At 68.8% G+C, this 57,153-nt stretch carries 58 protein-coding genes (1 of these 58 only partly in view); 27 read left to right on the forward strand and 31 right to left on the reverse strand.

Annotation, left to right across the window (positions count from 1 at the left end; genetic code table 11):
* Positions 1-374: 374 nt before the first annotated feature.
* From B0F77_RS35570 to B0F77_RS35580, 3 genes are all read right to left on the reverse strand, one after another.
* A complete protein-coding gene (locus B0F77_RS35570) occupies positions 375-1,502 on the reverse strand; it encodes a sensor histidine kinase (protein WP_086667431.1) in 1,128 nt (375 codons plus the stop codon).
* A gap of 4 nt (positions 1,503-1,506) precedes the next feature.
* Complete coding sequence (locus B0F77_RS35575; protein WP_086667432.1) at positions 1,507-2,190, reverse strand: response regulator transcription factor; 684 nt, start codon at positions 2,188-2,190, stop codon at positions 1,507-1,509.
* Between the two features lie 64 nt (positions 2,191-2,254).
* Entirely contained in the window at positions 2,255-2,695 is a 441-nt protein-coding gene (locus tag B0F77_RS35580; protein WP_086667433.1) for a MarR family winged helix-turn-helix transcriptional regulator, read from the reverse strand.
* Between the two features lie 88 nt (positions 2,696-2,783).
* On the opposite strand from B0F77_RS35580, the gene B0F77_RS35585 reads away from it, so the two are divergent.
* Entirely contained in the window at positions 2,784-3,188 is a 405-nt protein-coding gene (locus tag B0F77_RS35585; RefSeq protein WP_086667434.1) for a nuclear transport factor 2 family protein, read from the forward strand.
* Here the strand turns inward: B0F77_RS35585 and B0F77_RS35590 are convergent, their stop codons facing one another.
* The 4 genes from B0F77_RS35590 to B0F77_RS35605 all read right to left on the reverse strand — a co-directional run bounded on the left by B0F77_RS35590 (position 3,189) and on the right by B0F77_RS35605 (position 9,214).
* Positions 3,189-3,830: an SPFH domain-containing protein gene (locus tag B0F77_RS35590; RefSeq protein ID WP_086667477.1), complete on the reverse strand. Its 642-nt coding sequence runs from the start codon at positions 3,828-3,830 to the stop codon at positions 3,189-3,191.
* Between the two features lie 229 nt (positions 3,831-4,059).
* Positions 4,060-5,964: a 1-deoxy-D-xylulose-5-phosphate synthase gene (gene dxs / locus B0F77_RS35595; RefSeq protein WP_086667478.1), complete on the reverse strand. Its 1,905-nt coding sequence runs from the start codon at positions 5,962-5,964 to the stop codon at positions 4,060-4,062.
* 62 nt (positions 5,965-6,026) lie between these two features.
* Positions 6,027-7,232 carry a class I SAM-dependent RNA methyltransferase gene (locus B0F77_RS35600; RefSeq protein WP_086667435.1) on the reverse strand — a complete coding sequence of 402 codons (1,206 nt, stop codon included), beginning with the start codon at positions 7,230-7,232 and terminating at the stop codon, positions 6,027-6,029.
* Positions 7,229-9,214 carry an APC family permease gene (locus B0F77_RS35605; RefSeq protein WP_086667436.1) on the reverse strand — a complete coding sequence of 662 codons (1,986 nt, stop codon included), beginning with the start codon at positions 9,212-9,214 and terminating at the stop codon, positions 7,229-7,231. Before B0F77_RS35605 ends, B0F77_RS35600 begins: the two co-directional genes overlap by 4 nt.
* An 82-nt stretch (positions 9,215-9,296) precedes the next feature.
* On the opposite strand from B0F77_RS35605, the gene B0F77_RS35610 reads away from it, so the two are divergent.
* The 6 genes from B0F77_RS35610 (at position 9,297) to B0F77_RS35635 (ending at position 17,792) form a co-directional block, all read left to right on the forward strand.
* A complete protein-coding gene (locus B0F77_RS35610; RefSeq protein WP_086667437.1) occupies positions 9,297-9,959 on the forward strand; it encodes a potassium channel family protein in 663 nt (220 codons plus the stop codon).
* Entirely contained in the window at positions 9,959-10,615 is a 657-nt protein-coding gene (locus tag B0F77_RS35615; protein ID WP_086667438.1) for a potassium channel family protein, read from the forward strand. Before B0F77_RS35610 ends, B0F77_RS35615 begins: the two co-directional genes overlap by 1 nt.
* 79 nt (positions 10,616-10,694) lie before the next feature.
* On the forward strand, positions 10,695-11,390 hold the full coding sequence (locus tag B0F77_RS35620; protein WP_245849075.1) for a flotillin domain-containing protein: 696 nt from the start codon (positions 10,695-10,697) through the stop codon (positions 11,388-11,390).
* A gap of 126 nt (positions 11,391-11,516) precedes the next feature.
* Entirely contained in the window at positions 11,517-14,060 is a 2,544-nt protein-coding gene (locus tag B0F77_RS35625; protein ID WP_158102914.1) for a LuxR family transcriptional regulator, read from the forward strand.
* A gap of 19 nt (positions 14,061-14,079) precedes the next feature.
* Complete coding sequence (locus B0F77_RS35630; RefSeq protein WP_158102915.1) at positions 14,080-16,665, forward strand: helix-turn-helix transcriptional regulator; 2,586 nt, start codon at positions 14,080-14,082, stop codon at positions 16,663-16,665.
* Positions 16,666-16,877: 212 nt separating this feature from the next.
* Positions 16,878-17,792, forward strand: a complete 915-nt coding sequence (locus B0F77_RS35635; protein WP_158102916.1) for a P-loop nucleotide/nucleoside kinase family protein — start codon at positions 16,878-16,880, stop codon at positions 17,790-17,792.
* Between the two features lie 80 nt (positions 17,793-17,872).
* Here B0F77_RS35635 and B0F77_RS35640 read toward each other — a convergent pair whose 3' ends face one another.
* Together B0F77_RS35640 and B0F77_RS35645 are read right to left on the reverse strand one after the other, a co-directional pair.
* Positions 17,873-18,637: a DUF3159 domain-containing protein gene (locus tag B0F77_RS35640; RefSeq protein WP_086667442.1), complete on the reverse strand. Its 765-nt coding sequence runs from the start codon at positions 18,635-18,637 to the stop codon at positions 17,873-17,875.
* The gene (locus tag B0F77_RS35645) at positions 18,634-19,014 is read right to left on the reverse strand and encodes an OB-fold nucleic acid binding domain-containing protein (protein ID WP_030474780.1); all 381 of its coding nucleotides are present in this window, start codon (positions 19,012-19,014) and stop codon (positions 18,634-18,636) included. The genes B0F77_RS35640 and B0F77_RS35645 overlap by 4 nt, the downstream gene beginning before the upstream one ends.
* A 69-nt stretch (positions 19,015-19,083) precedes the next feature.
* Here B0F77_RS35645 and B0F77_RS35650 point away from each other — a divergent pair, with 69 nt between their 5' ends.
* Positions 19,084-19,749 carry an alpha/beta fold hydrolase gene (locus B0F77_RS35650; RefSeq protein WP_086667443.1) on the forward strand — a complete coding sequence of 222 codons (666 nt, stop codon included), beginning with the start codon at positions 19,084-19,086 and terminating at the stop codon, positions 19,747-19,749.
* Here the strand turns inward: B0F77_RS35650 and B0F77_RS35655 are convergent, their stop codons facing one another.
* Positions 19,750-20,364, reverse strand: coding sequence for a DUF3710 domain-containing protein (locus B0F77_RS35655; protein ID WP_086667444.1), 615 nt, complete (start codon positions 20,362-20,364; stop codon positions 19,750-19,752).
* 4 nt (positions 20,365-20,368) lie between these two features.
* Positions 20,369-20,842 (reverse strand): dUTP diphosphatase, encoded by a 474-nt coding sequence (dut, locus tag B0F77_RS35660; RefSeq protein WP_086667445.1) that lies wholly within the window; start codon positions 20,840-20,842, stop codon positions 20,369-20,371.
* A gap of 24 nt (positions 20,843-20,866) precedes the next feature.
* On the opposite strand from dut, the gene B0F77_RS35665 reads away from it, so the two are divergent.
* Positions 20,867-21,328 carry a DUF3093 domain-containing protein gene (locus B0F77_RS35665; RefSeq protein WP_245849077.1) on the forward strand — a complete coding sequence of 154 codons (462 nt, stop codon included), beginning with the start codon at positions 20,867-20,869 and terminating at the stop codon, positions 21,326-21,328.
* Positions 21,329-21,426: 98 nt separating this feature from the next.
* On the opposite strand, the gene B0F77_RS35670 is transcribed toward B0F77_RS35665, so the two are convergent.
* Positions 21,427-21,726, reverse strand: coding sequence for a DUF4193 domain-containing protein (locus B0F77_RS35670; protein ID WP_086667480.1), 300 nt, complete (start codon positions 21,724-21,726; stop codon positions 21,427-21,429).
* A 422-nt stretch (positions 21,727-22,148) separates the two neighbouring features.
* Between B0F77_RS35670 and cei the strand changes: the two genes are divergently transcribed.
* Positions 22,149-22,880 carry an envelope integrity protein Cei gene (cei, locus tag B0F77_RS35675; protein ID WP_086667447.1) on the forward strand — a complete coding sequence of 244 codons (732 nt, stop codon included), beginning with the start codon at positions 22,149-22,151 and terminating at the stop codon, positions 22,878-22,880.
* A 108-nt stretch (positions 22,881-22,988) separates the two neighbouring features.
* Here the strand turns inward: cei and B0F77_RS35680 are convergent, their stop codons facing one another.
* Positions 22,989-23,795 carry an inositol monophosphatase family protein gene (locus B0F77_RS35680; RefSeq protein WP_086667448.1) on the reverse strand — a complete coding sequence of 269 codons (807 nt, stop codon included), beginning with the start codon at positions 23,793-23,795 and terminating at the stop codon, positions 22,989-22,991.
* Positions 23,796-23,911: 116 nt separating this feature from the next.
* Here B0F77_RS35680 and ppgK point away from each other — a divergent pair, with 116 nt between their 5' ends.
* The 5 genes from ppgK (at position 23,912) to B0F77_RS35700 (ending at position 27,916) form a co-directional block, all read left to right on the forward strand.
* Entirely contained in the window at positions 23,912-24,673 is a 762-nt protein-coding gene (gene ppgK, locus B0F77_RS35685) for a polyphosphate--glucose phosphotransferase (protein ID WP_086667449.1), read from the forward strand.
* A 239-nt stretch (positions 24,674-24,912) separates the two neighbouring features.
* Complete coding sequence (locus B0F77_RS35690) at positions 24,913-26,241, forward strand: RNA polymerase sigma factor (RefSeq protein ID WP_086667450.1); 1,329 nt, start codon at positions 24,913-24,915, stop codon at positions 26,239-26,241.
* Between the two features lie 295 nt (positions 26,242-26,536).
* Entirely contained in the window at positions 26,537-26,836 is a 300-nt protein-coding gene (locus B0F77_RS47350) for a nucleotidyltransferase family protein (protein WP_281252582.1), read from the forward strand.
* A complete protein-coding gene (locus B0F77_RS35695; RefSeq protein ID WP_158102917.1) occupies positions 26,788-27,330 on the forward strand; it encodes a helix-turn-helix domain-containing protein in 543 nt (180 codons plus the stop codon). Before B0F77_RS47350 ends, B0F77_RS35695 begins: the two co-directional genes overlap by 49 nt.
* A 406-nt stretch (positions 27,331-27,736) precedes the next feature.
* Complete coding sequence (locus B0F77_RS35700) at positions 27,737-27,916, forward strand: DUF7455 domain-containing protein (RefSeq protein ID WP_231642793.1); 180 nt, start codon at positions 27,737-27,739, stop codon at positions 27,914-27,916.
* A gap of 73 nt (positions 27,917-27,989) precedes the next feature.
* Here B0F77_RS35700 and B0F77_RS35705 read toward each other — a convergent pair whose 3' ends face one another.
* The 5 genes from B0F77_RS35705 to B0F77_RS35725 form a co-directional block, all read right to left on the reverse strand.
* Positions 27,990-29,144, reverse strand: a complete 1,155-nt coding sequence (locus tag B0F77_RS35705) for an ROK family transcriptional regulator (protein ID WP_086667452.1) — start codon at positions 29,142-29,144, stop codon at positions 27,990-27,992.
* 4 nt (positions 29,145-29,148) lie between these two features.
* Entirely contained in the window at positions 29,149-30,576 is a 1,428-nt protein-coding gene (locus tag B0F77_RS35710; RefSeq protein WP_086667481.1) for a sugar ABC transporter permease, read from the reverse strand.
* 20 nt (positions 30,577-30,596) lie between these two features.
* Positions 30,597-31,370, reverse strand: a complete 774-nt coding sequence (locus tag B0F77_RS35715; protein ID WP_086667453.1) for an ATP-binding cassette domain-containing protein — start codon at positions 31,368-31,370, stop codon at positions 30,597-30,599.
* 73 nt (positions 31,371-31,443) lie between these two features.
* The gene (locus B0F77_RS35720) at positions 31,444-32,568 is read right to left on the reverse strand and encodes a sugar ABC transporter substrate-binding protein (protein WP_086667454.1); all 1,125 of its coding nucleotides are present in this window, start codon (positions 32,566-32,568) and stop codon (positions 31,444-31,446) included.
* A gap of 130 nt (positions 32,569-32,698) precedes the next feature.
* Entirely contained in the window at positions 32,699-33,295 is a 597-nt protein-coding gene (locus B0F77_RS35725) for a TetR/AcrR family transcriptional regulator (RefSeq protein ID WP_086667455.1), read from the reverse strand.
* A gap of 50 nt (positions 33,296-33,345) precedes the next feature.
* On the opposite strand from B0F77_RS35725, the gene B0F77_RS35730 reads away from it, so the two are divergent.
* Entirely contained in the window at positions 33,346-34,149 is an 804-nt protein-coding gene (locus B0F77_RS35730; RefSeq protein ID WP_086667456.1) for a class I SAM-dependent methyltransferase, read from the forward strand.
* Positions 34,150-34,165: 16 nt separating this feature from the next.
* Here the strand turns inward: B0F77_RS35730 and B0F77_RS35735 are convergent, their stop codons facing one another.
* Complete coding sequence (locus B0F77_RS35735; protein ID WP_242642750.1) at positions 34,166-35,851, reverse strand: DEAD/DEAH box helicase; 1,686 nt, start codon at positions 35,849-35,851, stop codon at positions 34,166-34,168.
* A gap of 156 nt (positions 35,852-36,007) precedes the next feature.
* On the opposite strand from B0F77_RS35735, the gene B0F77_RS35740 reads away from it, so the two are divergent.
* Positions 36,008-37,096 carry a YihY/virulence factor BrkB family protein gene (locus B0F77_RS35740; RefSeq protein WP_245849079.1) on the forward strand — a complete coding sequence of 363 codons (1,089 nt, stop codon included), beginning with the start codon at positions 36,008-36,010 and terminating at the stop codon, positions 37,094-37,096.
* A 54-nt stretch (positions 37,097-37,150) separates the two neighbouring features.
* On the opposite strand, the gene B0F77_RS35745 is transcribed toward B0F77_RS35740, so the two are convergent.
* Complete coding sequence (locus tag B0F77_RS35745; protein ID WP_086667459.1) at positions 37,151-37,399, reverse strand: DUF3039 domain-containing protein; 249 nt, start codon at positions 37,397-37,399, stop codon at positions 37,151-37,153.
* Between the two features lie 31 nt (positions 37,400-37,430).
* Here B0F77_RS35745 and B0F77_RS35750 point away from each other — a divergent pair, with 31 nt between their 5' ends.
* Together B0F77_RS35750 and B0F77_RS35755 are read left to right on the forward strand one after the other, a co-directional pair.
* The gene (locus B0F77_RS35750) at positions 37,431-38,321 is read left to right on the forward strand and encodes a pseudouridine-5'-phosphate glycosidase (protein WP_086667460.1); all 891 of its coding nucleotides are present in this window, start codon (positions 37,431-37,433) and stop codon (positions 38,319-38,321) included.
* On the forward strand, positions 38,318-39,196 hold the full coding sequence (locus tag B0F77_RS35755; RefSeq protein ID WP_086667461.1) for a carbohydrate kinase family protein: 879 nt from the start codon (positions 38,318-38,320) through the stop codon (positions 39,194-39,196). Before B0F77_RS35750 ends, B0F77_RS35755 begins: the two co-directional genes overlap by 4 nt.
* A 237-nt stretch (positions 39,197-39,433) precedes the next feature.
* Here the strand turns inward: B0F77_RS35755 and B0F77_RS35760 are convergent, their stop codons facing one another.
* Complete coding sequence (locus tag B0F77_RS35760) at positions 39,434-39,748, reverse strand: DUF3099 domain-containing protein (protein ID WP_086667462.1); 315 nt, start codon at positions 39,746-39,748, stop codon at positions 39,434-39,436.
* A 93-nt stretch (positions 39,749-39,841) separates the two neighbouring features.
* Between B0F77_RS35760 and B0F77_RS35765 the strand changes: the two genes are divergently transcribed.
* The 6 genes from B0F77_RS35765 to B0F77_RS35790 all read left to right on the forward strand — a co-directional run bounded on the left by B0F77_RS35765 (position 39,842) and on the right by B0F77_RS35790 (position 46,996).
* Positions 39,842-41,326 (forward strand): PucR family transcriptional regulator, encoded by a 1,485-nt coding sequence (locus B0F77_RS35765; protein WP_086667463.1) that lies wholly within the window; start codon positions 39,842-39,844, stop codon positions 41,324-41,326.
* Between the two features lie 10 nt (positions 41,327-41,336).
* The gene (locus B0F77_RS35770; protein WP_245849081.1) at positions 41,337-42,824 is read left to right on the forward strand and encodes a DUF7782 domain-containing protein; all 1,488 of its coding nucleotides are present in this window, start codon (positions 41,337-41,339) and stop codon (positions 42,822-42,824) included.
* Positions 42,821-43,246, forward strand: coding sequence for a D-aminoacyl-tRNA deacylase (gene dtd, locus B0F77_RS35775; RefSeq protein ID WP_086667465.1), 426 nt, complete (start codon positions 42,821-42,823; stop codon positions 43,244-43,246). Before B0F77_RS35770 ends, dtd begins: the two co-directional genes overlap by 4 nt.
* Positions 43,247-43,496: 250 nt before the next feature.
* Positions 43,497-44,483: a sigma-70 family RNA polymerase sigma factor gene (locus B0F77_RS35780; protein WP_086667466.1), complete on the forward strand. Its 987-nt coding sequence runs from the start codon at positions 43,497-43,499 to the stop codon at positions 44,481-44,483.
* Positions 44,484-44,746: 263 nt separating this feature from the next.
* Positions 44,747-46,411, forward strand: a complete 1,665-nt coding sequence (locus B0F77_RS35785) for a fumarate hydratase (RefSeq protein ID WP_425435767.1) — start codon at positions 44,747-44,749, stop codon at positions 46,409-46,411.
* A 249-nt stretch (positions 46,412-46,660) separates the two neighbouring features.
* Positions 46,661-46,996 carry a VOC family protein gene (locus tag B0F77_RS35790; protein ID WP_245849084.1) on the forward strand — a complete coding sequence of 112 codons (336 nt, stop codon included), beginning with the start codon at positions 46,661-46,663 and terminating at the stop codon, positions 46,994-46,996.
* Here the strand turns inward: B0F77_RS35790 and B0F77_RS50745 are convergent.
* The 10 genes from B0F77_RS50745 to B0F77_RS35835 form a co-directional block, all read right to left on the reverse strand.
* Positions 46,985-47,473 carry an alpha/beta hydrolase gene (locus B0F77_RS50745; protein ID WP_342746874.1) on the reverse strand — a complete coding sequence of 163 codons (489 nt, stop codon included), beginning with the start codon at positions 47,471-47,473 and terminating at the stop codon, positions 46,985-46,987. The two genes, B0F77_RS35790 and B0F77_RS50745, sit on opposite strands and share 12 nt — an antisense overlap.
* 37 nt (positions 47,474-47,510) lie before the next feature.
* Complete coding sequence (locus tag B0F77_RS50750) at positions 47,511-47,789, reverse strand: alpha/beta fold hydrolase (RefSeq protein ID WP_342746875.1); 279 nt, start codon at positions 47,787-47,789, stop codon at positions 47,511-47,513.
* A 19-nt stretch (positions 47,790-47,808) separates the two neighbouring features.
* On the reverse strand, positions 47,809-48,339 hold the full coding sequence (locus tag B0F77_RS35800) for a hypothetical protein (RefSeq protein WP_086667467.1): 531 nt from the start codon (positions 48,337-48,339) through the stop codon (positions 47,809-47,811).
* Between the two features lie 101 nt (positions 48,340-48,440).
* Entirely contained in the window at positions 48,441-48,911 is a 471-nt protein-coding gene (locus B0F77_RS35805) for a hypothetical protein (protein ID WP_086667468.1), read from the reverse strand.
* A gap of 53 nt (positions 48,912-48,964) precedes the next feature.
* Positions 48,965-50,092 carry a hypothetical protein gene (locus B0F77_RS35810; protein WP_245849085.1) on the reverse strand — a complete coding sequence of 376 codons (1,128 nt, stop codon included), beginning with the start codon at positions 50,090-50,092 and terminating at the stop codon, positions 48,965-48,967.
* Entirely contained in the window at positions 50,089-51,348 is a 1,260-nt protein-coding gene (locus tag B0F77_RS35815) for a glucarate dehydratase family protein (RefSeq protein ID WP_086667470.1), read from the reverse strand. The genes B0F77_RS35810 and B0F77_RS35815 overlap by 4 nt, the downstream gene beginning before the upstream one ends.
* Positions 51,345-52,247 (reverse strand): 5-dehydro-4-deoxyglucarate dehydratase, encoded by a 903-nt coding sequence (locus B0F77_RS35820; RefSeq protein ID WP_086667471.1) that lies wholly within the window; start codon positions 52,245-52,247, stop codon positions 51,345-51,347. Before B0F77_RS35820 ends, B0F77_RS35815 begins: the two co-directional genes overlap by 4 nt.
* Positions 52,248-52,256: 9 nt before the next feature.
* Entirely contained in the window at positions 52,257-53,135 is an 879-nt protein-coding gene (locus B0F77_RS35825) for a carbohydrate ABC transporter permease (protein ID WP_086667472.1), read from the reverse strand.
* A complete protein-coding gene (locus B0F77_RS35830; protein WP_211294204.1) occupies positions 53,132-54,022 on the reverse strand; it encodes a carbohydrate ABC transporter permease in 891 nt (296 codons plus the stop codon). Before B0F77_RS35830 ends, B0F77_RS35825 begins: the two co-directional genes overlap by 4 nt.
* A gap of 77 nt (positions 54,023-54,099) precedes the next feature.
* Positions 54,100-55,419 carry a sugar ABC transporter substrate-binding protein gene (locus tag B0F77_RS35835; RefSeq protein ID WP_086667473.1) on the reverse strand — a complete coding sequence of 440 codons (1,320 nt, stop codon included), beginning with the start codon at positions 55,417-55,419 and terminating at the stop codon, positions 54,100-54,102.
* 146 nt (positions 55,420-55,565) lie between these two features.
* Here B0F77_RS35835 and B0F77_RS35840 point away from each other — a divergent pair, with 146 nt between their 5' ends.
* The gene (locus B0F77_RS35840; RefSeq protein ID WP_245849087.1) at positions 55,566-56,354 is read left to right on the forward strand and encodes an IclR family transcriptional regulator; all 789 of its coding nucleotides are present in this window, start codon (positions 55,566-55,568) and stop codon (positions 56,352-56,354) included.
* Between the two features lie 46 nt (positions 56,355-56,400).
* Positions 56,401-57,153: the 5' portion of an NAD-dependent epimerase/dehydratase family protein gene (locus B0F77_RS35845; RefSeq protein ID WP_086667474.1), read on the forward strand. It continues 75 nt past the right edge of the window; only the first 753 of its 828 coding nucleotides appear in the window; it begins with the start codon at positions 56,401-56,403; its stop codon lies beyond the right edge, outside the window.

Here is a 57,153-nt window from a genome sequence, read left to right on the forward strand (position 1 = left end):
CCAGACGGAATATGTCTGGCAATCTGGTATTACTCTCAAAGGAACTACCTCGACGAGGAGGTAATTCATATATTACTGGCTGTGTTTCGGCACGCTGTTGAGTTCTCAAAGAACACGCGCACACCGCAGCTCATCTCCGAGGAGAGTCACTTCCGGGGCTGTGTCAGGCTTAGAAGTCTTTCGCCGCGCTCCGTTCCGGTGTTTCCCGGCCCGTTCCGCGCTGGCAGAGAGAAATTTACACGGCGGCCTTCCAACATCCAAATCGGGGGTCACGTACGGCGTAACCGCAGGTCAACCACCACGCGGACGGCCCAAACCAGCCAAGATCGACGCACAGTGTGACCGGGGCCACGCCGGCAATCTTGAATTCCACTTCAACGGGGTGCGGCCGGCAGGTGCACGGTGACCGACAGACCACCGGCCGGCACGGCCACTGCCTGCGCAAACCCGCCATGAGCGGCCACCGCGGCGCGCACGATCGAGAGCCCCAGCCCCGTGCCGGACTGGCTCGTGCGGTCCTTGCCCCCGCGCCGGAACGGCTCGAACAGCTCTTCGACGCGGTCCGGCGCGATGACCTGACCCGACGACGACACCCTCACGACGGACCACTGCGGCCCGGTCTCCACGACGGTCTCGATCCACCCGCCGACGTGGTTGTGCCGGACAGCGTTCTCCAGCAGGTTGCCCGCGATGCGCTCCAACAGCGCGGGATCCCCTACCGCGAGCGCGGGCGCACACCGGAAGACGGCGCGCACGTTGCGTGCCTCGGCCTCCGCGCGCACGGCCCTCCACGCGGACTCGACGACAGCAGAGAGATCGACCGGTTCACGCACCGCGAGCCCAAGACCGTCCGTGCGCGCGAGCAGCAGCAGTGCCGACACCAACTGCTCGGCACGCTCCCCTGCCGCGCGCACTACGCCGGCCATGCGCCGCAGCTCTTCAACGTCCGCGTCCGGGTCGGACAAGGTCACGTCCAGTTCCGTGCGCACCACCGAGAGAGGGGTGCGCAGTTCGTGCGACGCGTTCGCCACGAACCGGCGTTGCGAATCGAAGGCCGCTTCGAGCCGGTCGAGCATTGCGTCGAAGGTGTCCGCGAGCTCAGCGACCTCGTCCCGCGGCCCTTCCAGGCGCAACCGCGATCCCAACGACTCCGCGGACAACCGGCGCGCGGCACCAGTGACGTCGTGCAGTGGCTTCAACACACGGCCGGTGAACGTCCACGCCAGCACAGCGGCCGCCACCACCATGCACGCGAACGCGATCAACCCCGCGCGCAGCAAGTCCTGCCGGGCCGCCACCGTCAGCGCGTTCGTCAACACCGTGACGTCGACGTTCACGCCGTCAACGGTGACGTGGCTGCCGGAGGGGAACGACGGCGAGGAGTCGAAGACCCGCCCGACCAGCGTCCACCCCAGGAAGAGCAGCACGGCACTCACCACCGCGACGAGCGCGGTGGTGAGGAGCGTGATCCGGAGACGAAGCCCCGGCCCGCGCCTTCGCACGATTTCAGTCCTCAGCAGATCCGTTCGAAGCACTCGGCACCCGGTACCCGGAGCCCACGACGGTGTCGATGATGCCCGGCTCGCCGAGCTTCTTGCGCAACGTCATGACGGTGACGCGAACGGTCGTGGTGAACGGGTCGGCGTTCTCGTCCCACACCCGCTCGAGCAGTTCCTCGCTGCTGACGACTGATCCCTTGGCCGCGAGCAGCACTTCGAGGACGCCGAACTCCTTGCGCGTGAGCTCGATCGGCTGCCCGCCGCGAGCCACGGTGCGACGCGCCGGATCCAGCTCCACGTCCTGAGCGGCCAGCACGGGCGGTGTCGCCGGCGTCGCACGCCGCGCCAACGCCCGTACGCGCGCGACCAGCTCGGGGAACGCGAACGGCTTCGCGAGGTAGTCGTCGGCGCCCAGTGACAACCCGGACACGCGATCCTCGATGGACCCGCTGGCGGTCAGCATCATGACCCTGGTGAGCGCGCCGGAGCTGAGGATCTCCTTGCACAGCTCGTCGCCGGACATCCCGGGCAGGTCGCGGTCGAGCACAACCACGTCGTACCGCGTGACGGTCGACTTCTCGTGCCCGGTCTCGCCGTCGTAGGCGACGTCCACGGCCATACCTTCACGCCTCAGGCCGCGTGCGATCGCGTCGGCCAGGGGCGCCTCGTCCTCGACTACCAGAATCCGCACGCCACAAAGGTGCCATACGGACCTGAGAAGGCGCTTAACGGCACCTTCACGCGACCTGTCGGCGTCAAGCGCGCTGGTGGTGCGTGAGCAGCGTTCCGAGCAAACGGGTCAACGTCTGCCGATCCTGCGCGGCAAGGGGGCCGAGCAGATCCTCCTGTGCCTGGTCGAGCGCCCGGTCCAGCCGCCGCAGCTGTTCCTCGCCGGCCCCGGTGAGGGTGATCATGTTGCGTCGCCGGTCGTGCGGGTCCTGCGTCCGTTCGACGAAGCCTCGCTCGGCCAGTTCGGTGACGGCCGCCACGACGTCGCTGCGGTCCATGTTGCCGCGACGGCCGAGTTCGGCCTGGCTGGCCACGCCGAACTCGTCCAGGGCGGCCAGGACGCGGTAGTGGTAGCCGCGTGCTCCCGCCTCGGCGAAGCCCTCGGACGCCAGCCGATGCGCGTGTACCGCGAGCTGGGTGAGCAGCCAGCTCGGCTTCCCTGCCAGGCGTTCGGGGGTCTTCTCCACGACATCATCCTAATTCGTTGGCGCGGCCAACAACACCATGTACGGTTGGTGACGCCAACGTTGGTATCACCAACCAAAGGAGTTCCCCGTGCAGACCCTGAGCGACCGCGTCGAGATCACCGACCTGTTCAGCCGCCTCTCCCGCCTGCTCGACGAGAGGCGCTGGGACGACGCGCACACCGTCTTCGACCGCGACGTCTCGGTGTCCTCGCCCCGCAACGGCGAACGCCGCGGCATCGACGAGCTCGTCGCCGTCATGCGGGCGGCGGAGCAGCCGGATGAACTGACCCAGCACCTGACGACCGACCTTCTGGTGGACCTCGCCGGCGACAAGGCCGTGACCTCGGCGAACTCGGTCGTGCACTTCTTCCGCGAGGGCCAGGCGCCCCACCGGACGGCCGGGCTGCGCATGGACGGCGTCGTGGTCAGGACGCCTGCCGGGTGGCGGCTGCGCGAGTCGAGGACCACCCTCGTCTGGCTCGACGAGAAGTGATCAGGACTTCCGGGCCGGCCGGTCCACCACGACGGTCGAGGCCGTCTGCAGCGCGCGGAGCTCCAGCAACGCCGGGTGCTCCTCCGCCAGCCGGGCCGCGTTCAGCAACGACCGCAAAGCAGCCGTCTCGCCCCGAGCCCGCTCCAGCGCCGCACGTCCCTCGGACGCCGCCACCAGCTCGGCCAGCGCGGCCCGCCGCAGCTCACCGGGCATCACGACATCACGGACGGCCACCTCGGACACGGTGATCCCCAGCTCCTCCGCGCGTGCGGCCACAGCAGTGGCCACCTCGGTGGCGATGGCCTCACGCTCCGGGTCCACGGCGGAGTGCGCGCGCGGGAGCACAGCACCGCGCAACGCGAGCTGCACGGCCGTGTAGAGCTCATCCTCGGGAGACGCCGACTCCACCACGAACTTCGTAGCCGACGACACCGCCCACCGGACGACGACGGTCACCCGCACCAGCACACCGTCGGAGGTCGGCACGTCCTGTGCCGCGGGGGTCATCGTGCGCGGACGGATGTCGACGCGGTGCAGCACGGCCCGCAACGGCACCCGATGACGCCCGGGACCGAGCTCGCCCACCAGCACGCCGTGGTCGAACCGGACTCCCCGCTCCCACGGGTACAACGTCTTCTTCATCGTCTTCACCTCCGTCCAGACAGACCACGACCCCGGCCGGCGGAACGTCAGGCGGAAGTCCACAAGGGACTTTCAAGGCCGGACGTCCCCGTATGCGACCGGGGTCGTGGCACACAGGGATCGAACCTGATGCTTCTAAGGCACCCAACACCCGCATCGATCGTGGAACCCAGGCGAGGGAGACCTGCCGGGCCACCAGAACGCGGGCGTGCTGTGGAGATTAGCCGAACTACTTCTCCGCGGGCGCGTCCATTTCGACGGGCAGGCATTCCAGCCGTGCGGCCCACTCCGTCACACGGCGAGCCACGTCCTGCGCGGTGATGCCGCACAACGCCAGCACCTCACCGCGCTCGCCGTGGTCGTGGAACCGTTGCGGCAGAGCGATGTCGCGCAACGGCACCTCGATGTCGGCGTCGCGCAACGCGGCCGCGAACGCCGATCCGAAACCACCGTGCCGGCCACCGTCCTCAACGGTCACCACGAGCTTGTGCGACGCGGCCATCTCCACGAGGTCCACCGACATCGGGTAGATCCACCGCGGGTCGACGACCGTCACGCCGATGCCCTGGTCCTCCAGCCGTTGCGCGGCGTCGAGACCGAGCTCGCCCAACGCACCGACGGTCACCAACAGCACGTCGTTGCCCGAACGGCGAAGCACGTCAACGGAACCAACGCGCTCAAGAGCCGGCAGGTCCGCGCCGACGGACGCCTTCGGGTAGCGGATCACCGACGGCGCGTTCGAGATCGCCACGGCCTCACGCAGCTCCTCGGCCAGCGTGCCCGCGTCACGAGGCGCGGCGACGTGGATGCCTGGGATGACGCCGAGGATCGACATGTCCCACATGCCGTGGTGCGACGCACCGTCCGGGCCGGTGACGCCCGCGCGGTCCAGCACGACCGTCACGCCCTGCTCGTGCAGTGCGACGTCCATCAGCAGCTGGTCGAACGCCCGGTTGAGGAACGTCGCGTACACGGCCACAACGGGGTGCAGGCCACCCATCGCCAGGCCGGTGGCGGAGGTCATCGCGTGCTGCTCGGCGATGCCGACGTCGTAGAAGCGCTCCGGGAACGCCTTGGCGAACGCGTCCAGACCGGTCGGGCCCTGCATCGCGGCGGTGATCGCCACGACGTCGGAACGCTCGCGGCCGATCTCCACCAGGGAGTCGGAGAACACGTGCGTCCAGGTCCGCTTGGACGGCTTGAGGTTCTCGCCGGTGATCGGGTCGATGACGCCGGTGGCGTGCATCTGGTCGGCCTCGTGGTTCTCGGCCGGCGCGAACCCCATGCCCTTGCGGGTGACCGCGTGCACGATCACCGGTCCGCCGAACGATTTCGCGCGCTGCAGAGCGGACTCCAGCGTCGCCATGTCGTGGCCGTCGACCGGGCCGATGTACTTGAGGCCGAGGTCCTCGAACATCGCCTGGGGCGCCAGCGCGTCCTTGATGCCGCGCTTGGCGGCGTGCAGAGCGGCGTACAGCGGCTTGCCGAAGAACGGCGTCTGCTGCAGCGCGGTCTTGCCCTTCTCCAGCAACTGCTCGTAACCGGGACGCAGCCGCAGCGACGACAGGTGGTCCGCGAGACCACCGATCGTCGGCGAGTACGAACGGCCGTTGTCGTTGACCACGATCACGACCGGACGCGTCTTGTCCGCCGCGATGTTGTTCAACGCCTCCCAGCACATACCGCCGGTCAGCGCGCCATCACCGACAACGGCGATCACGTGGCCGTTGGTGCCGTTGAGCTGCTTCGCCTTCGCCAGGCCGTCCGCGTAGGACAGCGCCGTCGACGCGTGGCTGTTGCCCTGCACGTCGTGCGCGGACTCCTCGCGCGACGGGTAGCCGGACATCCCGCCCCGCTGCCGCAGGTCGTCGAAGCCGTCGCGACGGCCCGTGACGATCTTGTGCACGTACGACTGGTGCCCGGTGTCGTACACGATCGGGTCCTGCGGCGAGTCGAACACGCGGTGCAACGCCACCGTCAGCTCGACCACGCCCAGGTTCGGGCCGAGGTGCCCGCCCGTCTTCGAGACCTTGTCGACCAGAAAACGCCGGATCTCGGCGCAGAGCTGCTGCAGCTCCGCCTCGTTCATCCGTTTCAGATCAGCCGGTCCGTGCACGGACTCCAGCAGGGTCACCACGCCCACCTCACTCCTGAAGACTTCGGCTCAGTCTACGGAGACGCGACTGAGACGCTTTGTCAGCTGGTCTCAGGTACGAGCAACGCGATGCACTCCATGTGGTGTGTCATCGGGAACGCGTCGAACGCCCGCAGTTCGGCGAGGCGATACCCCTGAACTGTGAATTCAGCCAGGTCGCGTGCCAGTGCGGCGGGGTCGCAGGCCACGTAGACGACCCGCTGGGGACGGCGTCGTGCGACTTCAGCCACAACGACCTTCCCCGCACCCTTGCGAGGAGGGTCGAGCACCACGACGTGAGGGTCCTCAACGGGCAGTTTGCGCACCACGGCACGCTCCACCTTGTCCACCACCCACTCGACCCGGGGCATGCGGCGGAGGTTGCGCCGGCCGTCCTCCACGGCACCGGCGAAAGACTCCACGACCAGCACGGATCCGGTTTCGCCGACCTGCCGTGCGAGCACCGACGCGAAGAGCCCCGCACCGCCGTAGAGGTCCCACGCGCGTTGCCCAGGCTCAGCAGCGGCCCACTCCCCCACGACCGTGGCGAACGTGTCCGCGGCAGCCGGGTGGACCTGCCAGAAACCTTCCGCCGAAATTCGCCACTTTCGTTGGGCGGCGGTCTCCACGGCCGTACCGGTTCCGGCGCGTCGCGCGGTGTGTCGGCCGCGCACCTCACCCACATGACGGTTGCCGTCACCGTCCTGGACGATCGTCAGCTCCTGTGCTCGCCACTTTCGGTCCGCCACCGCCTCGACCATGCCCGGCCGGGAGATCACACAGTGGTCGATCGGGATCACATCGTGGGAACGGGTGCCGCGGAAACCGGGCCTCCCGTCGCGGTCGACGGCCATCCGGATCCGGGTCCGCCACTCCAGCGGACCGCCCGGCAGCGCCTCCACGACCACGTCGCGTTCGATCTTGGCCAGGCGGCTCAGCTGCTCACGGACGATCTGGGCCTTCAGCTCCCGTTGCGCGTCCCACGACACGTGCTGGAAGTCGCAGCCACCGCACAGCCCCGGTCCGCTGAACGGGCACGGCGGCTCCACCCGGTCCGGTGACGCCGTCAGGATCTCCACGGCGTCCGCACGGCAGAACGACCCGCCGTTGTCCTCGTACACCGACGCCACAACGCGCTCACCGGGCAGTGCGTGGCGCACGAACAGGACGCGGCCCTCGTGCCGTGCGACGAAGTGCCCGCCGTGTGCGACAGGCCCCACTTCTACTTCGAACTGCTTGCCGGTCCAGTCTTCTTTGGCCGAGCTCATCGGTCGTCAAGTCCCCTTCGGACAGCGCCGGGCGCGATGACGTCCTTGTCCCTGACCTTCACCGACGACTCGAGCTGCCACGGCACACTGGTCACCATCACACCCGGCTGGAAAAGCAGCCTTCCCTTGAGCCGCAACGCGCTCTGGTTGTGCAGCAGCTGCTCCCACCAGTGGCCGACGACGTACTCGGGGATGAACACCGTAACAACGTCGCGCGGGTTGTCCGACTTGACGCGCTTGACGTAGTCGAGAACGGGCTTGGTGATCTCCCGGTAGGGCGACTCGATCACCTTCAACGGGATCTTGAAGTTCTCCTTCTCCCACTCCAGCACGAGCTGGCGGGTGTCGCCGTCGTCGACGTTGACCGTGACGGCCTCCAGCACGTCCGGCCGCGTGGCCTTGGCGTAGGACAACGCCCTCAACGTCGGCATGTGCAGTTTGGACACCAGCACCATCGCGTGGTTGCGCGCCGGCATCGTGCGCACGCGCTCCTGCTTGCGCAGCTCCTCGGCGACGGTGTCGTAGTGCTTGCGGATCGCCGTCATCAACGCGTAGATGGCGGCCATCGCGGCGATGGCGATCCACGCGCCCTTGGTGAACTTGGTGATCAGCACGACGATCAGCACCGTCGCGGTCATGACGAGACCGAACGTGTTGATCGCCTGCGAGCGGCGCATCCGGGAGCGCGCCTGGACGTCGGTCTCGGACTTGAGCAGCCGCTTCCAGTGCCTGATCATGCCGAGCTGGCTCAGCGTGAACGACACGAACACGCCGACGATGTAGAGCTGGATCAGCCGGGTGACCTCGGCGTCGAACGCGATCACCAGCACGACCGCGAAGCCGGCCAGGAAGAGGATGCCGTTGGAGAACGCCAGCCGGTCGCCGCGGGTGTGCAGTTGGCGCGGCAGGTAGCGGTCCTGGGCGAGGATCGAGCCGAGCACCGGGAAGCCGTTGAACGCGGTGTTCGCCGCGAGCACCAGGATCAGCGCCGTGACGGCGGTGATGAAGAAGAAGCCCGCCGGGAAGTTGCTGAAGACGGCGTGCGCGACCTGCGCCACCATCGTCTTCTGCTCGTAGCCCTCCGGGGCGTTCGCGATCTGGTCCTTCGGGAACTCGGCCATCCGCACGTCGGTCAGCTGGGCGAGCACGATCAGGCCCATCAGCATGGTGACCGAGATGGCGCCCATCATCAGCAGCGTCGTGGCGGCGTTGCGGGACTTCGGCTTGCGGAACGCGGGCACGCCGTTGCTGATCGCCTCGACACCCGTGAGCGCCGCACAGCCAGATGAGAACGCACGCAGCACGAGGAACACGAACGCGAGGCCCATCAGGTGGTCCTGCTCGGCGTGGATCTCGAAACCGGAACTCTCCGCACGCATCTCGTCACCCAGGACGAACCCGCGGAACAGGCCCCACGCGATCAGGACCATGATGCCGATCATGAACGCGTAGGTGGGGATCGCGAACGCGCTGCCGGACTCGCGGATGCCGCGCAGGTTGATCGCTGTGAGAACGACGATCGCGGCCACCGCGAACAACGCCTTGTGCTCCGCGACGAACGGGATGGCCGACCCGATGTTCGCCGCCGCCGCCGAGATCGACACGGCGACCGTGAGGATGTAGTCCACGAGCAGGGCGCTCGCCACGGTGAGCCCCGCTCTGCGGCCGAGGTTGACCGTCGCGACCTCGTAGTCGCCGCCTCCGGACGGGTAGGCGTGCACGTTCTGGCGGTAGCTGGCGACCACGGTGAGCATGACCACGACGACCGCGACACCCACCCAGGGAGCCAGCGCGTAGGCGCTCAGCCCCGCCACCGACAGCATCAGGAAGATCTCCTCCGGCGCGTACGCGACCGACGACATGGCGTCGGAGGCGAACACCGGGAGGGCGATGCGTTTGGGCAGCAGGGTGTGCGCGAGGCGATCACTGCGGAACGGCCGTCCGACCAGGAGGCGTTTGGCAGCGGTGGCGAGCTTGGACACGGCCAGAGCGTAAGGGGTCCGCTCACCGGGACGGGCTAATGCTCGGTAGGTTCTGCGCAGAGTTCGCCTGAGGAGGCATGTCGTGCACGTGGTGATCATGGGGTGTGGCCGGGTGGGAGCCTCCCTGGCCAGGGCCTTGGAGCGGCTCGACCACCAGGTCGCCGTGATCGACAAGGACCCGCAGTCGTTCCGGAGGCTCGGCAGCGACTTCCACGGGCAGCAGGTCGTGGGCAACGGTTTCGACCGCAACGTCCTGATCGAGGCCGGGGTCGAGCGCGCGGGCGCGTTCGCGGCGGTCTCCAGCGGCGACAACTCGAACATCATCTCGGCGCGGGTCGCGCGCGAGACGTTCGGCGTCGAACACGTCGTCGCCCGCATCTACGACCACAAGCGTGCCGCCGTGTACGAGCGGCTGGGCATCCCGACCGTGGCGACGGTGCCGTGGTCGACCGACCGCTTCCTGCGGATGTTGCTGCCCGAGGGCGCGGCGACCGCGTGGCGCGACCCGTCCGGCACCGTGGCGGTGCTGCCGATCGAGGTCTCCGAGGACTGGGTCGGGCGCCCCGTGTTCGAGCTGGAGGGCGCGATCGGCGCGCGCGTGGCGTTCCTGATGCGGTTCGGCACGGGCGTGCTGCCGGACGCGAAGACCATCGTGCAGGCCGACGACACCATCTACGTGGCGGCGCTGTCCGGCACGATCACCGACGTCGCGGCGGCGGCGCTGCAGGCACCGGAGGAGAGCTGATGCGGGTCGCGATCGCGGGGGCGGGCGCCGTCGGGCGGTCCATCGCGCAGGAGCTCGTGCAGGACGGGCACCAGGTCATGCTGATCGAGCGGGACCGGGCGCACTTCGACCCGAACTCCGTCGAGCAGGCCGAGTGGGTGCAGGCCGACGCGTGCGAATTGTCCTCTTTGGAGGACGCGGGCATGCAGCTGTGCGACGTGGTGATCGCCGCGACCGGTGACGACAAGGTCAACCTCGTGGTGTCGCTTCTGGCCAAGACCGAGTTCGCGGTGCGTCGCGTCGTCGCGCGCGTGAACGACCCGGCGAACGAGTGGCTCTTCACGGAGTCGTGGGGCGTTGACGTCGCCGTGTCGACGCCACGGCTGTTGGCCGCCATGGTCGAGGAGTCCGTGACGATCGGTGACGTCGTGCGGCTGCTGACGTTGCGGCAGGGGCAGGCGAACCTCGTGGAGATCACGCTCGACGAGTCGACGCCGTTCGCCGGCCGGGCGGTCTCCGAGCTGACGCTGCCGCGCGACGCCGCGCTGGTCACGATCCTGCGCGGCGGGCGGGTCATCGTGCCGCAGCCGGACGACACGCTCGAGGGCGGCGACGAACTGTTGTTCGTCACCACCGCCGCGGTCGAGCAGGACATCAAGACCGCGCTCGGGTACTGATGATCGGCAAACGGGGCCGGGTGACCGGCAGGGTCGGACCCGGCCTCGTGGGCGAGGTGATGATCGCGGTGCGATTCAGGTGCTGTTCCTGCTTCTGCGCGCGTCGTGGCGGGTCGCGGAGCCCAACGAGGCGTTGATCTTCTCCGGGTTGGGCGCGCGCGGGCTGCGCGAGACGGCCGACAGCATGACGTTCAAGATCGTCACCGGCAAGGGCGTGCTGGTGCTGCCCGGTTTCCAGACCGCGCGCCGGCCCTCGCTCGACACACGGGTCGCCGACCTGCAGGCGCAGGTCCGCAAGCCGGGCGACGCCGAACGGGACGCGCAGATCGCCTGTGCCGAGGCACAGGCCAGGGAGATCGAGCTGCGGGCGGCGGCCGACGCGACGCGGGTCAAGGCCGCGGCCGTGGCGGAAGCGGAGGCGACGCGAGCCACCGGTGAGGCCGAAGCGATCGCGGCGAAGGCACGCGGCCTCGCCGAGGCGGAGGCGATCAGCGCGCGGTCGTCGGCGCTGGCCGAGAACCCCGACGCGGTCGTCGCCCAGCAGCTCGCGGAGAAGTGGCCGGAGATCGTGGAGGCCGCGTCGAAGGCGTTCGGCAACGTCGACCACATGGTCGTCTTCAACGGTGCCGACGGGGTGTCGGACCTGCTGACCAAGGCGCTCTCGCTGGGAGGACCGGGACTCGGGCTGGCCCGTCAGCTGATGGACGCCATGCACGCGCCCACCGACCCGGCGGAGAACTCGGCGAACGGCCTTCCGGCGAAGTTCACCGCCTGACACGGCTCGTCCAGCGGACCCCGATTTCGGCACCAAAGGCATCCTTTGGGCTTCCCGCGGTGTCGTTCTGAGCATGACCGTGCTCAACTGGGGTATCTGCGCAACGGAAGCGAGCACTTACCAGCTGTGAGCGATCAGTTGCCCCTGGTCGGGCGCGAGGGTGAGCTGCGGGCCGCGCTGCGGGCGCTGGCCGGGGATGGCGCGGTGCTGCTGTCGGGTCCGCCAGGGGTCGGCAAGACCCGCCTGGCCGCGGAGGTGCTCGCAGCCGCACCGCATCCCGCCGTGCGGTGCTACGCCACGGTCGCCACGTCCCGGATTCCGCTCGGTGCGATCGCGTCGCTCGTCCCCACCGACCTGCCTGCCTTCGCGGGGACGATCCTGCCGTCGTCGTCTGTGCGTGCCGCAGCCGAACACCTCTCTCGTGGCGGTCGGCGGGTGTTGTCGATCGATGACGCACATCTGCTCGACGACGCGTCGTTGTTGGTGTTGCAGCACGTCGTGAGGCACAGGCTGACGCGTGTCGTCTGCACGGCGCGGCCTGGGTGGGGCGCGGAGGGACTGACCGTCGTCCACGTCGACGCGCTCGACCAGGAACGCGCGGACACGTTGCTGAGGTCCGCTCTTGGCGGGCCCGCGGACGCGTCGACCCGGCACCTGGTGTGGGCGAACAGCCAGGGCAATCCGTTGTACCTCAAGGAACTCGTGGCGGCCGGGGTGCACTCGGGCGCGCTCACCGAGACCGAGGGCGGCTGGAACTGGAGCGGGCCGCTGGAGCTGTCCGGGCGGCTCGCCGAGCTCGTCGACCTGACGCTGGGCCGGCTCGCGGAACCGCAACGGCGGGCGCTGGAGCTGCTCGCGTACGGGGAGCCGTTGGAACCGGAGCTGATGCCGGTACCTGCCGATCTCGTGGACATGGGGTTCGTGCGCATCGGTGACGACGGACGCGCGCGTGTCGCACATCCGCTCTACAGCGCGCGTCTGCGGGCGACGTGTCCGACGTTGAGAGCCCGCGCGCATCGTCGGGCGCTGGCGGACCGGTTGGAGGCGGAGGGCGCGGACCGGCCCGGTGACGCGGTGCGGGTCGCGACGTGGCGGCTCGACAGCGGGACGGCCGAGTCGCCGGACGTGCTCGCGCGGGCCGCCGAGCAGGCGCTGTCCGCGCAGGACTGGGAGCTGGCCGAACGGCTCTCGCGCGCGGCGGCGGCCCGTGGGGCGACCTCACGCGTGGGGCTCGTGCTCGGGCTCGTGCTGATGTACCAGCGTCAGTGCGCGCAGGCCGAGGAGGTGCTCGCCGAGACGATGGCGGCGGGCGGCGACATGCTCACCGTGATCCAGGTGGGCTGCACACGCGCGTTCAACCTGTTCTTCGGTCTCGGTGACGAGGACGCGGCGGTGGCGGTGCTGGACGAGGTCACCGCGCGGGAGCTGCCGGCCGAGCTGGAGCACGCGGTGTTGTTCTTCGCGCTGACGTTCGCGCTGGAGGCCGCGCCGTTGCGGATCGCGCGGCTCGGCGGCGAGCTGCTGATCGCCGAGGGCGGCTGGGCGGAGACGGCGGGGCGGCAGGTGCTGGCGTTCGCCGACCAGTTCGCCGGCCGCTACACCGAGGCGATCGCGCGGATCGAGGACAACCACGAGGCCGTGATGGCGACGGCAGGGCGGTTCCCGTCGCTGATCAACGCGGCGACCGGGGTGCGCAACGAGAGCATCCTGCGCTGCGGCGATCTGGCGGGCGCGGAGTCGCGGGCCGCGCAAGCGCTGGCGGAGGTGATCGAGGAGGACCGCTGGTCGGTCACCCAGGTGCCGCCGCGGGTGTTGCTGAGCCAGAGTGCGCGGTTGCGCGGTCAGGCCGCTTCGGCCGTGCGGATCACCGCCGAGGGTGTTCCCGAGTCCGGCGTGCTGCCGATGATGTGGGACGTGCTGCTGCTGGCCGAGTTCGCCGCTGGTGCCGCGTTGCAGGGTCAGTCCGAACGTGCGGAACGGGCGTTGGCGCGCGCTGAGGCCGGGTTGCGGCCCGCGTGGCGGATCGCGCGATTCGCCGTGGAAGCCGCACGGTCGTGGGTGCTTGCTGGCAGTGGGCGCGTCAACGAGGCGATGCAGGTCGCTCTGGACAACGCCGCGACGGCCCGTGCGCACGGCGCGCACTCTGAGGAGATCGTGTCTCTGCACGACGCCGCACGGTTCGGTGCGGACACCTCGCCGCGTTTGTTGGAACTGGCGAAATCGCGCCGAGACCCGCTGACGACCGCATACGCCTCGCACGCCCAGGCGCGCGCGTTGCGTGACCCGGCGGGGCTGGAGGGGGTGGCGGCGGCGTTCACGGCGTGCGGCGCGACTCTGTACGCGGCCGAGGCGCTCGCGGAGGCCAGCAGGTTGTCCCGGCTGCACGACCGGCCGCGTGACGCGGACAGGCTGGAGCGGCAGGCGTCGGCGCTCGCGGAGTCGTTCGACGGCGCGACGACGCCTGGTCTGGTGGTGACGAGCACGCTCGCCGCGCTGACGCCGCGTCAGCTGGAGATCGCACGTCTGGCCGTGACGGGGCTGACGAACGTGGAGATCGCAGAGCGGTTGGCGATCGCCAAGCGCACGGTGGACAACCATCTGCACACGACCTACGCGGCGGTGGGTGTCACCGGACGGGGTGGACTGCGGGCGCTGTTCGGCCAGGGATGAGGGCGAAACGATGTGCGCGGTGGACCGGAACTTCGGCACACTGCGAGTTGTGTGGCCGTTCGTGGGCAGGGTGCGTGAGCTGGAGGACGTGATGTCCGCGCTCACCTCGGCAGACGCGAAGGGCGCCGCGCTCGTCGGACCCGCCGGAGTCGGCAAGACACGGCTCGCGGACGAGGTCGTGGCACGGCTGGAGGAGTCCGGCTGCACCGTGCGGCGCTGCTACGCGACCGTGGCGACGTCGTCGATCCCGTTCGGGGCGCTGGCCGCGATGCTGCCGGCCGACATGCGCACCGCGAACCCGCTGGGCCGTGCCGTCGAGCAACTGGTGGCCGAGCCGCAGCCGTTGGCGATCGTGGTGGACGACGCGCACCTGCTCGACGACGCCTCCATCGGGTTGCTGCACCACGTGATCCGGCACGGGTTCGCGCGGGTGCTGGTGACCTCGCGGCCCGGTGAGCGTGCGGAGCTGTGGCAGGAGGGGCTGCTGCGGCGTTATCCGTTGGGCGACCTGTCGCGGGGCGAGGCCGATCTCCTGCTGGAACGGGCGTTGGACGGGCCGGTCGACACGCGCTCGGCGGCGTTGCTGTGGTCGGGCAGCGCGGGGAATCCGTTGTATCTCAGGGAACTCGTGGTGTCCGGGCGCGCGGTGGGGTCGTTGCGCGTGGTCGAGGGGATCTGGTCGTGGCACGGCGCGATCGAGCTCGGCGGGCGGCTCGGCGAGCTCGTGCGGGAGAACCTCGGCCGGCTGGAACCCTCGCATCGGCACGCGTTGGAACTGCTCGCCTACTCCGAGCCGGTGGAGCTGGACCTGCTGGCGTCGCTGGTGCAGGAGGAGGCGCTCGACGACCTGGAGACCCGTGCGTTGATCCAGGTCGAGTCGTCGGGGCGTCGCACGGTCGTGCGGCTCGGGCATCCGTTGTACGGCAGCCTGCTCCGCGCGACGTGCCCTGAGTTGCGCGCGCAGTCACACCAACGCGCGTTGGCCGCCGGTCTCGAAGCAACGGGCGCACGGCGCCGTGAAGACCTGATGCGCATCGCGACGTGGCGACTCGACGGCGGTTCGCCGATCTCGCTGGATCTCCTGGCCGCAGCCGCCGAACAGGCGTGGGCCGCGCGCGACGTGACGCTCGCGGAACGCCTCTGCCGCGCCGCCGTCGACGCGGGCGGCCTGGGGCGGGTCGGGCACGTGTTCGGTCAGGTGCTGATGTACGGCCGCGCACCGGATCAGGCCGAGGCAACACTCGCGGACGTGATGAGCGGACCGTTGTCGGTGGCGGACCTGAGCCGCCTGGGCGCCACCAGGTCCATGAACCTCTACTTCGGACTGGGCGACGCGGACGCCGCCACCGCGGTGCTCGATTCCGTCGACGTGCCCGGTCTCCCCGACGAGTTGCGGGATTGGCTGAAGGTCGTCCGCACGATGGAGGACGCGCAACATCGGCACGTGGCCACGGTCCTGGAGCACACGTACCAGCCGCTGGTGCCGCAGCTGTCCATCCACATGCGACGCACCAGGGCGTTGTGCCTCCTGCAAGCCGGCCGATACGGCGAAGTCGAGCTCGAAGTCGCTGCCTGTGAGGCCTTGGCGTCGGACGACGAGACGCCAACCGCTGACTACGGCGCGCTACGCATGCGCTGCTTCGCACTGGCGTATGGCGGCCACCTCTCCGAGGCGGAGAGTCTCGCGCTGAAGATGCACGACTCGTTGTTCGACGATTTGGCCTTCACCGGCACGACATCGCTCTACAGCGTGTTGTCGTTCTGCGCGCGCATGCGTGGCCACGGTTCCCAAGCCTTGCGCCTGGCCCGCGAAGGCAGCCCGAAAACGCCGGTGAGTCCGCTGATCTTCGACACCATCGCGCTCGCCAGCCTGGCCAGCGCCGCGGCGCTCGTCGGCGACGCCGACCTGGCGACGGAAGCCCTGGCCCGCGCCGAGAAGGCCCGCCGCCCGGCCTGGCGGCTGACCGGCACAACGGTGTCGGTGGCTCGGTCCTGGGTGCTCGCCGGCACGGGTGACGTCCGCGCCGCCGCAGACGCCGCGATGGCGGCAGCAGACGAATGCGCCGAACTCGGCGTGCACGGCGGCGAGGCCATGGCCCTGCACGACGCGGCCCGTTTCGGCGTCGACACGTCTCTGCGCCTGGCGGCCCTCACGTCCTCTATGGACGACCCGATGACCTCGGCCTACACGGCACACGCGACCGCCCTGGCGCACGCCGCACCGACCGTCCTGGAAGCCACGGCGACGGACTTCCTGCGCCTCGGCGCCACCCTTTACGCCGCCGAAGCCCTGGCCTCCGCCGCCCGCCTGCACCGAGCCCAGGACAACCCCCGCGCCGCCTCCCAGGCCTCGGCCCGCCAGGCGTTGCTGATGCGCGACTTCGACGGCGCCCACACCCCTGCCCTGCGCGTCGACGGCCTGACCCACCTGACCCGCCGCCAGGTGGAGGTGGCCAGGCTCGCGACGTCCGGGCTCACCAACCAGCAGATCGCCGAGAAGCTCCACACCTCGAAGCGCACGGTCGACAATCATCTGCATGCGATCTACGGCGTGCTCGGCGTGACGGGACGCGACGAACTCCGCACCGTGCTCGGCCCTTCCTGACCCACGACGGCAGGCCGATATCCGATATCCGATATATCGCTCGCTGCCCGCGCCGTATCCGATATATCAGCATCCGACATATCGGATACCGTTCAGACGCGCCAGTATCCGATGTACTGGATATCGCACGTCGGCTACCAGCCGATATCCGATATACCACCCAGCTCGCTAGGCTTGATCGACTCGCCTCAACCACCTCGCCAGGGGGAACAGTGCGGCATGTCGAGGCCAGTCCCGCCCTGGCGCGGCTGGAATGGATTCTCGACGGCCTGGATGGGAAGCCCGGCTGGGGAGCTGACGCGTCCGACGTGCTCGCGGCCGCGTTCACCACCGTCGTCACGCCCGAGAGGTACGTCGAGGTCACCCGCGGTCGCGCGGCCGACTACGCGCCGGTCGTCGTGGTCGGTCTCGATGTCAGCGAGACCACCGCGCAGGCGCGGATCCGTCGCCACGACGGCACCGTCGACGTCGTTTCCTGCGTCGTCGAGAGCGCACGGCCGCATCGAATCGCCGCCACGTGGGTTGCTGGACTGGTACCCACTGATCTGACGCCGAGGTTGCCGGCCGATTTCACGGACCACGACCTGCCTTCCGTCGCCACGAACGCCACGAACGCTCGGCTGGTCGTGTTCTCCGGGTTGCCCGGCAGCGGGAAGAGCACCCTGGCCGAGGCAGCGGGCGCCGAGCTGGGCATCCCCGTCTTCGCCACCGACTGGCTGCTCGGCGCGCTGACCCCGTTCGGCGGCCGCCATTTCGAGGCTCCACTGGAGATCGCCGAAGAGATGCTGACCACGCTCGCGCTGCGGCAACTCCTCGCCGGGCAGTCCGTCATCCTCGACCATCCCACCGAACAGGTGGCGACCAGAGATCGCTGGCGGAGCCTGGCGCGCCGGACCGGTGCGGAGTTCCGTGTGGTCGTGTGTCAGTGCTCCGACCCGGAAGTCCACCGGAGCAGGCTCGAAGGCCGCAGCCGCGGAATCCCCGGCTGGCACGACGCCGGCGACTGGTCCAACGTGCAGCAGCGACTGGCGAACTTTCCCTCCTGGCACGGGGAGGCGCTCTCAGTGGACACCGTTCAACCACGCGAGCTGGCCCTCGCCGCGGTCATCCGGCACATCACCGCCTGAGGGCATCCGGCGCTTGCACAACAGAAAGACGCGGCCGGCGCCTCCCGGAAGGGGCGCCGGCCGCGGAAACACCAGAGCGGTCAGTCGCGGGACTTGTCGCGCGACTCCTTCTCCACCACGCGCTCGAGCTCGGACATGTCCGGGGTGAGGAGGTCGTCGGCCGTGCGGGCCAGGACCTCTTCCTCGGTCGCCCGGAGTTCGGCCTCGGCCTCGCGGGCGTCCTCGGCCTCCTTCAGGCGCTTGTCGGCCCGGCGGACCGCCCAGACCGTGGCGACCAGTGCGACGGCCATCAGCGGGTAGCCCATGCCGAGGCGGGCCACGGCCAGCCAGCCGACCTGGTCCTCCTCGTAGAGCCAGCGCTGCACCACGAAGCGGGCGAAGAAGACCAGGGCCCAGACGAAGGTCGCGATGTCGTAGTCGCGGACCGTGGCCTTGTCGGAGCGCCAGGAGCGGTCGCGGCCGTTGAGGAACGTCCAGATCACGCCGGCCAGGGGCCAGCGCAGGATGATCGAGAGCAGGAAGGCGCCGCCGTAGACGACGCTCTGCCAGATGCCGAAGAGGAAGAAGCCCTTGGCCTCGCCCGTCTTGTAGGCGATGAACGCCGCGATGCCCACGCCGAACACGGCGGAGATGGCGGGTTGGATGGTGCCCTTGCGGACCGCCAGGACCACGCCGATCACGACGGCGGCGGCGAGCGCGCTGATGATCGCGGCCATCAGGTTCTTGGTGGCGAAGTTGACGATGACGAAGACGACGACGGGCAGCGACGAGTAGAGCATTCCGCTCACGCCGCCCATCTGCTCGAGGACGGTGGGCTGCTTTTCTTCGGTCTCAGCTGAGGTCATGAAGCGTTCTGCAACTCGTAATAGGGGTTGTAGAGCACCTTGCGCCCGTCGCGCACGGCGATGCGGCCACGAGCCTTGATCGTCCGACCAGGTTCGATGCCCGCGATGCGACGGCGGCCGAGCCAGACGAGGGTCACGCCCTCGGTGCCGTCGTAGAGCTCCGCTTCCAGGGTGGCGGCCGCGTCCCGGGGGCAGAGCTCCACGCTGCGCAGCCTGCCGAGGACGGTGACCTCCTCACCGGACTTGCAGTCGCAGGCCTTCACCGCGCCGACGGCCTCCGCTTTTCGCGAGAGGTCGTCCGCGTCGAGCTCGGTGACGTCACTGGTCAAGCGACGCACCAAGCGGCGCCAATAGCCGCTCATCCCCGACTCCTGCATTGCTCAAGTGGCCCCGTGGTGTGGACCGTCTGAGAGTGAGGGTACGCACGAGGGCCGACAATCTCGGGTGTGCCTGTCGAGACCGTCCTCCTCCTGCCCGGAACCGCCTCTGACGAGGTTTTTGTCCGTTCCGTGTTCGCCGCACCGTTGTCGCAGGTCGGCGCCGTTCTCACCGCTCCACGCGTTCGCACACTCAGTGAACGGTTGACAGCCCTCGAAAATGCCTCGGCAAGCCACCCGATCGTGGTGGGTGGCGTCTCACTCGGCGCGCACGTCGCGGCGAGGTGGGCGGCCCGCAATCCGGGCAGGTGCGCAGGACTGATCCTCGCGCTGCCCGCGTGGACCGGCGACCCCGGCGACGCACCCGCGGCACTGGCCGCGCGGGCCAGCGCGGAGATCGTCATGAACCACGGCCTCGACACGGCTCTCGAAGGCACCACCGGCTGGCTGCGCGACGAGCTGACCAGGGCCTGGCGTGCTTACGGGGACCAGCTCGTGCCGCACCTCGAAGAAGCCGCCACGTCGCCGGCACCCACCCTCGACGAGCTGAAGAGCCTCAACGTGCCCACGGGGATCGTCGGGTGCACCGACGACCCGGTGCACCCGATCGAAATCGCTGAACAGTGGGCGGAAGCGATCCCACGCGCCGTGCTGACGACAACGACGCTCAACGCCTACCCGCACGCGCTGGGGCGTGCGGTGCAGGCGTGGCGAGAAGCGCGCCAGGAGAGGTGATCAGCCCTGCTGCTGGATGTGCCGGGCGATCGCTTCCGGCAGTTCGACCGGCAGCGGGGTGCGGGGCGGCATCGGCTGCTCACCGCGCACGACCACGGTGCCGCGCAGCATCTCCCGCAGCGCCGCGGAGTTCTGCGCGAAGTGCTCCTCGGGACCGGCGGCGACACCGCGCAGCATCCAGCGCGGCCCGTCGACGCCGACGAAGAGGATCTGCACGCCCTGGTTGCGCGCGGTGATCTCCTCGCCCCACTCGCCGTTCTCGCGGTTGATGCGAGCGCCGTCCTCCTTGAGGCCCTCGATCAGCTCGGCGCCGACCTCCCGCCAGAGGCCGCCGGACTTCGGCGCGGCGAACGCGCTGACCGTCAGCTGCCCGACGGACGTGAGGACGTGCACCGCGCGCACGGAACCGCTCTGCTGGTCCATCTCGACCTGCAGCTGGGCCTCCGCCGGCATCGGCAGCAGCACCGAGCCCAGGTCGAGCCGGTCCACGTCGTCCCGGGGCGCCACCGTCGAGTCCCACGGACCGTCGACGTCCTCGAACTCCTCTTCGAGCTCCGGGCCGGTCTCGACCGCTCCGGTGGCGTGACGACCGCGCTTGCGGCGCCTTCCGAACATGCCCCTACCCCTCCGCCTTCATCCGGGCGAGCACCACGTGCCCGCCGGTCGAGCCATAGCCTCCCGCACCGCGCTCCGTTTCCGGCAACTCGGTGACCTCCCGGAACACCGCGTGCTCGACGCGTTGCACGACGAGCTGCGCGATCCGGTCACCGCGCGACAGCACGATCGGCTCACGGAGATCATGGTTCACGAGGCAAACGCGAATCTCACCGCGGTAGCCGGAGTCGATCGTGCCGGGCGTGTTGACCACGCTCAGCCCGACCCGCGCGGCCAGTCCGGAACGGGGATGCACGAACCCGGCGAACCCCGCCGGGAGCGCGATCGCGACACCGGTGCCGACCACGGCGCGCTCGCCTGGTGGAATGACCACGTCCGACGTGGTGACCAGATCGGCGCCCGCGTCGCCGGGACGGGCGTAGGCGGGCACGGGAACCCCCGGATCGAGCCGGGTCAGCAACACCTCGACGCTGGACACGGCGGCCGAGATTACCCTGACGACGTGAGTGAGACTGCCGTGACCGCCACTACGACCTTCCGCGAACGCCTGTACGTGACGTGGTGGATCTGGCCGCTGCCGCTGCTGGCGGCCGGGCTGCTGGCCGCCGAGGTGCACATGGGCTTCCCCGGTGTGCGGTCCTGGCTGCCGTACGTGATCCTGCTGCCGCTGACGATCGTGCTGATCGTGCGGATGGGGTCCACCAAGGTCGAGGTGGCCGACGGCGAGCTGCGCGCCGGCGAGGCCCACATCCCCCTCGCGCTGCTGGGCGAGGTCGAGATCATCGCCCAGCAGGACCGGCGCAAGACCATGGGCCCGCACCTCGACCCGGCGGCGTACGTCGTGCACCGGGGCTGGGTCAAGCCGCTCGTGCGGGTGCGCGTGACCGACCCCGAGGACCCGACGCCCTACTGGATCATCAGCACGCGGCACCCGGAAGAGCTCGCCGCCGCGATCAAGTCCTGAGCCGGACGGCCGGAAAACACAACTGGGCGCCACCCGTGCGGGTGAGCGCCCAGTTTTCTCGGCGGACGTGGTCAGGCCCGAAAATCAGGCCCTCTGAATCAGGCGCAGTCGCGGCAGATGTACACACCGCCGTTGTCCTCGGCAAGCCTGCTGCGGTGGTGCACCAGGAAGCACTTCGAGCACGTGAACTCGTCGGCCTGCTTGGGCAGGACCTTGAACGTGAGCTCCTCGCCGGACAGATCGGCGCCGGGCAGCTCGAAGTTCTCCGCGCTCGCGTCCTCGTCGACGTCGACGACGCCGGACTGCGTCTCGTTCCGCCGGGCCTTCAACTCCTCGAGGGAGTCCTCAGCGAGTTCGTCCGCCTCGCTGCGACGCGGCGCGTCGTAGTCGGTCGCCATCTTCTTCACCCCTGCGGTATACGGAGACTGTTCGTGTCGCTGGTTAACGCTCCAGCGACCTCTTTTGTGCCCCACGTCAAGGTGACGTAGGTCTCTCACACCCGAGTGTCAAGCCAACCCCCTTGACGTGACCGTCGGCTTGATCCACATGTGTGCGGAGCGCGCAGAGGGTAGCTCATTGCCCGAGTGACTCGACATCGGGTTACCCCTTACCGACCGGACGGGTGACACAACCTTTCTACGCTGGACCGATACCCTGAGCGGGAGCACGTGAACCCTGGCGTGCAACCTGGCGCCGGGCCGGTACCGTCCTGACTGTGAGCAATCAGGCCGGTGCTTTGGGTCACGCCCGTCGGGGCGCGCGACAGCCAGGCAAGGCCTAGGCTGATCACAGGGGACGGAACACGGGGAGGGCTTCGGACGTGGGACCCGCATCGGGAAGTTTGACGCCCTACAAGCGGCGTCGGCCCGTACCCGCGCTCGTCCTGTTCGCGGTGCTGTTGGTCAGTTCCGTGTTCGTGTGGGTGAAGGTGCTCGGCAACGCCGGCGACGTGGACGCCGCCATCAAGTGCAACCCGCCCGGTCACGTCCAGCCGTCGGAGACCGCCGCGGCCGACGCGGTGGCGAACCCGGCCGGCACGCCGACCGCGCCACCGCCCGCCCTGGGCACCGTGCTCGAACACGACGCGCTCGACCGCACGAACCCGGTGCCGGTCGGCGAGGTCAACTTCAAGGTCGTCAACGCCTCGACGCAGCGCAACCACGCCAAGACCGTGGCGACGCAGTTCGCCGACCTGGGCCTGAAGCAGGCCGCCGACCCCGGCAACGACCTGATCTACCCCGCCGGCGACATGAACTGCCGCGGTCAGATCCGCTTCGGCGCGCCCGGCTCGCAGGCGGCCAGGACGTTGTCGCTGCTGGAGCCCTGCCTGGAACTCGTGCGAGACGACCGCCAGGACGCGACCGTCGACATCGCCGTCGGCAAGAAGTTCGACGAGGTCAAGCCGAACGCCGACGCCCGCAAGGTGCTCGACCAGCTCAAGGAGTGGGCCGAGCAGCAGCCGGAGCAGCAGGGCGGCCAGGTCGCCGCGGCCGCTCCGCCCACCCTGAACGCGGACAACCTGGCCGCCGCCCGTGACGTCACCTGCAGCTGACGCCACTCGCGCGAACTCGTCAACCTGCTCTCAACGTTGACAGGACAGACGCCCGTCCACATTGACTGAATCAACGTCGATGTTGATTCAGTCAATGTGGACGTTGATTCAGACCTTGCCGAACCCCGACTCGACGAGCGCGCCGTACATGGCGTCGGCGATGCCCGGCGCCGCCGCGAACGTCGCGTCCTCCCCCAGTTCGGGCGACGACCCCGGCAACCGCACCACGGCGCCGGCCTCGGCGGCGATCAGCCCGCCGGCCGCCCAGTCCCAGCGGCCCAGCCCGTGCTCGGCGTAAGCGTCGAGCCGGCCGGCAGCCACCGAGCAGAGGTCCAGCGAAGCGGCACCCGCCCGCCGCAGGTCGCGCACGCGCGTCGCCATCAGCGCCCACGCGTCGGCCTGACGCTGACGGCGCTCCGGCCGGTACGCGAACCCGTACCCCAGCAGGGACAGCGACAGGTCCGTGGTGGCGGACACGTGCAACGGCTCGCCGTCCAGGAAGGCGCCGTGGCCACGCGCGGCGGTCCACACGCGGCCGGTCGCCGGCTCCACCACGGCGCCCGCGACGGACTCGCCGTCGAGTTGCGCCGCGATCGACACCGAGTACCAGGGAATGCCGTAGAGGTAGTTGACGGTGCCGTCGATCGGGTCGACGACCCACGTCAGTCCCTCGACGACCGCGTCACCGTCGAGCCCGCCCTCCTCCTCACCGAGGACCGGTTCACCGGGGCGCAACTCGGACAGACGCGTCCGGACGAGTTGTTCTGAGGCGCGGTCCGCGGCCGTCACCACGTCGGTTGAAGTGCTCTTGGTGTCGAACGACACGACGGCGGAAGCACGCATGCGCTGAACAAGTGCGCCCGCCTCCCGTCCGATGGCCGTCGCGATGTCGACGAGTGGCCTGGGATCGAACACGACCGGTTCCCTCCTGCGTCACTAGCACGGGACTATCGGACAACGTCAGGCTAATGTCTGCGCACCACGGTTACTGAATCGAAGCCAGCAGGATCGAGTAGGAAGGACCACGGGGAATGGGCATCACCCGCGGGTTCGGTGTGGACATCGGCGGCTCCGGCGTCAAGGGCGGCCTGGTCGACCTCGAAGCAGGAGCACTGGACGGCGAACGCCTGCGCATCCCCACGCCTCAGCCCTCGACGCCGGAAGCGGTCGCGGAGGTCGTCGCCGAGATCGTCGAGAAGTTCCAGTGGGACGGACCGGTCGGCGTCACGCTGCCGTGCGTGGTCAAGCACGGTGTGGCCCTCAGCGCCGCGAACGTGGACAAGGGCTGGATCAACTGCGACGCGCAGAAGCTGTTCGCCGAGCGCCTCAAGCGCAAGCCCGAGGACATCGTCGTGATGAACGACGCGGACGCGGCCGGCATCGCGGAGATGTCGTTCGGCGCGGGCGTCGGCAAGGACGGGACCGTGGTGCTGCTGACGTTCGGCACGGGCATCGGCAGCGCGGTGTTCCTCGACGGCAAGCTCGTCCCGAACACCGAGTTCGGCCACCTCCAGGTCGACGGGCACGACGCGGAGAAGCGCGCGGCCGCCTCGGTGAAGGAGGACAAGGGCCTGTCCTGGGAGGAATGGACGCCTCGGGTGACGCGCTACATCAACGTGCTCGAGGACCTCATCTGGCCCGACCTGATCATCGCCGGCGGCGGTGTGAGCAAGAAGGCGCAGAAGTGGTTGCCGCTGCTCGAGGTTCGTACCGAGGTCGTCGCGGCGGCGCTCAAGAACGACGCCGGCATCGTCGGCGCCGCGTGGGCGGCCGCGCACGGCATCAGGCCCTGAGCACGGACACCGCGACCATTCGACACCGAAACGTGTCCGACTCGCCTTACTCGATCTAGCTGCGAGAACGCAGGTGAGAGCGCCCCGAACCACCTCGGGGCGCAACACCGCGTCACCGACGTCGTTACAATGGAACGCACACCCGCCAAGCAAGATCGGCGGGGAGATCCCCTGAACTCTGGCGACCGAGGTTTCGCGCCCTCTGGTTTGCCTTGAACGACCGTCGCGAAAGGGCGTACGTGGCAGCCGCAGAAATCGCATCCCGACGCTCCAGCTCCGCCGCGAGCGCCGCCAAGACGAGCAAGGCGACCGCGGCCGGCGAGGCCGAGGAGAAGCCGAAGCGCAAGACGACCGCGACGGCCGCGGCCAAGAAGCCCGCCGCCGCAGCCGCCAAGGGCGCGCGCAAGCCGGCCACGAAGGCCGCTCCCGCCAAGGGCGCGACGACCAAGAAGGCCGACGGCGACGAGCCGGACGACATGGAAGGCGCTCCCGGCGCCGAGGACTTGGTCGAGGACGTCGAAATCGTCGACGAGCCCGTCGTGGACGAGCCCGAGGAGGCGGAGGACCCCAAGAACGAGGGCGACTTCGTCTGGGACGAGGAGGAGTCCGAGGCCCTGCGCCAGGCGCGCAAGGACGCGGAGCTCACCGCCTCGGCCGACTCCGTCCGCGCCTACCTCAAGCAGATCGGCAAGGTCGCCCTCCTCAACGCCGAGGAGGAGGTCGAGCTCGCCAAGCGCATCGAGGCGGGCCTGTACGCCGCCGAGCGCGTGCGCCGTTCCGAGGAGGAGCAGGAGAAGCTCACCCCGCAGCTGCGCCGCGACCTCCGCTGGATCGTCCGCGACGGCGAGCGTGCCAAGAACCACCTGCTCGAGGCGAACCTCCGCCTCGTCGTGTCGCTGGCCAAGCGCTACACCGGCCGCGGCATGGCGTTCCTGGACCTGATCCAGGAGGGCAACCTGGGTCTGATCCGCGCCGTCGAGAAGTTCGACTACACCAAGGGCTACAAGTTCTCCACGTACGCCACCTGGTGGATCCGGCAGGCGATCACCCGCGCCATGGCCGACCAGGCCCGCACCATCCGCATCCCGGTGCACATGGTCGAGGTCATCAACAAGCTGGGTCGCATCCAGCGCGAGCTGCTCCAGGACCTGGGCCGCGAGCCCACCCCGGAAGAGCTCGCCAAGGAAATGGACATCACGCCCGAGAAGGTGCTGGAGATCCAGCAGTACGCGCGTGAACCCATCTCGCTGGACCAGACGATCGGCGACGAGGGCGACAGCCAGCTCGGCGACTTCATCGAGGACTCCGAGGCAGTCGTCGCCGTCGACGCGGTCTCGTTCACGCTGCTTCAGGACCAGCTCCAGTCCGTGCTCGCGACGCTGTCCGAGCGCGAGGCGGGCGTCGTTCGGCTGCGGTTCGGCCTCACCGACGGCCAGCCGCGCACGCTGGACGAGATCGGCCAGGTCTACGGCGTCACGCGTGAGCGCATCCGCCAGATCGAGTCCAAGACGATGTCGAAGCTGCGTCACCCGTCGCGCTCGCAGGTGCTGCGCGACTACCTCGACTAGGTCTCACTCAGGCATACGCACACAGCCCCGCACCGGTTCGGTGCGGGGCTGTTGTGTTTTAGCGCGTGTGTTTTCCCACGTGTGTTTTCATGCGCCGTGATCGACGACCTGCGCGCCTGCCTCTCCCGCAACGAGGTTCTGGTCGAAGTCCTGCGGTCTCGACTGGGACGCCGAGACGAGATGATCCAGGGCGGTGAACGGGCCTTCGCCAGACTGCCCTCGGTCGTCGGTCGTCGAGATTCGCAACGAGGCACGTGTGCACCTCTGGTACTAGGACTCCATCGGTGTCCCCTGCGTGGGCATCCAGCTCGAGGACAACGACCGGTGGCACGTGTACGCACCGCACGGCCTCGCCGACGTGTTCGACCTCGTCGTGCGTCCCAACCCCCCTCCCCTGGCCGTGACCAGGCGTGATCGAACGCATGCAAAAGATGAGTACCCATGTACTCATGTGCCACCTATGCATCCGCGACAGCATCAGTGTGTGGCTGTGCCGGAGGGGTGCACAGGGACAGTTCCGGACATCGGAACGAGGGGGCAGGAAACATGGGCAGGTCAGTACTCGAAGGGGCTTTCTCGCTGCTCGACAAGCTGATGGACGAGGGTGAGCTGGGGCTCACGCAACTCGCCGACCGCTGCGAGATGCCGAAGACGACGGTGCACCGCCTTCTGGACCAGATGGAGGTGCTCGGCGCGGTGGAGAACGTGCGCGGCCGCTACCGCATCGGCGCGCAGATGTTCCGGCTCGGGCAGGCGTGGGAGCCGGCTCCCGGCATTCTGCGGGTCGCCCGGCAGCCGCTCAGGGCGTTGTCCGCGACGATCAGGACGTCGACGATTCTCGCGGTGCCACGGCGTGACCGGGTGCTCGTCGCCGCGGCGAGCATCGTGCGGGCCGAGGACGTGGCCCGGTTGCGTCCCGGGGCGACGGTGCCGGCGGGCATGGAGTTCGTCAGCGCTCCGGTGCGCACGCCGTCCAGCAGTGTCATCGGCACCGTCTCCGCGGTGCTCGACAACGGCCGCAGCGCCACCGCTCTGAGGGAGGCGGTGGGGCACGCCGCACGGGCGATCAGCGCGGCCCTCGCGAGCTGATCGAAAAGCGTTCGGCCGGGAGGTTGATCACGGTGCCGCGTCCGAATCGTGGGACGTTCGTGACCTGTTCGCTGCGGGCGGACAAGGGCAACCGATATCACACTCCCGGTCGCACGCAACCGACCGAACGGCCTTAACTTGTTGCTCCACCAGCGGGTTTCCGGTTGCGCAGAGTGCCTGTCAAGACGGTGAACCGGTGGCGAACACATGTGTAATCCTGCTGCAGCCGGGTAAATCGCATAGTGACGCGAGTCGCCACGCACACGGGAACACTGACTATCGCGAGAACGTCTGTCAGAGTGGAGCCAGCGAGCACCGCGCACCAAGCCAGGGGCGCCGTGGTCGCAGCTTGGTAAGAGGGCACCGGAACACTTCGTTCCGATGCTGGGACGGAGGGAGATTCATCATGACCGCAGCACTCACCCGCCCCGAGTTGACCGCTGCCGACCGCTGCGACCGCTGCGGGGCTGCTGCCCAGGTTCGCGCCTTGCTCCCGTCCGGGGGCGAGCTGCTGTTCTGCGGGCACCACGCTCGCGCGCACAGTGAGAAGTTGCGCGAACTCGCTGCTGAGATTCAGCAGGGCTGACTTCCACCCCACCTAGCCGCTCGGGGCGGAGATCCGGATGGATCTCCGCCCCCTTCGCTTTTCCGGAGCGTTTCTAGATGGTGTCGAGGACCGGCTCGAACGCCAGCTCGGCCGCGCCGATCAGCTTCGCGTCCCGGCCCAGCGGTGACGTCACGACCTGGGTCCCGCCGACCGCGCGCGACACCAGGCTGCGCCGCTGCACCGCGGAGCTCACCGCTTCGACGATGGAGTCCGGCAGCGCCGTGTAGAGATCGCCCAGCACGACCAGTTCCGGGCCGAGCACGTTGACGATGTTCGCGAGCCCCAGTCCCAGCCAGCCGGCGAACTCCGTGAGCGCCGCCGGGTCGTCCAGCGCCCGCAGCGTCGCGACGACGGCGCCGCGCGGGGCGTCGTCCGGCAGGCCCAGCGCCCGGCACAGCGCCGGTTCGCCGACCTCGGTCTCCCAGCAACCGTCACAACCGCAGTAGCAGCGCCGGCCAGCCGGGTTGACCACCATGTGCCCCAGCTCGCCGACGTAGCCACCGGTGCCGCGCAACGGTTGCCCGGACAGGATCACTCCCCCGCCGACACCGACGTCCGCGGAGATGTAGACCATGTCCGACGACGACTGGGCCGCGCCGCGCACGTGTTCGGCCAGCGCGCCGAGCTCCGCGTCGTTGCCGACCTGGACCGGCAGCTTCAGCACCGCCTCCAGGCGTTTGCCGAGTGCCACGTCCGTCCAGTGCAGGTTCGGCGCCTCGTGCACGTGGCCGTCGGCCCGCCGCACGACGCCGGGCACGGACACGCCGACCCCGACCGCGGTGACGTCGAGGTCTTCTGCCATGAGGCGCGCCGACTCGACGATGTGCGTGATCACCTCGCCCGGATCACGCGTCCGGTGCAGGTTCCAGCTGTCCCGGCCGAGGATCTCCCCGCCGAGGCCGACGAACCCCATCGCCACGTGCTCCACCCGCACGTCGATCGCCACGACGACAGCGGCGTGCGGCTGGGGCAGGACCAGAAGCGACGGGCGGCCCGCTCCGCTGCGCAGAGCGGGCACGCGTTCGGCGACCACACCGGCTTCGGCGAGGCCGTCCACCAGGGCCTTGATCGTGCTGCGGTTGAGCCCGAGCTCAGCCGCGAGCGACGCCCTGGTGGACGGTCCGTCGACGTGCAGGCGACGCAGCAGCGCCGTCCTGTTGTGCCTGCGGATCTCGTCGGGACGGGTGCCGGAGGTAGGTCCAGTCACCTCGTCAGCGAGCCACGTTGGCCGCCCGGCGGCGGGACAACGCGTCGACGCTCGCGGCGAGCAGCAGGACCAGGCCGGTCACCATGAACACGACGGCAGCGGGCTGCTTGAGCAGGCCCATGCCGTTCTGGATGATCGCGAGCACCGCGCCACCGATGACCGCGTCGCGCAGCCGGCCCTTGCCACCGAACAGCGACGTACCACCGATGACGGCTGCGCCGACCGACAGCAGCAGGGTGTTGCCGCCACCGGCGTTGGGGTCGACCGAGCCGACCTTCGACGAGTACACGATCGCGCCGATCGCGGCCGCGGAGGACGCGATCACGAACACGCTCATCCGGATGCGCTCGACGTTGATACCGGCGCGGCGCGCCGCTTCCTTGTTGCCGCCGACGGCGTAGATGTGCCGGCCGTAGCTGGTGCGGTCGAGCACGAACGTGCCGATCACGAGCAGGACGAGCACCAGCGGCACCACGTACGGCACGCCCTGGATCACCACGAGGTTGCTCGGCGCCCGGTTGATCGAGAGCGCGTAGGTGATGACCGCGGCCAGCAACGCGAGCGCGCCGATCTTGGCCAGCACGAGCGACGTCGGCTGGGCCACGAGTCCCTTGCGCAGCCGGGAGAAGTGCCGCGTGAGCACGACCGCCGCGTAACCGCCGACGGAGATGGCGAACAGCGCCCAGGAGCCCACGAAGTTCAGGTTTCCGTTGGCGACGTTGAAGATCGTGTCGTCACGCAGGCCGAGCGTGCCGCCCTGACCGATGAACTGCAGCACCACACCGTTCCAGACGAGGAACAGCGCGAGGGTCACGACGAACGACGGGATGCCGACCCTGGCGACCAGGAAGCCGGTGATGCAGCCGATGGCCGCGCCGACGCAGACCGCGAGCAGCATCTCCAGCCAGGCGTTCGCCGGGATGCCGACCGCGGCGATGACCAGCGCGACGGCCGAGAGCGCCGTGCCCGCCCAGACCTTCATCAGCGCCGAGAGCACGATCGCGAGCACCAGCAGGCCGCAGAACACGTAGAACACCGTGTCGCCCATGCCGCCGAGCAGGTTGCCGTTGTGGATCAGGTGCAACGCCATCACCGACGCCGTCACGCCGGACGCGGTACCGGCGGACAGGTCGATCTCGCCCAGCAACAGCACGAACACCAGGCCCATCGCGATGATGGTGATGCTGGCGCCCTGCTGGAGCAGGTTGGCGAGGTTGCCGAGCGTGAAGAACGTGTCGGCCAAGGAGCTGAACACGATGAGCAGCACGACGAGCCCGAGCAACGCGGGCAACGAGCCGAGCTCGCCGCCGCGCACCCTGGCCCAGTAGTCGCGGACGGCCTCGCCCGTCGACTGGGACGTCGTGTCGATGCCGAAGTCGGAGATGGCGCCCTGCGGAGCTTCCTGCTCGGGCGTCTCGGTGGTCTTGGTCATGCTCGCCTCTTCGGAACTCATCAGATCGTCGCCGCCTCGGGGCGGGCGATGCCCAGGTCACCGGAACGACCGGCGGTGATCAACTCGACCACCTGGCCGTGCGTGACGTCCTTGGATCCCACGACGGCGGCCATGCGGCCGAGGTAGAGGCACGCGATCTTGTCGGCGACCTCGAACACGTCGTTCATGTTGTGGCTGATCAGGACGACCCCCAGGCCCTGCTCCGCGAGCCGGCGGACCAGGTCGAGCACCTGCCGCGTCTGGGCGACGCCGAGTGCGGCGGTGGGCTCGTCGAGCAGCACGACCTTGCTGTTCCACAGCACGGCCTTGGCGATCGCCACGGTCTGGCGTTGACCACCGGACAGCGACGCGACCTGCGTGCGGACCGACTTGACCGTGCGCACCGAAAGCGAGGCCAGCGTCTTGCGCGCCGCCTGTTCCATGTCGGTCTCGTCGAGCAGGCCACCCTTGGTGCGCTCGCGGCCGAGGAACATGTTCTGGACGATGTCGAGGTTGTCGGCCAGCGCGAGGTCCTGGTAGACGACCTCGATCCCGAGCTCCGCGGCGTCGCGCGGGCCCTTGATGTGGGTTGGCTGGCCCTCGAACAGGACCTCGCCCGAATCGGTCGGGTGGATGCCCGCGATGCACTTGACCAGCGTCGACTTGCCCGCGCCGTTGTCGCCGACGAGTGCGGTCACCTCGCCGGGGTTGACGGTGAGGTCGATGTCGTGCAGGACGTGCACGGGACCGAAGCTCTTGTTGATGCCGCGCAGCTCGAGAATCGGCTCGCTCACTGGGGTTCCTCCGTGATTACCACGCGCCGAGGCGGGGTGCGCAGGTCCGCACCCCGCCTTGACGCAAGCGGTCCTACTTGATGCCGAGCTGGTCGCAGGCAGCCTTGGTGTCGGCCACACAGATGTCCGCGGCCTTGACGAAGGCGGCGTCCACAACGGACTTGACCTTGTCCTTGGTGATCAGCTGAGCCGTCAGCAGGACGGACTTGACGTCGCGGTTGCCCTTGTCGTCCTTCGTCTTGCCGGTCGCGAGAGCGTCGGCGGCAGCGGTGTCACCCTTGGCGAGAGCGGCGGCCAGCTTGGCGGCGGCCTCGGCCTCGTCCTTGATGGGCTTGAAGACGGTCATGTACTGGTCACCGCGGAGCACGGCCTGCAGACCGTCCGGGGTGGCGTCCTGACCGGTGACCGGCACCTTGCCGTTCAGGCCGACCTTCTTCAGCACCGTGATCACGGCACCGGCGAGGCCGTCGTTCGCGGCGACGACGCCGTCGACCTTGCCGGCGTTGCTGGTCAGGATCTGCTCGAAGACCTGACCACCCTTCTGGTTGTCCCAGTTGTCGATCGGCTGGGACTGGACCAGCTTGAGCTTGCCGGAGTCGTAGAGCGGCTGCAGGACCTTCTTCTGGCCCTGGGCGAAGAGCGTCGCGTTGTTGTCCGTCGGCGCGCCCTCGATCTCGATGACGTTGGCGCCCTGCGGCTTCTCCTTCATCGCGTCCGCGAAGCCCTGGCCCTGCAGCTCGCCGACCTTCACGTTGTCGAACGACACGTAGTAGGACGAGGAGCCGCCGGTGTTCAGGCGGTCGTAGTCGATGACCTGGATGCCCTGGGCCTGTGCCTTCTTGGCGACGGAGGCGCCGACCTCGCTGTTGGGCGTGGCGATGATCAGGACCTTGACGCCGGCGTTGATCATGCCGTCGGCCAGGGTGCTGAACTTCTGGACGTCGCCCTGAGCGTTCTGGATGTCGGGGACGAGCCCCTCCTTCTCCAGCGCGGCCTTGAGGAGCGGCTTGTCGAAGCCCTCCCAGCGAGCGGAGGAGGCGGTCTCAGGAAGGATCACGCCGACCTTCGCGCCATTGCCGCTGCCAGAGTTCGATTCAGTGCTTCCTCCGGTGTTGGAGGACGTGTTGGCGCCGCACGCCGAGACCGCCAGGGCGAGGCCCGCGGTAACAGCGATGGAAGCGAGAGTCTTGCTGCGCATCCGCCATCCCTTTCACTGCGCTGTGTCACAGAGAATGTTGTGGCGCACAACGTATGCCCGACATATGCGTGACCGGAACCACACTGGATCGATTAAGTCGCAACGATGCGGTAACCCTGGCGTCATTTGGTCACTCAGAGTTGTGAGAGCGTAACCACGGCGCTACCACGCTTGCGACCATTCGGCGCACCGCGTCCGCAGACGGCCTGGACTCGCGATCGGCGAAGAGCAGATGCCCGGTGCCGATGAGCATCGGTGCGACGCCCTCGACGTCGAGAGCACCGACGCGCCCCAGGTCGCGCTCCTTCTCCAGGTAGTTCTGGATCATGATCGCGGCCTCGGTCAGCACCGGCACGCCGGCGGGCCAGGTCTCGCGCAACCGTCTGCGCAGGTCGTCCCGGAACGTCACGAGGGCGACGATCGCGACGGCGACCGACTCGAAGACGGCGGTGATCGCTTCGGCGAGGTTGCCGACGACGGTGCCGGTGCCCGCCGCTTCGAGAAGCGCCTTCGCCCGCGCGTCCATCTTGTCGACGCGGTCCAGCACGAACTCCGCGAGGAACGCGTCGAAGTCGTCGAAATGCCGGTGCAGGACACCCTTGGCAACGCCCGCCTCGGTCGTCACCGCACGACTGGTGAGGGCACTCGCCCCGCCTTCGAGCAGGAGGCGATCCGCAGCGCCGAACAGCTGTTCGCGCACGTCGCGCAAGTGCACACCAGTAGGCACGCCGAAATTCTCCTTGCCACGAGTGGGCGCTTGCCCACTATGGTGGGCGCATGCCCACTTTAGATGATGAGACCGCCAAGCGCCTCGGCGAGAAGCTCGCGGGTTCCTTCGGCGCGGAGGCCGCCCGCTACGACCGCACTCGTCCGCCTTACCCCGACGCGCTGGTCCAGCGCATCGTCGAGGCGAGCCCGGGCCCGCGCGTCGTCGACGTCGGCTGCGGCACCGGCACGCTGTCCCGCCAGCTGAAGGCCGCCGGACTCGACGTTCTCGGCGTCGAGCACGACGAGCTCATGGCCGACTTCGCCCGCGCGACGGGCGTGCCGGTGGAAGTGTCGAAGTTCGAGGCCTGGGAGGCGGCCGGACGGGAGTACGACGCCGTCGTCGCCGGGCAGTCGTGGCACTGGGTCGACCCCGAGGCCGGACCGCGCAAGGTGGCCCAGGTGCTGCGGCCGGGCGGCGTGTTCGTCGCGCTGTGGCACGTGTTCTCGACGCCGGACCCGATCTCGGCCGCCCTCGCCGACGTCTTCGGGAGGGTGGCGCCGGACGCGCCGATCCGAGTCGGCCACACCCGTGCGGAGTCGATCGAGTTCTATCGGGCGGGATGCGCCCGGACCGCCGAGGTGTTCGTCGGCACCGGCGAGTTCTCCGCCCCCGCCCAGTGGAACGCGACCTGGGACCACGACTACACAGCCGCCGAGTACTGCGACCTGATCCTCACCATGAGCCCGATGGCCCTGCTCACCAGCGAGCAGGTCACCGAGGTGCTGAACTGCGCCACCGACGCCGTCGACGCGGCCGGCGGCAGCTTCACGTCGAACTACGAGACGCTCGCGGTCGCGGTCACCCGTAACTGATATATCGGATATCGGCTCACCAGGACCGCAGGGTCGCGATCCGTTCTTCGAGCTGCTCGATGGTGGCCATCGCCGTGGGCGGGCCACCGCAGTACTCACGCAGCTGGTTGTGAATCTTGCCGTGCGGCTTCTTCGTGCGGTGGTGGTGCATCGCGACGAGGGTGTTGAGCTCCTTGCGCAGTGACGTGAGGCGCTCCTGCACACCGACCGGCCTGGCCTCCCGCACGGCGACCTCGGGCTTGGGGCGCTTGGCCGCGGAGGCCATCTGCTCTTCCTGGCGCTGCAGCAACAGGGTGCGCACCTGGTCGGGTTCGAGGAGGCCGGGCAGGCCGAGGTACTCCTGCTCCTCCTCGGAGCCCGCGTGGGTCGGGGCACCGAACGACGAGCCGTCGAAGATCACCTGGTCGAGCTCGGCCGTGGTGCCCAGGGCGGTGAAGGCGCGTTCGTCCTCGCCGGGTTCGTCCTTGGCCTGGTTGGCCGCGGCCATGAGCTCGTCGTCCCAGCCGTCCTTCTCGCGGTGCGGCTTGCCCAGGACGTGGTCGCGCTCGGCCTCCAGTTCGGACGCGAGCTGCAGCAGCACCGGCACCGACGGCAGGAACACGGTGGCGGTCTCGCCGGGCTTCCGGTTGCGCACGAACCGCCCGACGGCCTGGGCGAAGAACAACGGGGTCGACGACGACGTGGCGTACACGCCGACCGCGAGCCGCGGCACGTCGACGCCCTCGGACACCATGCGGACCGCGATCATCCAGCGCTCGTTCGTCGCGGAGAACTCCGCGATCTTGCCGGACGCCTTCGGGTCGTCGGAGAGGACGAGCGTGGGGATCTGGCCCGTGACGCGCTGCAGCACCTGCGCGTAGGCCTTCGCCACGGTCTGGTCGGTGGCGATCACCAGGCCACCCGCGTCCGGCAGGCCGTTCTCCCGCTTCTGGGTGAGCCTCTGGTCGGCGGCGCGCAGCACGGACGCCATCCAGTCGCCGGCCGGGTCCAGCGCCGTGCGCCACGCCCGCGCGGTCTGTTCCTGGGTCAGCGGTTCGCCCAGGCGTGCGGTGTACTCCTCGCCCGCGCTGGTCCGCCACGACGCCTCACCCGAGTACGCCAGGAACAGCACGGGCCGGACGACGCCGTCGCGCAACGCGTCGGAGTACCCGTAGGTGTGATCCGCCTTCGAGGTTTTGAAGCCGCCGTTGCTCTCCTCGTACTGCACGAACGGGATCGGCGAGTCGTCCGAGCGGAACGGCGTGCCGGTGAGGCAGAGGCGGCGGGTGGCGGGCGTGAACGCCTCACGGATCGCGTCACCCCACGACTTGGCGTCGCCGCCGTGGTGCACCTCGTCGAGCAGCACCAGCGTCTTGCGGTTCTCCGTGCGCACCCTGTGCAGCGTCGGATGGGCGGCGACCTGCGCGTACGTCACGGCCACGCCGTGGTAGTCGCGGGAGGTCATCGCGTTGGTGTTGCGGAAGTTCGAGTCGATGTGGATGCCCTGCTCGGCGGCGGCCTTCGCCCACTGGTGCTTGAGGTGCTCGGTGGGCGTGACGATCGTGACGGCCTCGATCGTCCGGTCGGCCAGCAGTTCGGCGGCCACCCGCAGCCCGAAGGTCGTCTTGCCCGCGCCCGGCGTCGCGACGGCGAGGAAGTCCTGCGGCTTGGCGGCGAGGTACTTGGTCAGCGCGCGGCGCTGCCAGGCCCGCAGCGGTCGCATTGCTGCTGTCGCTGTCACAGACGTGTTTCTCCTCATTTGTGCAGGTCAGACATAGTTGTGCCCTCAGGCAGACCGTGGCCGAGGGCAACGAGAGCCTACCTGTTCCGGGCGTCAATGCCGCGAAACGTGGCCCCATGCACCATGCTTGTCAGTGCGATGGGTGCGCCTACCGACAACGACGCACGCAGGTCCGGCCGCAAGGGGCCGCTGCGTCTACTCGCGCGCACGCTGTCGAAGGCGTGGGAAGGCAACATCTTCTCAGAAGCCGCCGAGGCGGCGTTCTGGCAGACGCTGTCGTTCCCCCCGCTGCTGCTCGGAGTGCTGGGCGCCATGGGTTATCTCGGCGACTGGTTCGGCTCCGAAGTGGTGTCCGCGGTCCAGGAGAAGATCATCGGGTTCACCCGGACGATCTTCAGCGCGGACGTCGTCAACGGCGTGATCCAGCCCACGGTCGCGGAGATCCTCACGACCGGCAAGGGCGAGATCGTCTCCATCGGCTTCCTGATCTCGCTGTGGGCGGGTTCGTCCGCCATGTCGTCGTTCGTCGACGCGATCACGGTCGCCCACGGCCAGTACGGCGTGCGCAACGAGTTGTGGCAACGCATCTTCGCCCTGCTGCTGTACATGGTGTCGCTGGTGGCGCTGGTGATCGGTCTGCCGGTGCTGGCGCTGGGCCCGGACATCCTGCCGCAGTTCTTCCCGACGTCCTGGCAGCCCTACATCGAGACGTGGGTCGGCCGGTTCTACTACCCCGGCGTCGCGTTGTTGCTGGTGTTGTCGCTGTCGCTGCTCTACAAGGTCGCGCTGCCGCGAAGGCTGCCGTACCACCGCGTGCTGCCCGGAGCGGTCCTCGCGATGGCCGTGTTCATCCTGTCGTCCATCGGCCTGCGGCTGTACATCCAGTGGATCACCACGACCGGCTACACCTACGGCGCGCTGGCCACCCCGATCGCGTTCCTGCTGTTCGTGTTCTTCATCGGCCTGGCGATCACGATCGGCGCGTACTTCAACAGCGCCATCCAGGACGAGTGGCCAGCCAGGATGACCCGCCGCCAGCGCCGGCGCTGGCGGCGACTGGAGATGGAGCGCGCGGCGTCGCGCATCCGTTCCGAGAGCGCCGAGTCCCAGCCGGAGACCAGCGACGACAGCTACTCGGCGCCGTCACCCGCCGACACCCAGCTGACGGCCCCGCTGAAGATCCAGGAGCCGCGGACCTCACCCGAGCAAGAAAAACAGCGGGGGTAGCCGAAGCCACCCCCGCTGCTCGTCGAAGCTCGCGGAGTTCTGGAAGAACCGGCTTTACTCGCCGCCGCCCTTGGGCAGGCCCTCGTAGATCTTCTTGCAGTCCGGGCACACCGGCGAACCGGGCTTCGGCGACCGCGTGACCGGGAAGACCTCGCCGCACAGCGCGACCACGTGCGTTCCCATGACGGCGCTCTCGGCGATCTTCGCCTTGCGCACGTAGTGGAACATCTTCGGGGTGTCGTCCCCGGTGTGGTCGGTGCCTTCCGGCCGTACGTCGACCTCGGGGAGAGTCTGGGTGCTCACCCGCCCAGAGTACCTGGGATGATGTCCCCTCGTGACCACGCTGCACATCGCCGACGAAGTAGCCACCGCATTGGCCGAGAACCGGCCCGTCGTCGCTCTTGAGAGCACCATCCTGTCCCACGGGTTGCCCGCACCGCGCAATCTCGCCGTGGCCGCGCGCCTGGAGAAGGTCGTCCGGGAGGCCGGTGCCGTCCCCGCGACGATCGCCGTGCTCGACGGCGTACCGCACATCGGCCTTTCCTCTTCCCAGCTCGACCGCGTGTGCAACGCGGGCGACCTCGCGAAGCTCTCGCTGCGCGACCTCGGCGCGGCCTACGCGCTCGGTCGCAGCGGCGCGACGACCGTGGCCTCGACCACGGCGCTGGCGCACCAGGCCGGCATCCGCGTCTTCGCGACCGGCGGTCTCGGCGGCGTCCACCGCGGCGCGCGCGAGACGTGGGACGTGTCGGCCGACCTCGACGTGGTGGCCACGACCCCGGTGCTGATCGTCTGCTCGGGCGTGAAGTCGATCCTGGACATGGGCGCGACCCTGGAGGTGCTGGAGACCCGCTCGGTCCCGGTCGTCGGCTACCGCACCTCGCGCTTCCCCGCCTTCTACCGCCGCGAGTCCGAGTTCGAGGTGCCGTGGCGCGTCGAGAACGCCGCCGAGGCCGCCGCCGTGTTCGCCGAGGGCGGGCGCGGCATGCTGCTGGCGAACCCGATCCCCGCCGACTTCGAGATGGACGCCGCCCTGCACGACCGCCTGCTGGCCGAGGGCCTGCAGAAGCTGGTCGACGAGAACGTGCGCGGCAAGGACGTCTCGCCCGTCCTGCTGGAGCACTTCCACACCGCGAGCGCCGGCGTGAGCCTCGACGCGAACGAGGAACTCGTCGTCAGCAACGCCTCCGTCGCCGCGGCCGTCGCCGTCGAGCTGTTCCAGTGAGGCCTGTAGTGGTCGTGGGCGACGCCGGCCTGGACGTCGTCGCCCGCCACTCCGGCCCCATCGCCCACGGCGGTGATGTGCGCGCGAAGGTGACCATCGAGCCAGGCGGCGCGGGCGCGAACACGGCCGTGTGGCTGGCCGCGTGCGGTGCGTCGCCTGTCCTGGTGGCCCGCGTCGGCGCCGACTCGGCCGGCCGCCAGGTCCACGCCGAACTGACCTCCGCGGGCGTCCAGTGCGCCTTCGCCGTCGACCCGGACCTGGCCACCTGCTGCGTGGTCGTGCTCGTCGACGAGAGCGGCCAACGTTCGATGCTGCCCGACCGCGGCGCGAACGCCCGCTTCTCCCCCGCCGACCTCGACTCAGGCTTGCTCGCCGCCCCGCACGGCCACCTGCACCTGTCGGGCTACGTCCTGCTCGACGCCACGTCCCGCCCCGCCGGCCTGGCCGCTCTGCGGGCAGCGCGGTCCGCCGGCTGGACGACGTCGGTGGACCCGCAGGCGGCAGTGCTGATCCACTCCTCAGAGGCCTTCCTGGAAGACGTGCGCGGCGTCGACATCCTCATGCCGAACGCCGACGAGCTCCTCGCCCTGACCGGGTCCGCCGACCCCGTTGCCGCCAAGAACCTGCTGACCCACGTCGGCGCCGTCGTGGTGACAACGGGCCCGGACGGTGCGTCGTGGGTGGACGCCGACGAGCTGATCTCGGTCCCCGCTGAAGCCACTGAGTGCGTCGACTCGACCGGAGCGGGCGACGCCTTCGACGCCGGTTTCCTCGCCGCCTGGCTTGCCGGCGCCTCCAAGCACGACGCCCTGCTCGGCGGCGTCCGGGCAGGCTCCCGCGCGGTCAGCGTCGTCGGTGCCCAGCCACCCCGCTAGGCCCGGCTCACCGATATATCAGTTCCCATATATCAGTTCCCCGCCAACCCCTGATGCAAAAAACGTTTGCGGACGAAGTCAAAAGACTCATTGCAAAGGCTGACCGACCAGGCCCTTAGCAATGACTCTTTGGACTTCGTCCGCAAAAGACTCGTTGCTAAGGGTCGGGCAGCGTTCGGCCACGGCCGGGCTTCAGGACTTCGCTGATGGGTTTCAGCGGCGGGATTCGGCGGCGAGTCAGCCGTCGATGATGGTGGTGCTCTTGGGCGCGATCGCGCGGCGCTCGACCTCGTGCCGGTTGACCTTCTCGGTCTTGCGCGGCGGCCTGTCGTTCGCGATCAGCACAGCCATCCACGGCAGCGGCACCGACAGCACGATGAAGAAGAGCGCGAGCCACCAGGTGTGAGCGAACAGGGCCGCCAGGATGAGGCACGGGAAGCGCAGACTCATCATGATCGCGTATTTCTTGCGCCGGGCGGCGTGCTGTTCCTCGTAGGACGGCGCCGCCTCGGTGATCAACACCGGGGTGTCGTTCCGGTCAGGACTGCTCACGACACCACCCTCTTAACTCTTTCTGGCTACATGCTCCATAGTCCCACGTCCGAGTGACGACCGGGACACCCGGTCGGCGGTTAACATCCGCGAGTGGTCGCCCTTGATCGCCTCGTGGACGTGCTCGGCAGTCTGGGCACTCATCTGGCGTGCGCGCCGAAGGGCCGTGACGTCGAACTCCGTGGGGTTGCCCTGCACGATCCGGCGGAAAACGTGCCGGCGACCGCGGGTGATGTGCTCCTGGGGCTCGGCACACCTTCGGTCGCCGCGGCCGTGCGTCTCGTGTCCTCGACTGTGGCTTCAGCGGTTGTGCTGCACGGCAAACCGCCGCTCGACGAACGTGTGGTCGCCGCCGCGAAGAAGTCTGGCGCGGCCGTGTTGCTCGTGGATCCGTCTGTGCCGTGGAGCCAGCTTGCGAACGTCACGCAGACCCTGGTCAACGGCGGCACGCGCACCGGAGACCTGTTCGGCCTCGCCGACGTCATCGCGGGTGTGGTGGGCGGCCCTGTCACGATCGAGGACCAGCAGTCCCGTGTGCTCGCGTACTCCTACCGGCAGGAGGACGTCGACCCGGTGCGCGTGCAGACCATCCTCGGCCGGCGCGTTCCGGAGGAGGCTCGGCGGGCACTCGACGAGTTCGGGGTGTTCACGCACCTCGCGTCGTCCGACGAGCCGATCTTCGTCCCCAAGCTGACCCCGCAGCTGGGCAACCGCCTCGTCGCCGCCGTGCGCGCCGGGCGTGAGCTGCTCGGGTCGGTCTGGGTCGAGGTGACCGGGCCGGTCGACGCCGCGCGTTCGGCCGCGTTGGTCGACGGCGCGCGCACGGCGGCGTTGCACCTGTTGCGGTCGCGGGCGTCGACGGATCTGGAACGCCAGGTTGAAGCGGATCTGGTGATCAGGCTGCTCGAACACCCGGAGTCCGCCGACGTGGCGCGCCTCGGTCTGCCATCGGCCGACCTGCGGGTGATCGCCGTGCAGGCCCACGCCGGTGAGGGTGAGCACGGCGCGGCGGTGCTCGCGTTCCAACGGGCCACCGCGGGCTTCGGCTGGTCGCGGCCTGGGCGTAGCGCGCTGTTCGGCAACGTCCTCTACACCGTCATCCCCGCCGCCGACGACGCCGTCGCCTGGGTGCGTTCGCTGGTCCGCGAACTGCCTGCCGAGGCCACCGTGCTGGCCGGCATCGGAGGTCCGGCCGAGGCGACGCAGCTGCCCACCTCGCGGCAAGAAGCCGATGAATGCCTCGCACTCTCAACCGGTGCACCGGTTGTATACGACGATGCCTGGGCACGGGTCCTGCTGCACCGGCTCGCGGCCGTCGCCGAGGCTGGACGTCTCCCCACGCGTGGACCGATATCCAATATATTGCGGTACGACGCTGAATACGGCACGCAGTACGCGACGACGTTGAGGGCGTGGCTCGCCGCTCAGGGCGACGTGCGGACGGCGGCACGGGAGCTCAGCGTGCACCCGAACACGTTGCGGTACCGCATGCAGAAGATGGCCGAGGTGACACCGCTCCCCCTCGACGATCCCGACCAACGGCTCGCGATGGCCATCGCCCTCCAGATCACGCGGTGAACCACGGGGCGTGAAAGCATCTCCACCCGTGCACCCCGATCTTTCTGCTGATCTCTGCGCCCGGCTGCGCGAGGCCTTCCTGAACGCCGGCTACACCGCGGACGGCGTCGTCGACGTGCTCGGCCTGCAGGCCCACGCCGCGCTCGGCCGCGGCGAGCCGGAGCCCGCCCGCCGCGCGAGCAAGGACGCCGGGACGCTCGGCACGCTGACCCGCCTGTTCCTGCTGGGCGACCAGGAGCCGGAGCAGGACGTCCGCAAGGCGCTCGACGGCGTCGACATCGACGACGCCGTGGCCAACGAGGTCCTCACGGCCGACAAAACCACGGGAGACCTGAGGGCCGGGCTGGACGTCAGGCCGTACGAGGACAACTGGTGGGTCATCGCCGACCTCGACTCCGACCTGCGCGGCGGAGCGGTCCCCGAGGACCACGTGCTCGGCGTCGGCCACGCCTCCATCAGCCTCGCCCGCGCGACCAAGCGCACGCCGGTCAGCACACTCCTCGACCTCGGCACCGGCTGCGGCGTCCAGGCCCTGCACGCCAGCACGCACGCCGAGCGCATCACGGCGACCGACCTGTCCGAGCGCGCGCTGCGGCTCGCGCAGGGCACGTTCCGCATCAACGAGCTCGACGTCGAGACGCTGCAGGGCGAGTGGTTCGGCCCGGTCCGCAACCGGCGGTTCGACCAGGTGGTGTGCAACCCGCCGTTCGTCGTCGGCCCGCCGCGCGTGGACTACGTGTACCGGGACTCGGGGCTCGGCGGCGACGACGCGTCGGCGCTGGTCATCCGGCAGCTGCCCGCGTTCCTCAACGAGGGCGGCGTGGGCCAGCTGCTCGCGTCGTGGGTGCACCGCAGGGGCGAGGACTGGGAGGAGCGCGTCTCCGGCTGGCTGCCGCGCGGCGGGATCGACGCGTGGTTCGTGCAGCGAGACATCGCCGAGCCCGCCCTGTACGTCGGCACGTGGCTCAAGGACGCGGGCGTCGACCCGCGTAGCCCCGAGGGCCGGACGAAGGCTGCCGCGTGGCTGGACTGGTTCGAGGAGAACCAGGTCGAGGGCGTCGGCTTCGGCTACGTGACGCTGCGGCGCACCGACGAGATGCACTCCCAGGTCGTGTGTGAGGACCTGCGCCACGCCTACGACGACCCGCTGGGTCCGGAGGCGGCGCGCTGGCTCGACAACGTCGCGTGGCTGCGCGCGAACCCCGACCTGCTGGGTCACCGTTTCCGGGTCGCGGACACCGTGCTGCTCGAAGAAGTGTCCGAGCCGAGCGAGGACGGCTGGCGCAAGGTCGTCGCCCGGCTGCACCGCACCGACGGGCCCGGCTGGCAGCACGAGGTCGACGAGGCGACGGCCAAGCTCATCGCCGGTTGCAACGGCGCGCTGCCGCTGGAGGACCTGCTCTCACTGCTTGAGTTCGCTTACGGAGAAATCGATGCAGAAGCGGCCTTGCCGATCGTTCGTGATCTCATCCGGCACGGAATGTTGATTCCCGCGTGAAAGCGGTTGTGGCGCGCGTCACAGAGGCGAGCGTTGAAGTCGGAGGGGAGATCGTCGGCGCGATCGACGAACCCGGATTGCTGGTGCTGCTCGGCGTCCACCACGACGACACAGCCGAGCACGCCCGCAGAATGGCGCAGAAGCTGCACGGCCTGCGCGTCCTCAACGACGAGCAGTCATGTGAGTCGATCGGTGCTCCGTTGCTGGTCGTCAGCCAGTTCACGCTCTACGGAGACACGCGCAAGGGTCGCCGTCCGTCCTGGACGGCGGCCGCGCGGCCCGAGCACGCGGAACCCTTGGTGAACGCCGTCGTGCAGGAGCTGCGCCAAAAGGGCGCACGGGTCGAAACGGGACGATTCAGAGCCGAGATGAAGGTACGGAGCGTGAACGACGGTCCGTTCACCGTGCTCGTCGAGGTCTGACTAAACGGTTCTCAGCCAATCCTCAGATTAGTCGCGCAACCGCTGTGACTGCGGTGACGTCTTCAGGTCATGGAAGTCGGGAACGAATTCGGAATCGTCTTCGTTACCCAGGTATCAGCCAGCTAGCGATGGGATCCCGAGCGGGCCCGCCGCAACCGGCAACCAGGGCGCAGCGCCGCGCCGCCTTGACCGCCTAGCGCGACTGTCCTGACCGACAGCAGCGTCGCCCGCAGCAGGGGGAGGGAGATCCATGACCGTCACGAGGATCTCCGACCGTGAAGTCGGAGAGAACACGCCCGCCGTCGAGCACGAACTCGACGCCCAGGGTCCAGCAGCCGACCTCGTTCGAGTCTACCTGAACGGAATCGGCAAGACCGCGCTCCTCACCGCCGAGGAGGAGGTGGAGCTCGCCAAGCGCATCGAGGCCGGTGTGTTCGCGCAGCACGTCCTGGAGACGGCCAAGCGCCTCACGCCCACCCGCCGCGACGAGATGGGGGAACTCGTCCGCGACGGTCGCCGCGCCAAGGACCACCTGCTCAAGGCGAACCTGCGTCTCGTCGTGTCACTGGCCAAGCGCTACACCGGCCGTGGCATGCCGCTGCTGGACCTGATCCAGGAAGGCAACCTGGGCCTGATCCGGGCCGTCGAGAAGTTCGACTACACCAAGGGCTTCAAGTTCTCGACCTACGCGACGTGGTGGATCCGCCAGGCCATCACCCGCGGCATGGCCGACCAGGGCCGCACCATCCGGCTCCCCGTCCACCTCGTCGAGCAGGTGAACAAGCTCGCGCGGATCAAGCGCGACCTGCACCAGACGCTCGGCCGCGAGGCGACGACCGAGGAACTCGCGAAGGAAGCGGGACTCAACGTCGACAAGGTCGCCGACCTGCTCGACCACGCGCGTGACCCGGTATCGCTGGACATGCCGGTCGGCACGGAGGAGGACGCTCCCCTCGGTGACTTCATCGAGGACTCGGACGCGACCGACGCCGAGAGCGCCGTCATCTCCGGCCTGCTGCAGGACGACCTGCGCCGCGTGCTCGCCACGCTGGAGCCGCGCGAGCAGGCCGTGATCCGGCTGCGCTACGGGCTCGAGGACGGTCAGCCGCGCACGCTGGACCAGATCGGCAAGCGGTTCGGGTTGTCACGGGAGCGGGTGCGGCAGATCGAGCGCGAGGTCATGTCGAAGCTCCGCCAGGGCGAACGCGCCGCGAAGCTGCGCGCGTACGCCTCGTAGTCCCAAGGGAGTTACGGTCGGGTGTCACTCGTCCGGCAGTATTGACTTGTGACTCAACTCACGGCACGGTCGGGCGTTACCAGAGCCACGCGACGCCCGTCGTGAGTCGGGTTTCGCACGCGAAGGAAGGTCGGGGCAGCCGGGGGCTGCCCCGGCCTTCCGCGTTTGTGGGCCACGGAACAGCGTGGTGGTCGGGGATCACATCAATACGTCCCTTTGGTGGCGGTACGGTTTTCTGATCCGAACTGCACACCGTTGGAGTTGTGTACGACGTGCCCACCACTTTCGAGTACACCGACGTCCTTCCGCTCGCGAAGGACACCGAGACCGAGTACCGCCTCGTCACGTCGGACGGGGTGAAGCTGATCGAGGCCGGTGACCGCAAGTTCCTCGAGATCGCCCCCGAGACGCTGACGCTGCTCGCGAAGGAAGCCGTCCGCGACATCCAGCACCTGCTGCGCCCGTCGCACCTCGCCCAGCTGCGCAAGATCATCGACGACCCCGAGGCGTCGGGGAACGACCGGTTCGTCGCGATGGACCTGCTGCGCAACGCGGCCATCTCGTCGGGCGGCGTGCTGCCGATGTGCCAGGACACCGGCACGGCGATCATCATGGGCAAGCGCTCCGAGACCGTCCTGACCGGCGGCGACGACGAGCAGGCTCTCGCCAGGGGCGTCTTCGAGGCCTACCAGGAACTGAACCTGCGCTACTCGCAGATGGCGCCGCTGACGTTCTGGGACGAGAAGAACACCGGCACGAACCTGCCCGCGCAGATCGAGGTGTTCCACAAGCCGGGCCAGGAGCCGGTCTACGAGTTCCTGTTCATGGCCAAGGGTGGCGGTAGCGCGAACAAGACGTTCCTCTACCAGGAGACCAAGGCGGTTCTGAACCCGAAGCGCCTCGCGACGTTCCTCGACGAGAAGCTCCGCTCGCTCGGCACCGCCGCGTGCCCGCCGTACCACCTCGCGGTGGTGGTGGGCGGTCTGTCCGCCGAACAGAACCTGAAGGTCGCGAAGCTCGCCTCGGCCCGCTACCTCGACAACCTGCCGACCGAGGGCTCACCGTCGGGCCACGCGTTCCGCGACAAGGACCTCGAACAGCAGGTGCTGGAGCTGACCCGCAACTTCGGCATCGGCGCCCAGTTCGGCGGCAAGTACTTCTGCCACGACGTGCGCGTCATCCGCCTGCCCCGTCACGGCGCGTCCCTGCCGGTCGGTGTCGCGGTGTCGTGCTCGGCGGACCGCCAGGCCAAGGCCCGCATCACGCCCGAGGGCGTGTTCCTGGAGCAGCTGGAACGCGACCCGGCCCAGTTCCTGCCCGAGATCGAGGGCGAGGACCTGTCCGACGAGGTCGTTCGCATCGACCTCACCCGCCCGATGGCCGAGATCCGCGAGGTGCTCACCAGGCTTCCGGTGAAGACCCGTGTCTCGCTGACCGGTCCGCTGGTCGTGGCCCGCGACATCGCGCACGCCAAGATCAAGGAACGCCTCGACGCCGGCGAGGAGATGCCGCAGTACCTCAAGGACCACCCGGTCTACTACGCCGGACCGGCCAAGACGCCCGAGGGCTACGCCTCCGGTTCGTTCGGCCCCACGACCGCCGGCCGGATGGACTCCTACGTCGAGCAGTTCCAGGCCGCGGGCGGCTCGCTGGTGATGCTCGCCAAGGGCAACCGCTCCAAGCAGGTCACCTCGGCGTGCAACACGCACGGCGGCTTCTACCTCGGCTCCATCGGCGGCCCGGCGGCGCGCCTGGCCCAGGACTGCATCCGCAAGGTCGAGGTGCTCGAGTACCCCGAGCTCGGCATGGAGGCGGTCTGGAAGATCGAGGTCGAGGACTTCCCGGCGTTCGTCGTCGTCGACGACAAGGGCAACGACTTCTTCGCCGAGACGTCCGCTCCGACCCTGCAGATCAGCTTCCGCCGCTAGTCGCAAGCCATCCCCGACAGCCGGGGTCGACTGATATATCGGATATCAGTCGACCCCGGCTGTCGCGCTTCCACGCCTGCCCGCGACCTTTGCAATGAGTCTTTTGACTTCGTCCGCAAACGTTTTTTGCATCCGGGCCAGAGGGGGCCGGCCAGGCAGGCGAGAGGCGCGGGCAGGGCGCGCAGTCAAGCAGTACGCTTGTCCTGTATTCGACGGAATCGGGGTGATGTGGTGATTCACCATGTGCAGGTGACCTGTCCGGCAGGTGCCGAGGACGAGCAGCGCGGGTTCTACACAGGGGTGCTCGGGTGGACCGAACTGCCGAAGCCGCCGCTGCTCGCCGCGCGGGGCGGGTGCTGGTTCGAGGTGCCGGGCGGTGGCGAGGTGCACGTGAGCGTCGAGGACGACTTCCGGCCCGCGCGCAAGGCTCACCCGGCGTTCGTCGTCGACGTCGAGCAGGTCGCCAAGGCGGTCGCGGCAGCGGGCCATCCCGTGGTGTGGGCCGATCCGGCCGAGATCCCCGGCCGGCTCCGCTTCCACACGTTCGACGCGGTCGGCAACCGCGTCGAGTTCCTAGCGGGCTAGCAGCCAGTCGAGGGCGGCGTCGGCGTGATCCAGAACTGACAGGTGGCCGTCCCCTGGGGTCAGGCGGAGCTCGGCGCCGGGGATGCGGGAGGCGAGCCATCGACTGTGCGAGGGCGGGTCGACGCCATCACGGTCGCCGTGCAGCAGGAGGGTCGGCGCGGTGATGGACGCGGGGTCGAAGCCCCACGGCGTCACGTAGGCGAGATCGTCGTCGATCAGCGGGCCGGGGCCGTTCGCCAGCGCGGGCCCGACAACCTTGCCGAACCACGACCATCGGCCTTTCAGCGTGGCGAGGTCGGCCTCCGAGAACTCCATGTCGTATTCGACGCCGGACGACTCGTACCGCTCCTTCTCCGCACGACCGGCGGCGGCCGCCCGAAGCGACGCCTCGACCGAGGCCACCATGCCGTCGAACCAGGAAAGGCCTTCGGCGGCGAAGGGGGCCAGCGATGCGCCGGCGGTCACACGGTCGGGCAACAGGGCGGCGCACGCGAGGGCATGTGGTGCCCTGTATTTAGGAACTACAGGCTGAGTGCCCGAACACAGCGAACCGCTCCAGGCCGAAAGCGTCGGCGATATGCGATATATCAGTTGCCGCAGATCCCACTGTCCGGCCTGGTACGGGCGTTGAGGTGCCGTAGCCGGGGCGGTCGTAGGAGATCCAGCGGACGCCCGGACGGAACAGTGGTTCCGGGGGCAGGCCGAGGTTGGGTGTGCCGTGGTGCCAGAACACCGGCACGCCGTCGCCGACGTCGTAGACGTGGAGCTGCCGCTCCCCCAGTTGAAGATCCACGAACTCAGGATCTCACCAGTCAGCCGGTCTCCTCGCGGGATTCGAGAACCAACCGGCGGTCACCGAGCGGCGCGGCCAGCCGGACGGTCAGCGGCACCTGGCGAAGCTCCTGGGTGCAGACGGTGCCCGGCGGCTGCTTGGTGATCGTGACCAGCGTGATCTGGACGATCTCGGCGGACTGCCCGGTCACCTCGGCGCGGGCCTCCTTGCAGCCACCGCCGACGCCGAAGACCTCGATGTCACGGCCGTCGCCGAACACGTAGGCCTCGTCGCGGTAGGTGTCTGACAACGTTGTCGTGTCGACCTTCTCCTTGGCGATCGGCGTCACGTTGGGCGGCACGACCGGCTTCTCCTCCGAGATCGAGACCGGAGGCTGGACCGGGGCTGTGGGGGTCGCGCCGGTGGAACCGGGCGCGGACGTGCCCGTGGTGGACGCGCCAGTGGACGAGCCGGAGGATCCGGGCGCGCCGGACTGCGTGCCCGACGAGCAGCCGGCGAGGCCCACAGCGGTCACGGCGGTGAGAGCAACGACAGCGACGGCGTTTCTCATACGCACCATCCTCGCAAACCAGAACAAGTGGCCGGTGGGAAAGAGCGGGGAGGTGCCCGGCCGACGGGGCAGATGCCGACCGGGCACCGTGGGAGTGAGGTCTACTTCTGTTCCTGCCGCGACGTCAGCGCGACCGTGCGCTCACCGAGAGGTTCGGACAGCTGCACCGTCAACGGCGGGAAGCGGATGTCCATCGTGCATGCCTGCTTGTCCAGCGGCAGCGTCTCGACGAGCTCGATCTTCACCATCGAGGCCGACTGCTCCAGCACGGACGCGCTGGCCTTCCCGCACCCGCCCTCCTGGGCGATGACACCGACGGTCTTCCCGTCTCCCTGTGTCCACACGGTGCGCGGATACTCCGACGACAAAGCGTTGGTGTCCAGCTTTGTCACGGGTTTGCCGTCCGGCGGGATCTCTCCGGGCGCGACGCCCGGCGGCACCTCGGAAGGCGAGGTGGCGGTCGGCAACGTCGAACCGCCACCTGCCCCAGTGCCCGCGTTCTGCGCACCGCCACAGGCCGAGACCACCAGCAGCAGGACGCCAGTGCCAATTACGGTTCCTATGTGCCTCATGTTCAGAGGACGGAACCGCGCTCACAACGGGTTGCAGTGACTTCGCTTCACAGTTACCGGGATACGGCGGCCACGGCCTCGCGCAGCGCCTCCAGACGAGCGGCCGATGCCAGACCACCGTGGTAGAGGTGGAATTCCTCGACCCCCGCGTCCAGGTAAGCCAGCCACTCCTTCGACAGCGCCGCACCGTCCGCGGGCTTCGGCGGCAATCCCAGCACGTACGCGGCGATCCGCGTGTCCGGAGCGGCCGCGCGAAGAGCCTCGATGCCGGGAACCGCGACCTCAGGGCCGGGCCAGCACATCGTCGTCAGCACGTCGACGTCCGCGTCCAGACCACCCGCAACGGTCGCGAACGGCCCGGTGCCCCACGGGTCCGCCGTCACATGCATGCCAACGCGGATGGAAGGCGCGGCGGCCCGAATCTCGCCGACCAGCCTCTGCCGCAACGACCGCACCACTCCCGTGCGCATGGCCTGGACGTCCTCCGCGAGCGCACCCAGCGCTTCCTCAACGTTGGGTGCACCGCGATCGACCCCGGCCCGGACCGCAGCACGCAGGGCATCCGGGTCGGCGTACAAAGCGGTGCACGCAGAACAGAAGCACAGCGACAACAGCTTCTGCTGCACCGGATTCCAGTCCGTGCCGTCGGTCTTCTCGTGGTGACCGCCGTGGAAGAACCCCAGCGGGCCACAGGCCTCGAGGATGATCCCGTCCGGCGCGCCGAGTTCGAGCACCTCGGACACCAGCACCGACGTGTACTCGACGACATCGGGCTGAGCAGTGCACAACGCGTACGGGTAGCGATCCCCGAAGGCGTTCACCACGGTCACGTCCGGATGCAGGTCGCCCAGACGTGAGTTGTGCGTCAGAACAGTCCACGCGTACACGGGCAGCCCGGCCGCGCGAACCAAAGCCGCTGCCTCACCGAAGGAGTTCGAACCGTCCATCCAGGACGGTTCCGCCGGCACCAACCGGCCGAAGTTCGACTCCCGGACCGGCAGGTAGAACGCCGCATGCCGCGCGTCGACCAACCGGTGCCGCGGGTGCAACGGCGTCGCGGCCCGCACGGTGTGGTACGACGCGGCAAGGGCGATCGCGTCGACGCCGAGACCCTGATACCGCGCAACGGCATCCGGGTCCCCGATCAGGTCCCACGGATAGGCGTGGACAACCGACTTCACCACCGGGGACGCTTCCTCTCGTAGCTCGGGTCGAACTTCTGCATGTAACCCGTGTCGTCACGTGAAGTGATACCGCAGCGAACGTAGTTCTCGGCCAGGCGCGCCAACGCGTCGCGATCCAGCGACACACCGAGACCCGGCGTGGTCGGTACCGGCACCGCACCATCCACAAAGGACAGCACGCCCGGCTCCACGACCTCGTCGGCCGCGTTCCACGGATAATGGGTGTCGCACGCGTAGTTCAGGTTCGGTGTGGCGGCCGCCAGGTGCGTCATCGCGGCCAGCGAGATGCCCAGGTGCGAGTTCGAGTGCATCGACAGGCCGATGCCGAACGTCTGGCAGATCATGCCCAGCTGCCGCGACCGCTGCAGCCCGCCCCAGTAGTGGTGGTCGGACAGCAGCACCTGCACCGCGTCCTGCTCCACCGACGGCTTGAGGTGCTCGAACGCGACCACGCACATGTTGGTGGCCAACGGCATCGGCGCCTTCGCGGCCACCTCGGCCATCCCGGAGATCTCCGGCGCCGGGTCCTCCAGGTACTCCAGCACGCCGTCGAGCTCGGCCGCGACCTTCAGCGACGTCGCGGGTGACCAGGCCGCGTTCGGGTCCAGCCGCAGCGGGTGGTCCGGGAACGCCTCGCGCAGCGCCCTGATCGCCTCGATCTCCTGCTCCGGCGCGAACACACCGCCCTTGAGCTTGATCGACCCGAACCCGTACTCACCGATCATCTTCCTGGCCTGCGCCACGATGCCGGCGGGGTCGATCGCCTCGCCCCACTCGTCCGGCTCGGCGCCGGGGTGCCCGTCCCACTTGTAGAACAGGTAAGCGGAGTACGGCACGGACGACCGGATCGCGCCGCCCAGCAGGTCGTGCACCGGACGTCCCAATGCCTTGCCCTGGATGTCCAGGCACGCGACCTCGAACGGCGAGTACACGCGATCGACGGTGCTCTCCGCTGTGATCTTCCCGGTCAGCCCGTGCTTGTCCGGGCCGGCCTCACCACCCAGAACAGCGGCGACCCGCGCGTGCATCTCGTTCAGGGCGAACACGTCGAGCCCGATCAGAGAGTCCACAACGGACCGTGAGCGCTCCAGGTGCGCGAGATCGCCGTAGGTCTCCCCCAACCCGGAGATGCCCTCGTCGGTGTGCACCTCGACGATCGTGCGCAGCGCCCACGGCTCGTGCACGCCCGCCGCGTTCAGCAGCGGCGGGTCGCGGAAGGCGATCGGCGTCAGGACTACTTCGGTGATCTTCATGCCAGCAGAGCCTTACCGGCGGCGATGATCTTGTCCAGGGCGGCGACGTGCTCGTCCAGCGGGTCGATCAACGGCGGGCGGACGCCACCGACGTCCAGCCCGTTCGCGCGCACCGCGGCCTTCACCAGGGCGACCGCGTATCCGGGAACCTTGTCGCGCAGCTCGACCAGGGGCTTGTAGAACTCGAGGAGAAAGCGGTTCACCAGCTCGGTGTCACCCGCCTGCACGGCGTTGTAGAAGCCCAGCGAGATCTCCGGCGCGAAGCAGAACACCGCGGACGAGTACAGCTCGACGCCGATCCCCCGGTACGCGAGCTGCGTCATCTCCGCGGTCGGCAGGCCGTTGAAGAACTGGAACGGCTTGTCGACGCCCGCGCGAACCGACAGCACGATCCGCTGCATCTGGTCGAGGTCGCCGATGCCGTCCTTGAAGCCCACGACGTTCGGGATCCGCGCGACCTCGACGGCGGTCTCCGGCGTGAACCGCGCGTTGTTGCGCTGGTACACGATGATCGGCAGCTCGGTGACACCCGCGACCTCGGCGACATACCGCACGAGCCCGGCGGCCGGATTGGTCACGAGGTACGGCGGCAACAGCAGGATGCCCTGCGCACCAGCGCGTTCCGCTGCCTGCACGAACTGCTTGGTCGCCACGACCGAGCCGCCCGCGCCCGCGAACACCGGCACCTTGCCCGCGGTCGCCTCGACCGCGACGGCCACCGCGCGCTCGAACTCCTCCAGCCCCAACGCGTGGAACTCGCCGGTGCCGCAGGCGACGAACACCGCGCCTGGCCCGGCGGAGACACCGTGCTTGACGTGCTCAGCCAGCACGTCGAACGCGATGTTCCCCTCGGTGTCGAACGGGGTCACCGGAAAGAACAGCACACCATCGAGTTGCATACCAGACACTCATCCCTTGATCGCTCCGGTGGTGATCCCACGCAGGAAGGACTTCTGCAGCGACAGGTACACGACCAGGCTCGGTACCAGCGCCAGCAACGCTCCGGCCAGCACGATGCCCGTCCCGACCTGATCGTCGGACCTGAGCGCGAGAAGTGCGACCGTGAGCGTGTAATCGGAGGGGTCAGCGGCGACGATCAGGGGGAGCAGGTACTGCTCCCAAATCATGTTGAAGCCGAACACGGCGATCACGCCGAGCGCCGGGCGGCACAGCGGGAGGATGATCTGCGCGAACAGGCGCAGCTCCCCGGCACCGTCCACTTTGGCCGCCTCCTCCAGTTCCGCGGGGATCTCCTTCATGAACTCCGTCATGACGAAGATGGAGAAACCCCACGCCCCCAGCGGGAGGATAACGCCGAGCAGCGTGCCCTTCAGACTCACGTGCACCAGCGGCAGGTCTCCGATCACCAGCGACAGCGGGATCGCGATGACCTCCTCCGGCAACATCATCGTGGCGAGGATGACCAACAGCGCGATGGCCTGACCGCGGAACTTCTTACGCGCCAACGCGTAGGCGGCGAACACGCTCACCGCCAGCTGCAACAGCAGCGCACCACCCGCGATGATCAACGAGTTCGTCAGGTAGTGCCAGATCTTGTTCTCCGCCGCGACCTGGAAGTTGATCAGCGACGGGTGGTCCGGGATCACCGACAGCTGGGTCGGGTCCGGGTTGTGGTCGAACGCGCCGGAGAAGATGACCAGCAGCGGACCGCAGAAAAGGATTACAGCGAGAGCGCTCAAAAGCACCCGGACGCCCTTGCTGACCCACGCGTCCGGACGGGTGGACCAGCCGATGGCGCTGTCGAAGCGACTCGAGTTGACGCTCATCGCGCCTCCTTCCTCCGGCGGTACCACTGCACGCTGACCGTGAGAACCAAGGTAACCAGGAACAACAGCACGGAACCAGCCGAGGCGAGCCCGGCCTCGGACTGCTCGAACGCCGTCGTGTAGACGCGCGTCATCCAGACGTCCGTCGATCCGGCGGGGCCGCCGCCGGTCAGGACGTACACCTCGGTGAAGACGCGCAGGCCGCGGATCGCCGCCAGCGTCAGCAGAATCGTGATCACGGGGCGCAACGCCGGCAGCGTGACGTTCCAGATTCGTTGCGGCGTCGAGGCTCCGTCGATCGCGGCGGCCTCGTACTGCTGGCGGTCGATGCCCGCGAGACCAGCGAGGATCAGCACCATGTCGTACGGCGCGTGCTTCCAGATGCCGACGAACATGACCGACACCAGTGAGGTGTCGGTGCTGTGGATGTACTCCCACGGACCGAGGCCGATCCACGAGATGACCTCGTTGAGGAAGCCTTCCGGCGCCGGGTAGAAGAACAGCCGCCAGATCTCACCGATCACGGCGGTCGCGGCGACCACGGGCAGGAACACCGCGGAGCGCACGAACCACAACGACTTGGCGTGGCCTTCCAGCAGCAGGGCCAGGAAAAAGCCGATGAGCATCGCTCCGAGCGTCTGCCCACCGGCCAGGACCAGGGTGTGCCACGACGCCGTCAGGAACTTCTCGTCCTGCAGGATCGTGGCGTAGTTCTTGAAGCCGACGAAGATGTCGCCGAGGAAAGGCCGGACCTCGAACAGCGAGAGCCGGATTCCCTCGGCCATCGGGATGAACTTGAAGACCAGGAAGATCAGCGCGGCGGGAAACAGGAACAACCACGGGACGAAGGTGGCTCCCGTGAGGCGGCGCCGGCGGCGCCGCCTCACGGGGTGGGTTTCGACGGCACCGCCGCCACTAGCCGTCGAGCCCACGTCTTGGGTGTCGCTGTGATGTTGAACTGCCGTCACTGCGACGCCTTCTGGTTCTCGAGTTCCTTCTTCAGCGCCTCCGCCAGAGCCTTCAGCTCAGCCGACGAGTCGGCGGGGCACTTGGCGAAGATCGAGTTCAGGGTCTCCGAGGTCTTCTGCCGGAAGGGCGTGAAGTTCGGAACGCTGGGGAACGGCCGCGCCTCGCTCTTGTACACGCCCGCCACGGTCGCCCAGCGCGGGTCGTTGTACGTCGCGTTGACGTCGACGTTCTTGTTGACGGGCAGGCGGACCACCGGTTGCGGGTCGCCCTTCATACCGGCCTTCTGCGCGTCGGGCGTGATCAGGTACTCGGCGAGCTTCTTCTGGTCCGCGGTCTTCGCGGAGCCGGCCATCAGGTAGACGTCCTCGCCCTCACCCAGGACCGTGGCACCGGCCGGGCCACGCGGGGACGCGATGACCTCGTACTTGTCCTTGCCGACCGACTTGTCGAAGCGGCCGATCATGTACGGGCCGGTCAGGTAGATGCCGCTCTTGCCCGACTCGAACAGCGGGTGCGCGTCGTTCGTGCTCAGCGTCAGCGAGCCCGGCTGCATGACCTTGTCCTCGCAGAAGAGCTTGCGCAGCCGTTCGATCGCCTTGGTCGACTCCGGCGAGTCGATGCCGACGGAGAACTTGCCGTCGCCCTCCTCGTCGAGGATGTCGCCGCCGCCCTGCCAGATGTAGCTGGCGGCCCACCACGCGAGGTAGCCGCGGTCGACCGTGCCCGGCACGAGCATGCCGTAGGTGTCGTTCTGCCCGTTGCCATCAGGGTCGTTACGAGTGAACGCACGCGCTAGATCGTCTAACTCTTCCCACGTCGTCGGGATCGGCTTGCCGAGCTTCTCGCGCCAGTCCTTGCGGATCAGCGTGACCATCGCCTGGGTGGAGTACGGGATGGCGTAGTACTTGCCGTCCGCGCCCTTGCCGTTGTTCCAGGCCCGGTCGACGATGTCGCCGCCGCCCGCGAGGTCGTCGCGCTTGATCTCGGTCGTCCAGCCCTGCTTGACGAAGTTGCCCAGCGAGCCCGTGTCGGTGATGACCACGTCCGGGAGGTCCTTCGAGGCGGCGCGCTGCTGCACCTGCTTGTCGAAGTCGTTGAAGATCGGCTTGTAGTCGACCTGCACACCGGTCTTCTCGGTGAACGACTTGAAGATCTTCTCGTAGACCTTCGCCGTTGCCTCCGTCGAGCGGGTCCACACCTCGAGGGGCTTGTTCGGGTCCTTGGTCGACGCCGCCGTGTTGCCACTGCTGCCACAGCCTGCGAGCAGCAAGGCCACGCTGAGCGTGGCGATTGTTGTGGCGGTTCTACGGCGCATCGTCGGAGCCCTTCGTGTTCAGATATGTGAACCGGGGTCGTACTTGTGAACCTGATGCAGGACTGTAAGAATCAGGACAGCAACGTGTCAAGGGTGAGTTGGGCAAGTTGCTTACCGGTTTCCCAGAAGACGGCCGAGGAGGCCAGGTGGCGTCGCCGATCGACAAGGGCACGGCTCGTCCGGGCGCAGTGAAGTCCGCCGACCGAACGGTTGAGTTGCTCGAAGTGCTCTCCGCGTCGGACCGCAGGCTGACGCTCACGGAGCTGCACCGCGAGCTCAGCTACCCCAAGTCGAGCCTCTACATGCTGCTGCAGACGCTGGTCGCGCGCGGCTGGGTGGAGGTCGACTCGGACCGGGGCACGTACGGCATCGGCGTGCGCGCGCTGCTCGTCGGTACGTCCTATCTGGACCACGACCCGGTGGTGCGCGCGGCGATCCGCGTGATGGAGCAGGTGCGGCAGGACATCAACGAGACCGTGCACCTTGCCCGTTTGGACGGCGCGGACGTCGTCTACCTGGCGAGCCGCGAGTCCGAGCACCACCTGCGCGTCGTCTCACGCGTCGGCCGCCGGCTCCCCGCGCACTCGACGTCGCTGGGCAAGGCAGTGCTCTCGACTCGCACGCCGGAGGAGGTCGACCTGATCCTCCCGGACGAACTGAAGCCGCTGACCCCCAACACCGTGACCGATCGGGCGGCGCTGCACGAGCAGCTCGCCGGTTTCCGGAATGTCGGATATGCCCACGAACGTGAGGAGAACACGCCGGGGCTCGGCTGCTTCGCGGTCGCGTTGCCGTACCGAAACCCCGTTCTGGACGCTATGAGTTGCTCGGTCCCACTGGGCAGACTGGACCCCGAGCACGAGCGGCAGGTCATCGCCGCTCTGCTGGACGCCGCCCGGACGATCACCGAGCTTCTCCGCCAGTTCGGTCGCTGATCCGAGTACCGCCGAAACATCTGCACAAGACGGAGGGGTCCAACCCGTGACCGCACGCATCCTGATCACCGGCGCCGGTGGCGGGGTGGGAACGCTCATGCGCACCCGCCTCGCGACGGAGGGCCGCGTCCTGCGACTGCTGGACATCGCGGAGCTACCCGCGGCCGCCGACGGCGAGAACGTCGAGCTCGTCCAGGCCTCGGTGACCGACATCGGCGCGATGGAAGCCGCGATGAAGGACGTCGACGCCGTGATCCACCTCGGCGGCCACAGCCTCGAGGAGGCGTGGGACAAGATCCTCAGCGTCAACATCGACGGCACGCACACGGTGCTGGAGGCCGCGCGCCGCTGCGGTGTGCGCCGAGTGGTCCTGGCCAGCTCCAACCACGCCGTGGGCTATCTGGAACGCGCCGACGGCGAGGCCGGTGACTACGTGTTCCCGCGCCCCGACACCTACTACGGCGTGTCCAAGGTGGCGCTGGAGGCGTTGGGATCGCTGTACGCCGACCGCTACGGCATGGACGTGATCGCGATCCGCATCGGCTCGTGCTTCGAGAAGCCGCGCGATGTGCGGATGCTGTCGACGTGGATGTCGCCGGACGACGGCGCGCGCCTGTTCGAGGCGTGTCTTTCCGTTGCGTCGCCGGGATTCCGGATCGTGTGGGGCGTTTCGGACAACAAGCGCGGCTGGTTCTCGCTGGACGAGGCCCGCGCGCTGGGTTACGAGCCGCAGGACGACTCCGAGGTGTACGCCGCCGAGGTGCTGGAGAAGCACGGTGGTGAGCTCGATCCCTCGTCG

This window comes from Lentzea kentuckyensis (assembly GCF_002150765.1).
GTDB classification, from domain to species: Bacteria; Actinomycetota; Actinomycetes; order Mycobacteriales; family Pseudonocardiaceae; genus Lentzea; species Lentzea kentuckyensis.

Bases quoted from the DNA above. Each gene is read 5' to 3' on its own strand.
- B0F77_RS35590 (WP_086667477.1), bottom strand. From the start codon at position 3,830: ATGAAGAAGACGTTGTACCCGTGGGAGCGGGGAGTCCGGTTCGACCAC.
- B0F77_RS35600 (WP_086667435.1), bottom strand. From the start codon at position 7,232: ATGAGCTCGGCCAAAGAAGACTGGACCGGCAAGCAGTTCGAAGTAGAA.
- B0F77_RS35615 (WP_086667438.1), top strand. From the start codon at position 9,959: ATGCGGGTCGCGATCGCGGGGGCGGGCGCCGTCGGGCGGTCCATCGCG.
- B0F77_RS35640 (WP_086667442.1), bottom strand. From the start codon at position 18,637: ATGACCTCAGCTGAGACCGAAGAAAAGCAGCCCACCGTCCTCGAGCAG.
- B0F77_RS35645 (WP_030474780.1), bottom strand. From the start codon at position 19,014: ATGCAGGAGTCGGGGATGAGCGGCTATTGGCGCCGCTTGGTGCGTCGC.
- B0F77_RS35655 (WP_086667444.1), bottom strand. From the start codon at position 20,364: ATGTTCGGAAGGCGCCGCAAGCGCGGTCGTCACGCCACCGGAGCGGTC.
- B0F77_RS35670 (WP_086667480.1), bottom strand. From the start codon at position 21,726: ATGGCGACCGACTACGACGCGCCGCGTCGCAGCGAGGCGGACGAACTC.
- ppgK (WP_086667449.1), top strand. From the start codon at position 23,912: ATGGGCATCACCCGCGGGTTCGGTGTGGACATCGGCGGCTCCGGCGTC.
- B0F77_RS35695 (WP_158102917.1), top strand. From the start codon at position 26,788: ATGGGCAGGTCAGTACTCGAAGGGGCTTTCTCGCTGCTCGACAAGCTG.
- B0F77_RS35700 (WP_231642793.1), top strand. From the start codon at position 27,737: ATGACCGCAGCACTCACCCGCCCCGAGTTGACCGCTGCCGACCGCTGC.
- B0F77_RS35710 (WP_086667481.1), bottom strand. From the start codon at position 30,576: ATGACCAAGACCACCGAGACGCCCGAGCAGGAAGCTCCGCAGGGCGCC.
- B0F77_RS35720 (WP_086667454.1), bottom strand. From the start codon at position 32,568: ATGCGCAGCAAGACTCTCGCTTCCATCGCTGTTACCGCGGGCCTCGCC.
- B0F77_RS35730 (WP_086667456.1), top strand. From the start codon at position 33,346: ATGCCCACTTTAGATGATGAGACCGCCAAGCGCCTCGGCGAGAAGCTC.
- B0F77_RS35735 (WP_242642750.1), bottom strand. From the start codon at position 35,851: ATGCGACCGCTGCGGGCCTGGCAGCGCCGCGCGCTGACCAAGTACCTC.
- B0F77_RS35740 (WP_245849079.1), top strand. From the start codon at position 36,008: ATGGGTGCGCCTACCGACAACGACGCACGCAGGTCCGGCCGCAAGGGG.
- B0F77_RS35780 (WP_086667466.1), top strand. From the start codon at position 43,497: ATGACCGTCACGAGGATCTCCGACCGTGAAGTCGGAGAGAACACGCCC.
- B0F77_RS35800 (WP_086667467.1), bottom strand. From the start codon at position 48,339: ATGAGAAACGCCGTCGCTGTCGTTGCTCTCACCGCCGTGACCGCTGTG.
- B0F77_RS35805 (WP_086667468.1), bottom strand. From the start codon at position 48,911: ATGAGGCACATAGGAACCGTAATTGGCACTGGCGTCCTGCTGCTGGTG.
- B0F77_RS35815 (WP_086667470.1), bottom strand. From the start codon at position 51,348: ATGAAGATCACCGAAGTAGTCCTGACGCCGATCGCCTTCCGCGACCCG.
- B0F77_RS35820 (WP_086667471.1), bottom strand. From the start codon at position 52,247: ATGCAACTCGATGGTGTGCTGTTCTTTCCGGTGACCCCGTTCGACACC.
- B0F77_RS35825 (WP_086667472.1), bottom strand. From the start codon at position 53,135: ATGAGCGTCAACTCGAGTCGCTTCGACAGCGCCATCGGCTGGTCCACC.
- B0F77_RS35835 (WP_086667473.1), bottom strand. From the start codon at position 55,419: ATGCGCCGTAGAACCGCCACAACAATCGCCACGCTCAGCGTGGCCTTG.